Annotated in this window: 46 protein-coding genes, 1 tRNA gene and 2 pseudogenes (2 of these 49 cut by a window edge); 30 read left to right on the top strand and 19 right to left on the bottom strand. The window is 61.0% G+C overall.

Annotation, left to right across the window (positions count from 1 at the left end):
* From rfbD to CD932_RS05765, 14 genes and pseudogenes are all read left to right on the top strand, one after another.
* Window positions 1-659: the 3' portion of a dTDP-4-dehydrorhamnose reductase gene (gene rfbD, locus CD932_RS05830; protein WP_094441809.1), read on the top strand. Its footprint begins 253 nt before the window's first position; the window shows 659 of its 912 coding nt (coding positions 254-912); its start codon lies beyond the left edge, outside the window; the stop codon is at window positions 657-659.
* 18 nt (window positions 660-677) lie between these two features.
* Window positions 678-983, top strand: a pseudogene (locus CD932_RS05825) (sugar phosphate nucleotidyltransferase); the annotation flags it as partial.
* Window positions 980-1,525: a dTDP-4-dehydrorhamnose 3,5-epimerase gene (gene rfbC / locus CD932_RS05820; RefSeq protein WP_094441808.1), complete on the top strand. Its 546-nt coding sequence runs from the start codon at window positions 980-982 to the stop codon at window positions 1,523-1,525. The pseudogene CD932_RS05825 and the gene rfbC, both read left to right, overlap by 4 nt.
* Window positions 1,522-2,376: an ABC transporter permease gene (locus tag CD932_RS05815; protein ID WP_254926479.1), complete on the top strand. Its 855-nt coding sequence runs from the start codon at window positions 1,522-1,524 to the stop codon at window positions 2,374-2,376. Before rfbC ends, CD932_RS05815 begins: the two co-directional genes overlap by 4 nt.
* Window positions 2,366-3,709 carry an ABC transporter ATP-binding protein gene (locus CD932_RS05810; protein WP_094441807.1) on the top strand — a complete coding sequence of 448 codons (1,344 nt, stop codon included), beginning with the start codon at window positions 2,366-2,368 and terminating at the stop codon, window positions 3,707-3,709. The genes CD932_RS05815 and CD932_RS05810 overlap by 11 nt, the downstream gene beginning before the upstream one ends.
* The gene (locus CD932_RS29725; protein ID WP_217907233.1) at window positions 3,702-6,968 is read left to right on the top strand and encodes a glycosyltransferase; all 3,267 of its coding nucleotides are present in this window, start codon (window positions 3,702-3,704) and stop codon (window positions 6,966-6,968) included. The genes CD932_RS05810 and CD932_RS29725 overlap by 8 nt, the downstream gene beginning before the upstream one ends.
* Window positions 6,969-7,100: 132 nt before the next feature.
* Window positions 7,101-8,534 (top strand): UbiA family prenyltransferase, encoded by a 1,434-nt coding sequence (locus tag CD932_RS05800; protein ID WP_094441806.1) that lies wholly within the window; start codon window positions 7,101-7,103, stop codon window positions 8,532-8,534.
* Window positions 8,528-9,826, top strand: coding sequence for an FAD-binding oxidoreductase (locus CD932_RS05795; RefSeq protein ID WP_094443478.1), 1,299 nt, complete (start codon window positions 8,528-8,530; stop codon window positions 9,824-9,826). The genes CD932_RS05800 and CD932_RS05795 overlap by 7 nt, the downstream gene beginning before the upstream one ends.
* A 74-nt stretch (window positions 9,827-9,900) precedes the next feature.
* Window positions 9,901-10,656: an SDR family NAD(P)-dependent oxidoreductase gene (locus tag CD932_RS05790; protein WP_094441805.1), complete on the top strand. Its 756-nt coding sequence runs from the start codon at window positions 9,901-9,903 to the stop codon at window positions 10,654-10,656.
* Window positions 10,657-10,698: 42 nt separating this feature from the next.
* Window positions 10,699-11,646, top strand: a complete 948-nt coding sequence (locus tag CD932_RS05785; RefSeq protein ID WP_094441804.1) for an NAD(P)-dependent oxidoreductase — start codon at window positions 10,699-10,701, stop codon at window positions 11,644-11,646.
* Window positions 11,646-13,757, top strand: coding sequence for a hypothetical protein (locus CD932_RS05780; RefSeq protein WP_094441803.1), 2,112 nt, complete (start codon window positions 11,646-11,648; stop codon window positions 13,755-13,757). Before CD932_RS05785 ends, CD932_RS05780 begins: the two co-directional genes overlap by 1 nt.
* Before the next feature lie 63 nt (window positions 13,758-13,820).
* Entirely contained in the window at window positions 13,821-15,107 is a 1,287-nt protein-coding gene (locus CD932_RS05775; protein ID WP_094441802.1) for an NAD(P)/FAD-dependent oxidoreductase, read from the top strand.
* Window positions 15,104-15,505, top strand: coding sequence for a GtrA family protein (locus CD932_RS05770; RefSeq protein WP_094441801.1), 402 nt, complete (start codon window positions 15,104-15,106; stop codon window positions 15,503-15,505). Before CD932_RS05775 ends, CD932_RS05770 begins: the two co-directional genes overlap by 4 nt.
* Window positions 15,506-15,535: 30 nt before the next feature.
* Complete coding sequence (locus CD932_RS05765; RefSeq protein WP_094441800.1) at window positions 15,536-17,470, top strand: glycosyltransferase; 1,935 nt, start codon at window positions 15,536-15,538, stop codon at window positions 17,468-17,470.
* A gap of 10 nt (window positions 17,471-17,480) precedes the next feature.
* Here the strand turns inward: CD932_RS05765 and CD932_RS05760 are convergent, their stop codons facing one another.
* On the bottom strand, window positions 17,481-18,371 hold the full coding sequence (locus CD932_RS05760; protein ID WP_094441799.1) for a sulfurtransferase: 891 nt from the start codon (window positions 18,369-18,371) through the stop codon (window positions 17,481-17,483).
* 137 nt (window positions 18,372-18,508) lie between these two features.
* On the opposite strand from CD932_RS05760, the gene dnaE reads away from it, so the two are divergent.
* On the top strand, window positions 18,509-22,045 hold the full coding sequence (gene dnaE / locus CD932_RS05755) for a DNA polymerase III subunit alpha (RefSeq protein WP_094441798.1): 3,537 nt from the start codon (window positions 18,509-18,511) through the stop codon (window positions 22,043-22,045).
* Window positions 22,046-22,114: 69 nt separating this feature from the next.
* Here dnaE and CD932_RS05750 read toward each other — a convergent pair whose 3' ends face one another.
* The 4 genes from CD932_RS05750 to CD932_RS05735 form a co-directional block, all read right to left on the bottom strand.
* Window positions 22,115-22,345, bottom strand: a complete 231-nt coding sequence (locus CD932_RS05750; protein ID WP_094441797.1) for a DUF6139 family protein — start codon at window positions 22,343-22,345, stop codon at window positions 22,115-22,117.
* 171 nt (window positions 22,346-22,516) lie between these two features.
* Window positions 22,517-23,503 carry a DUF535 family protein gene (locus CD932_RS05745; RefSeq protein WP_094441796.1) on the bottom strand — a complete coding sequence of 329 codons (987 nt, stop codon included), beginning with the start codon at window positions 23,501-23,503 and terminating at the stop codon, window positions 22,517-22,519.
* A 42-nt stretch (window positions 23,504-23,545) separates the two neighbouring features.
* On the bottom strand, window positions 23,546-24,091 hold the full coding sequence (locus CD932_RS05740) for a universal stress protein (RefSeq protein WP_094441795.1): 546 nt from the start codon (window positions 24,089-24,091) through the stop codon (window positions 23,546-23,548).
* A 101-nt stretch (window positions 24,092-24,192) separates the two neighbouring features.
* The gene (locus CD932_RS05735; RefSeq protein ID WP_176460888.1) at window positions 24,193-24,999 is read right to left on the bottom strand and encodes a MipA/OmpV family protein; all 807 of its coding nucleotides are present in this window, start codon (window positions 24,997-24,999) and stop codon (window positions 24,193-24,195) included.
* Between the two features lie 168 nt (window positions 25,000-25,167).
* Between CD932_RS05735 and CD932_RS05730 the strand changes: the two genes are divergently transcribed.
* The 4 genes from CD932_RS05730 to CD932_RS05715 all read left to right on the top strand — a co-directional run bounded on the left by CD932_RS05730 (window position 25,168) and on the right by CD932_RS05715 (window position 29,532).
* The gene (locus CD932_RS05730; RefSeq protein WP_094441793.1) at window positions 25,168-25,833 is read left to right on the top strand and encodes a response regulator; all 666 of its coding nucleotides are present in this window, start codon (window positions 25,168-25,170) and stop codon (window positions 25,831-25,833) included.
* Entirely contained in the window at window positions 25,830-27,251 is a 1,422-nt protein-coding gene (locus CD932_RS05725; RefSeq protein ID WP_254926478.1) for a HAMP domain-containing sensor histidine kinase, read from the top strand. The genes CD932_RS05730 and CD932_RS05725 overlap by 4 nt, the downstream gene beginning before the upstream one ends.
* Window positions 27,252-27,337: 86 nt before the next feature.
* Window positions 27,338-28,927: an ATP-binding protein gene (locus tag CD932_RS05720; RefSeq protein WP_094441792.1), complete on the top strand. Its 1,590-nt coding sequence runs from the start codon at window positions 27,338-27,340 to the stop codon at window positions 28,925-28,927.
* Window positions 28,924-29,532 (top strand): response regulator transcription factor, encoded by a 609-nt coding sequence (locus CD932_RS05715; protein ID WP_094441791.1) that lies wholly within the window; start codon window positions 28,924-28,926, stop codon window positions 29,530-29,532. Before CD932_RS05720 ends, CD932_RS05715 begins: the two co-directional genes overlap by 4 nt.
* Window positions 29,533-29,546: 14 nt before the next feature.
* Here CD932_RS05715 and CD932_RS05710 read toward each other — a convergent pair whose 3' ends face one another.
* The 3 genes and pseudogenes from CD932_RS05710 to CD932_RS05700 form a co-directional block, all read right to left on the bottom strand.
* On the bottom strand, window positions 29,547-30,647 hold the full coding sequence (locus tag CD932_RS05710) for a glycosyltransferase family 9 protein (protein ID WP_094441790.1): 1,101 nt from the start codon (window positions 30,645-30,647) through the stop codon (window positions 29,547-29,549).
* A 139-nt stretch (window positions 30,648-30,786) separates the two neighbouring features.
* Window positions 30,787-32,001: an O-antigen ligase gene (locus tag CD932_RS05705; RefSeq protein WP_094441789.1), complete on the bottom strand. Its 1,215-nt coding sequence runs from the start codon at window positions 31,999-32,001 to the stop codon at window positions 30,787-30,789.
* Between the two features lie 222 nt (window positions 32,002-32,223).
* Window positions 32,224-33,462: pseudogene (locus CD932_RS05700) on the bottom strand (malic enzyme-like NAD(P)-binding protein); the annotation flags it as partial.
* Window positions 33,463-33,669: 207 nt separating this feature from the next.
* Here CD932_RS05700 and CD932_RS05695 point away from each other — a divergent pair.
* Together CD932_RS05695 and CD932_RS05690 are read left to right on the top strand one after the other, a co-directional pair.
* Window positions 33,670-34,695: a LacI family DNA-binding transcriptional regulator gene (locus CD932_RS05695; protein ID WP_094441787.1), complete on the top strand. Its 1,026-nt coding sequence runs from the start codon at window positions 33,670-33,672 to the stop codon at window positions 34,693-34,695.
* A 64-nt stretch (window positions 34,696-34,759) separates the two neighbouring features.
* Entirely contained in the window at window positions 34,760-35,293 is a 534-nt protein-coding gene (locus tag CD932_RS05690) for a hypothetical protein (RefSeq protein ID WP_094441786.1), read from the top strand.
* A gap of 63 nt (window positions 35,294-35,356) precedes the next feature.
* Here CD932_RS05690 and CD932_RS05685 read toward each other — a convergent pair whose 3' ends face one another.
* The 10 genes from CD932_RS05685 to CD932_RS05640 all read right to left on the bottom strand — a co-directional run bounded on the left by CD932_RS05685 (window position 35,357) and on the right by CD932_RS05640 (window position 44,284).
* Window positions 35,357-35,875: a hypothetical protein gene (locus CD932_RS05685; protein WP_217907232.1), complete on the bottom strand. Its 519-nt coding sequence runs from the start codon at window positions 35,873-35,875 to the stop codon at window positions 35,357-35,359.
* Entirely contained in the window at window positions 35,875-36,912 is a 1,038-nt protein-coding gene (locus tag CD932_RS05680) for an ATP/GTP-binding protein (protein ID WP_094441785.1), read from the bottom strand. Before CD932_RS05680 ends, CD932_RS05685 begins: the two co-directional genes overlap by 1 nt.
* A 132-nt stretch (window positions 36,913-37,044) precedes the next feature.
* Window positions 37,045-38,508, bottom strand: a complete 1,464-nt coding sequence (gene rng, locus CD932_RS05675; RefSeq protein WP_094441784.1) for a ribonuclease G — start codon at window positions 38,506-38,508, stop codon at window positions 37,045-37,047.
* Between the two features lie 43 nt (window positions 38,509-38,551).
* Window positions 38,552-39,172: a nucleoside triphosphate pyrophosphatase gene (locus tag CD932_RS05670; RefSeq protein ID WP_094441783.1), complete on the bottom strand. Its 621-nt coding sequence runs from the start codon at window positions 39,170-39,172 to the stop codon at window positions 38,552-38,554.
* Between the two features lie 13 nt (window positions 39,173-39,185).
* Window positions 39,186-39,656, bottom strand: a complete 471-nt coding sequence (gene rlmH, locus CD932_RS05665; protein WP_094441782.1) for a 23S rRNA (pseudouridine(1915)-N(3))-methyltransferase RlmH — start codon at window positions 39,654-39,656, stop codon at window positions 39,186-39,188.
* Between the two features lie 6 nt (window positions 39,657-39,662).
* Entirely contained in the window at window positions 39,663-40,352 is a 690-nt protein-coding gene (gene rsfS / locus CD932_RS05660) for a ribosome silencing factor (protein WP_094441781.1), read from the bottom strand.
* A complete protein-coding gene (locus CD932_RS05655; RefSeq protein ID WP_094441780.1) occupies window positions 40,353-41,024 on the bottom strand; it encodes a nicotinate-nucleotide adenylyltransferase in 672 nt (223 codons plus the stop codon). It abuts the gene before it with no gap.
* Entirely contained in the window at window positions 41,021-41,935 is a 915-nt protein-coding gene (gene hemF, locus CD932_RS05650) for an oxygen-dependent coproporphyrinogen oxidase (protein WP_094441779.1), read from the bottom strand. The genes CD932_RS05655 and hemF overlap by 4 nt, the downstream gene beginning before the upstream one ends.
* Window positions 41,936-42,215: 280 nt before the next feature.
* Window positions 42,216-43,484 carry a phosphoribosylamine--glycine ligase gene (gene purD, locus CD932_RS05645; RefSeq protein WP_094441778.1) on the bottom strand — a complete coding sequence of 423 codons (1,269 nt, stop codon included), beginning with the start codon at window positions 43,482-43,484 and terminating at the stop codon, window positions 42,216-42,218.
* A gap of 74 nt (window positions 43,485-43,558) precedes the next feature.
* Entirely contained in the window at window positions 43,559-44,284 is a 726-nt protein-coding gene (locus CD932_RS05640) for a YebC/PmpR family DNA-binding transcriptional regulator (RefSeq protein WP_094441777.1), read from the bottom strand.
* A gap of 145 nt (window positions 44,285-44,429) precedes the next feature.
* Between CD932_RS05640 and CD932_RS05635 the strand changes: the two genes are divergently transcribed.
* Genes CD932_RS05635 through CD932_RS05620 form a run of 4 tightly spaced genes read left to right on the top strand, consistent with a single transcriptional unit; the run spans window position 44,430 to window position 49,304 of the window.
* Window positions 44,430-46,907, top strand: coding sequence for an alkaline phosphatase (locus tag CD932_RS05635; protein ID WP_094441776.1), 2,478 nt, complete (start codon window positions 44,430-44,432; stop codon window positions 46,905-46,907).
* A 46-nt stretch (window positions 46,908-46,953) separates the two neighbouring features.
* Window positions 46,954-47,868 carry a DMT family transporter gene (locus tag CD932_RS05630; protein WP_094441775.1) on the top strand — a complete coding sequence of 305 codons (915 nt, stop codon included), beginning with the start codon at window positions 46,954-46,956 and terminating at the stop codon, window positions 47,866-47,868.
* A gap of 27 nt (window positions 47,869-47,895) precedes the next feature.
* On the top strand, window positions 47,896-48,291 hold the full coding sequence (locus CD932_RS05625; protein WP_094441774.1) for a methylglyoxal synthase: 396 nt from the start codon (window positions 47,896-47,898) through the stop codon (window positions 48,289-48,291).
* A gap of 23 nt (window positions 48,292-48,314) precedes the next feature.
* Window positions 48,315-49,304: a quinone oxidoreductase gene (locus CD932_RS05620; RefSeq protein ID WP_094441773.1), complete on the top strand. Its 990-nt coding sequence runs from the start codon at window positions 48,315-48,317 to the stop codon at window positions 49,302-49,304.
* Window positions 49,305-49,481: 177 nt separating this feature from the next.
* On the opposite strand, the gene CD932_RS05615 is transcribed toward CD932_RS05620, so the two are convergent.
* Entirely contained in the window at window positions 49,482-50,108 is a 627-nt protein-coding gene (locus tag CD932_RS05615; protein WP_094441772.1) for a DUF4136 domain-containing protein, read from the bottom strand.
* Between the two features lie 234 nt (window positions 50,109-50,342).
* On the opposite strand from CD932_RS05615, the gene pepN reads away from it, so the two are divergent.
* The 5 genes from pepN to CD932_RS28065 form a co-directional block, all read left to right on the top strand.
* Entirely contained in the window at window positions 50,343-52,997 is a 2,655-nt protein-coding gene (pepN, locus tag CD932_RS05610) for an aminopeptidase N (protein ID WP_094441771.1), read from the top strand.
* Between the two features lie 33 nt (window positions 52,998-53,030).
* Window positions 53,031-54,032 (top strand): class 1 fructose-bisphosphatase, encoded by a 1,002-nt coding sequence (locus tag CD932_RS05605; protein ID WP_094441770.1) that lies wholly within the window; start codon window positions 53,031-53,033, stop codon window positions 54,030-54,032.
* 83 nt (window positions 54,033-54,115) lie between these two features.
* Window positions 54,116-54,191 (top strand) — tRNA-Thr (locus CD932_RS05600).
* A 107-nt stretch (window positions 54,192-54,298) separates the two neighbouring features.
* Window positions 54,299-54,745 carry a hypothetical protein gene (locus CD932_RS05595; protein ID WP_141213190.1) on the top strand — a complete coding sequence of 149 codons (447 nt, stop codon included), beginning with the start codon at window positions 54,299-54,301 and terminating at the stop codon, window positions 54,743-54,745.
* A 435-nt stretch (window positions 54,746-55,180) separates the two neighbouring features.
* Window positions 55,181-57,671 carry the 5' portion of a hypothetical protein gene (locus CD932_RS28065; protein WP_141213189.1) on the top strand. The gene runs 1,955 nt beyond the window's last position, so only the first 2,491 of its 4,446 coding nucleotides appear in the window; the start codon lies at window positions 55,181-55,183; the stop codon falls past the right edge of the window.

Genomic DNA, 57,671 nt, shown 5'->3' with positions numbered 1-57,671 from the left:
CCGGCGTGCTGGCCGCAGTGGCCGCCGAAACCGGCGCCTTGCTGGTGCATTACTCGACCGACTATGTGTTTGACGGCAGTGGCGAAGCGCCACGCGATGAATCGGCGCCGACCGGACCCTTGAGCGTCTATGGCAGCACCAAGCTCGATGGCGAGCAGGCGATTGCCCGCAGCGGCTGCCAGTACCTGATTTTCCGCACCAGCTGGGTATATGCCGCGCGCGGCGGCAATTTTGCCAAGACCATGCTGCGCCTGGCCGGCGAGCGTGAGCGTCTGTCCGTGGTGGCCGATCAGATCGGTGCGCCGACTGGCGCCGAGCTGATTGCCGATGTGACCGCGCACGCCATCCGTTCAGCGCGCGCGCAGCCAGAACTGTCGGGTATCTATCATCTGGCCGCCGCCGGCGAAACCTCCTGGCACGGCTATGCCCGTTACGTGATCGATTTTGCGCGCCAGGCAGGCGCCCGGATCACGGTGGCAAACGAGGCGATCGCCGCCGTCGGCAGCGAAGCGTTTCCCGCCCCTGCCGCACGGCCGAAAAACTCCAGGCTCGATACCGCAAAACTGCAATCGGCCTTCTCGCTCACGCTGCCGGACTGGCAGCGTGGCGTGGCGCGCATGCTCAGTGAGATTCTAGAAAATAATGATGGATCAAGGTAAAGGCATTCTCCATCGGCGCGCGGCGAACTGGAAATGACCGATATCAATCGTATTTATCTTGAACGCCATGAATTGAATGTGGAAATTCTTGGCCGTGGCTATGCCTGGCTCGATACCGGCACCCATGAAAGCCTGAACGAGGCCAGTAAGTTCATCCGGACGATCGAACATCGCCAGGGATTGAAAGTGGCCTGCCCGGAAGAAATTGCATTCCGTAGAGGCTACATTACCGCAGCCCAGCTCGAACAGCTGGCCGCACCGCTGGCGAAGAATGGCTATGGCCAGTACTTGCAGCGCTTATTAAAGGAAAAGGTACAGGGATGAAGGTGATAACGACGGCAATTCCCGATCTGCTGATCATCGAACCGAAGGTGTTTGGCGACGCGCGCGGGTTTTTCTATGAAAGTTTCAATCAGCGCCAGTTTGAAGAGGCAATAGGCTGCCAGCTTGGGTTTGTCCAGGATAACCACAGCCGCTCGGCGAAGAACGTGTTGCGCGGCCTGCACTACCAGATCCAGCATCCTCAGGGCAAGCTGGTGCGCGTCACCCAGGGGCGCGTCCTTGATGTGGCCGTCGATCTGCGCCGCAGTTCCGCCAGCTTTGGCCAGCACGTCGCTGTCGAACTGTCGGCCGAGAATAAACAGGTGTTATGGGTGCCGCCCGGTTTCGCTCACGGTTTCCTGGTGCTGTCCGACAGTGCCGAATTTCTGTATAAAACCACCGATTACTGGTATCCCGAGTTCGAGCGCTGCCTGGCCTGGAACGACCCGACGCTCAACATCGCCTGGCCGCTGGACGGCTTGCCTGCCTTGTCGGGCAAGGACCAGTTGGGCAAGCTGCTGGCCGATGCGGAGACGTTTGCGTGAGGCAGCATGTCGCGGCAATCAATCCGCATGCCGCCCAGCCAACGTCGCTGCTGGCGCTCGGACGCAGCCTGTGGCATAACCGCAGCCTGATTGCCCAGATGAGCAAACGCGAAGTCGTGGGCCGTTACAAGGGCTCTATCCTGGGCCTGGCATGGTCTTTTTTCAATCCGGTTTTCATGCTGGTGGTGTACACCTTCGTGTTTTCCGAGATTTTTAAATCACGCTGGGGCGGTGCTGGCGTGGAGGAAAGCAAAACCCAGTTTGCGATTGTCCTGTTTGTCGGCATGATCGTGCTCGGCCTGTTCAGCGAGGTGATCAACCGCGCGCCCACGCTGGTGCTGGCCAATGTCAACTATGTCAAGAAAGTGGTGTTTCCGCTTGAAGTACTGCCGCTGATCGCGATGGGCGCCGCGCTGTTTCATGCGATGATCAGCCTGGTCGTGCTCCTCAGCGCATTCTTCCTGCTCAATGGCTACCTGCACTGGACCGCCTTGCTGCTGCCGCTGGTGCTGCTGCCCTTGATGATACTGATCATGGGTCTGGCGTGGATACTCGCCTCGCTGGGCGTGTTTCTGCGCGATGTGGGGCAATTCGTCACCATTCTGACCACCGTCCTGACTTTCTTGTCGCCGATCTTTTATCCGGTTTCCGCCGTGCCGGAAGCGGCGCGGGTCTTTATCATGGCCAATCCTTTGACCTTCATCATCGAACAGTCGCGCGACGTATTGCTGTGGGGGCATTTGCCGGACTGGTCCGGCCTCGGCTTGTACACGCTGCTGGCGCTGGTGTTTGCCTGGGCCGGTTTTGTCTGGTTCCAGAAAACCCGGAAAGGATTTGCCGATGTCCTCTGATGAAATCGCTATCCGCGTCAGCAACCTGAGCAAGCGTTATGAAATCTACGACACGCCGCGCGATCGCCTGAAACAGTTCATGCTGCCGCGCGCGCAGCGCCTGCTCGGCCGTCCAACCGGCCAGTATTTCCGCGAATTCTGGGCCTTGAACGATGTGTCGTTTGAAATCCGGCGCGGTGAAACCGTGGGTGTCATCGGCCGTAATGGCAGCGGCAAGTCGACCTTGCTGCAAATGATCTGCGGCACCCTCACGCCCACCTCGGGCAGCATTGAAACCAGCGGCCGCATCGCCGCGCTGCTGGAACTGGGGTCGGGTTTCAACCCGGAGTTCACGGGCCGTGAAAACATTTACATGAATGCGTCCGTGCTGGGCCTGTCGGTCGAAGAAATCGACGCCAGATATGATGACATCGTCGCTTTTGCCGACATCGGACAGTTTGTCGAGCAGCCCGTCAAGACCTATTCCAGCGGCATGTATTTGCGCCTGGCCTTTGCCGTGATCGCCCATGTCGATGCCGATATTCTCGTCGTCGACGAAGCGCTGGCGGTGGGCGACGCCGTGTTTACCCAGAAATGCATGCGCTTCATCCGCAAGTTCCAGGAACGCGGCACGCTGATTTTTGTCAGCCACGACACCGCATCGGTGCAGAACCTGTGCCGCTCGGGGATCTGGCTCAAGCATGGGCGGGTGGAGCAACTGGGCACGGCCAAGGCCGTTTCCGAAGCCTACCTGCAATACACGCTGCAGGAGATCTACGGTGCCGAGTCGAAGCTGACCTCGGTAGGCGGCGCCGAAGCGGGCGACGCCACCTCAGCGCCACCCCTGGCCAGCGACTATGGTACGCAAGCGTCGGTGCGCGACAATCTGAGTGACGCCAATGGCTGGAAAACCGGCCATGCCGACATTGTTTCGGTGGCGCTGACCAAACTCTCCGACGAGACCGACGCGGTGTTCGAGGGCGACGAACGGGTACGCATGACGGTGCGGGCACGGGCACATCAGGCACTTGAGCGGCCGATTCTTGGTTTCCTCGTGCGCGACCGCCTGGGGCAGGATCTGTTCGGCGAAAATACCCTGCATTTCACCGGCTTGCGGCCGACCCCGGTTGCCGCCGGCGCCCTGTTCGAAGGAGTGTTCGAGTTCCGCCTGCCGATGCTGCCCAATGGGCAATATGCCGTCATGGCGTCGGTGGCGGACGGCGACCTGCAGAACCACGTACAGCATCACTGGTTGCACGATGCTCTGATCATTAACATTTCATCTAGTAAAATCCGTTACGGCCTGGTCGGTTTGCCGTTCACCCGTGCGGAGCTTGAGGTCATTCATGAGTAAGCCTACGTTGTTTGAAATATTCACCAGTCACCAGGGCAAAGTGTCCGATAAATGGGATCTGTATTTAAGGGAGTATGACCGCCTGTTCAGCGCTTACCGGACAGCACCGCTGCGGCTGCTTGAAATCGGCATCCAGAACGGCGGCTCGCTCGACATATGGGCCGATTATTTTGCGCCCGGCAGTACCCTGGTCGGATGCGACATCAATCCTGACTGCGCGGCACTGGTATATGACAATCCGGCCATCAGTTTCATTCTGGGCGATGCCAATGACCCTGCCGTGGTGGAACAGGTGCTGCGGCGCGCGCCGGTATTCGATCTGATCATCGACGACGGTTCGCACACCTCGGGCGATATCGTGAAGACCTTCACGCTGTATTTCCAGCATTTGGCCGACGGCGGCCTGTTTGTCGCGGAAGATTTGCACTGTAGTTATTGGGAACAATACCAGGGGGGCTTGTACGACCCGTATTCGTCGTTGTCATTTTTCAAGCGCCTGTCCGACGTGATCAGCCACCAGCACTGGGGCATCGCACGCGAACGCAAGGCCATCTTGCAGGGTATTTTCGGCCATTACGGCTGCGATATCGACGAGGCGGTGCTGACCAGTATTCATTCCGTCGAGTTCATCAATTCGCTGTGTATCGTACGCAAGGCGCCGGCAGAAGAAAACGTGCTGGGACGGCGTATCGTTACCGGCAGCGACGAGCGGGTCGTGCCTGGTATTTTGCAGCTGCATAATACGGAATATGTGCATGGCGTGGCGTTTGACCAGAGCGCCAATCCATGGAGCCTGCGGCTGCAGGCGCCCGACGAGGCCTTGCCCGCGGTCGAACAGCAACTGTCCGCATTGCAGCAAAGTTACGCCGATCTGCAGCAAAGTTACGCCGACCTGCAGCAAAGTTACGCCGACCTGCAGCAAAGCCAGACGGACTTGCAGCAACGTCACAGCGGCTTGCAGCAACGCCACGCCGACCAGGTCGCTGTGCAACATCAGTATGCGGCATCGCAACGACAGCAGATCGCTACCTTGCGCCAGCAACTGTCGACCAGCATCAGCCAGACTACCGCCGTGCGGCAGGAAGTGGCGCAGCGCGACGAGCGCGCTGCCGCCTTGCAACAAGTTTTGGTGCAGAAAGAAGAACAGATTGCCACTCTGCAGCAAGCCCTGGCGCAGAGCGAAGAACGGGTAGCCGAAATCCAGCAGATCCTGGTACAGCGCGATGAACGTGTTGCTGATGTGCAGCAAACACTGACCCAGCGCGATATCGAGATTGCCGCCCTGCGCAGCTCCAGCAGCTGGCGCGCGACGGCCGGGCTGCGTTTTGTTGGTACGCAAGTGTTGCGGGCCAAGCGCGCGGTGCGGCTGGTCCGGTCGGCGGTTCGCATGGGTGGTGGCCTGCCGGCGACCGCCGCCAAGGCCGCAGAGGCCTACCGCCGTGATGGTATTGCCGGTTTGCAACGTGGTGCTGCGCTGGTCGAAGCTGTGCAGTCGGGCAATCCGTCCGGCGTGCCGGTGGCTGCCGGCGAGCCCGACCGTAATGACTACGCGGCATGGCTGCACCGCTATGACGTGTTGGACGATGAACGGCGCGCCGCGCTACGCACGCGCCAGGAATTTTTTGCCGTCCAGCCTCTGATCAGCGTGGTGATGCCGACCTACAATCCGAAACCTGGCTGGCTGGTCGAGGTGATCGAATCGGTGCGCCAGCAGATTTATCCGCACTGGGAACTGTGCATCGCCGACGACTGCTCCAGCAATGCGGAGATCCGTACGATCCTCGAGCGTTACCAGCGCGAGGACAGCCGCATCAAGGTCGTGTTCCGGCCCAAGAACGGCCATATTTCGGCGGCATCGAACAGCGCCATCGAAGTCGCCACCGGTGACTGGATCGCGCTGCTCGACCATGACGACCTGCTCAGCGAGCAAGCCCTGTTCTGGGTTGCCGAGGCGATCAACCAGAAGCCCGATGCACGCCTGATCTATTCCGATGAAGACAAGATCGATGCGGATGGCGTACGTTTCGGTGCCTACTTCAAGACCGACTGGAACCGTCCGCTGTTCTATTCGCAAAACATGATTTCGCATCTGGGCGTGTACCACGCGGCGTTGGTGCGCGAGGTCGGCGGTTTCCAGGTGGGCATGGAAGGCTCGCAGGACTATGACCTGGCGTTGCGCTGCATAGAACGTATCGAAGATCACCAGATCCACCATATTGCGCGTGTCCTGTACCACTGGCGAGTCCACCAGGAGAGCACGGCCATGTCCAGCGACGCCAAGCCGTACGCGCAAATGGCTGGCGAACGGGCGCTGACCGCCCATTTTGCCCGCCGTGGCGTGAACGCCACTGTCGAGCGCGTGAAAGATAGTTACCGTGTGCGTTACGCGCTGCCGGACCATCCGCCGCTGGTCAGCCTGATCATTCCGACCCGTAATGGACTCGAACTGCTGCGCACTTGCGTGCAGAGTGTCCTCGCGTTGACGACGTATCCGAACTACGAAATACTGATCGTCGATAACGGTTCGGACGACCCGGCTACCCTGGACTGGCTGCGCGACGTGCAAGGCGACCAGCGCGTGCGGGTGCTGCGCGATGACCGTCCGTTCAACTATTCGGCGCTTAACAATGGCGCGGTGCGGCATGCCCGCGGCGAGCTGCTCGGTTTGCTCAACAACGACCTTGAAGTCATCACGCCCGACTGGCTTGACGAAATGGTCAGCCATGCGCTGCAACCCGGCATTGGCGCCGTGGGCGCCCGTCTGTGGTACCCGGATAACACCTTGCAGCACGGCGGTGTCATTGTCGGTCTCGGTGGCGTAGCCGGTCATGCACACGTCCACATGGCGCGCCAGCATGATGGGTATTTCGGTCGCACCAGCCTGCTCAGCGCTTTTTCTGCCGTGACGGCAGCTTGCCTGGTGATCCGCAAAAGCATCTTCCAGGAAGTGGACGGGCTCAATGAGACCGACCTGGCAGTGGCCTTCAACGACGTCGATTTTTGCCTGCGCGTACGTGAGCTCGGCTACACCAACATGCTCACGCCGTATGCCGAGCTGTATCACTACGAGTCGGCCACGCGGGGACTTGATGACACGCCCGAAAAGAGTGCGCGTTTCAACCGTGAAGTGGAGTACATGAAGCGGCGCTGGGAGCCATTGTTGCAGCATGATCCGGCGTACAGTCCGAATCTGTCGTTGCTGTACAGTGACTTCAGCCTGGCGTGGCCGCCGCGTTCGGCGGCGCCTCACGCGGCCTAGCCTGGCGCAGGGCAGGGTGGCCGACGCTCCGGCCCTGCCCATGAAGACGTTCGCACAGGTGCCGGCAAAGCCGGGTACGGCATATTTTAAAAATGCTGTTGTCCTGGATGTTTACTTTTGAAGGGTTTTATTTTGAGTTTGCTGCCACTGGTCGTTGATCTCGACGGGACTTTGATCCGTACCGACATGCTGCATGAATCGGCCTTGCGCACCTTGCGCGACAGGCCATGGGATGCCGTGCGCATTCCTTACTGGCTGTCTCAGGGCAAGGCTGTCCTCAAGCAGCGATTGGCACAAGGCGCCAGTGTCGATGCCAGTTCGCTGCCGTATGCGCCAGACTTGCTGGCCTGGCTGAAACTGCAAAAGGCACAGGGACGGCAATTGGTCCTGTGCACCGCGTCCGATATGTCGATCGCCAACGCAGTTGCGGCGCACCTCGATATCTTCGATACCGTGATGGCCAGCGATGGCGTGGTTAATCTGGCCGGGCAGAACAAGGCTGCGGCCCTGGAGCAGCGCTTTGGACGCGCCGGTTTTGATTACGCGGGCAATTCATATGCCGACCTGGCGGTATGGGAGCGGGCGCGGCGGGCGGTGGTGGTGAATGCTTCGGCCGACCTGGCCACGAAGGCGGCTGCGCAGTGCGAGGTCGAGCGCGTGTTCGCCGCCCCTGCCGCCGGCCTGAGCGCATGGCGCCGCGTCCTGCGGGTCCACCAGTGGATGAAGAACCTGCTGCTGTTCGTGCCGCTGGTGGCAGCTCATCTGCTGAGCGAAATCGATACCTTGCTGATGTTGACGCTGGCCTTTGTCGCCTTCAGCCTGTGTGCTTCGTCCGTCTATATCGCCAACGACCTGCTGGACCTGGAGAGCGACCGTCAGCATCCGCGCAAATGCACGCGGCCGTTTGCCTCTGGCGTGGTGCCCGCCTGGATGGGGGTGCTGCTCGCGCCGGTACTGCTGGCCGTGAGCATCTTGTTGGCCAACTATGTCGGCAGCGCGTTCCTGGCCTGCATGGTCGTCTACTTCCTGCTCACCTGCATCTATTCGTGGGGCTTGAAACGCCTGGTGCTGGTCGACTGCGTGACCCTGGCCATTTTGTATACGCTGCGCATCATTGCCGGCGCGGCTGCGGCCGAGATGCCCTTGTCATTCTGGCTGCTGGCTTTTTCCGTATTCCTGTTCTTGTCGCTGGCGTTTGTGAAGCGCTATGCGGAGTTGCAGGTACAGATGCTCAGTGGCAAAGAAAAAGTGCACGGCCGTGGTTATCTGACCAGTGATGCGCCCCTGATTCAAATGCTGGGCATTACTTCCGGTTACGCCTCGGTGGTCGTGCTGGCCTTGTACCTGAACAGCGCGGCGGTGTTGCAGCTGTACCGTACGCCCGAGTTTGTATGGGGGGCGGTGCCGGTGATGCTGTTCTGGGTCAGCTGGATCTGGCTGCGGGCGCACCGCGGCGACATGCATGACGACCCGCTGGTATTCGCTGTCAAGGACAAGGTCAGCATCGTGGCCGGCCTGGTGTTCGCGCTGGTGCTGGTGAGCGGCACCGTCGGATGGTCATGGTGACAGTGTCATCCTGGGGGCGCTTGACAGCTGACGAGCACGAGGTCTTCGCGCTGGCCGATGCGGCGCGCGCATTGCAGGGTTTGCCTGGTGCCCGGCCGGGCGTGGCGCATGGCATGGGACGCAGCTATGGCGATGTTTGCCTCAACCCGGGCGGTTCGCTATGGCGCACGACCAGCATGGATCGTTTCCTCGGTTTTGATCCCGTTAACGGCCGCCTGACCTGTGAAAGCGGCGTCCTGTTGCGTGATATCCAGAAGATGGCGGTGCCGCGCGGCTGGATGCTGCCGGTCACGCCAGGCACGCAGATGGTGACCGTCGGCGGTGCAATCGCCAATGACGTGCATGGAAAAAACCACCATGTGCATGGCTCGTTTGGCGACCATGTGCTGGCGCTGCAATTGCTGCGTACCGATGGCAGCGTGATCGACTGCGGTCCGCACCTGTTACCGCAATGGCTGGCCGCCACCATAGGCGGCATGGGCCTGACCGGCGTCATCATGCGGGTGCAGTTGCAATTGCGCCGCGTTGCCGGCCCTTGGCTGGAAACGGAAACACTGCCCTATGAAAACCTCGCGCAGTTTTTCGCGCTGTCGGACGAGTCGGAGGCGCAGTGGGAACATACGGTCTCCTGGATCGACTGCATGGCCGGCGGCGGCGCGCGTGGCCTGTTCATGCGCGGCAAGCTCGGGGCTGCAAGCCTGGCTGCCGCTCCTTCGGGCCGCAAGCATCAGATGCCATTCGTGCCGCCGGTGTCGCTGATGAACCGCTGGTCGTTGCCGGTATTGAATACGGCCTATTATCATTTGAATAAATGGAAAGTGCCCCGGCGCACCGTGCATTACGAAACGTTTAATTATCCGCTCGATAATGTGCTCGACTGGAACCGCATGTATGGCCCGCGCGGTTTTTATCAGTATCAAAGCGTGGTGCCGCGCGCGGTGGGCCAGGATGCGGTGCAAGCGATGCTCGCGGCGATTGCGCGCGCCGGCGAGGGCTCGTTCCTGGCCGTGCTCAAGACCTTTGGCGAGCGCCAGTCGGCAGGCATGCTGAGTTTTCCGCAGCCTGGGGTGACCCTGGCGCTGGACTTCCCGAACCGGGGAGACGGTACGCTGGCATTGTTTTCGCGGCTGGACAGTATCGTGGCTGAAGCCGGCGGCAGGTTGTATCCTGCCAAGGATGCGCGCATGCCGCGTGCCTTGTTTGAAGCCGGCTATCCGCGCCTGCCCGAGTTTCTGCCTTACCGCGATCCGGGCATCAGTTCGGCCATGTCGCGCCGCCTGATGGGCAGCTAGCATCCGCACTATCAATGCGTGGCCAGCGTAGCGCTGCCACTCACATCCAATCAATTTTAAGCAAGGAAATGCGTATGCCGCCGAACAAGCCACAACGTATCGTCATTATCGGAGCAACCTCGGCCATCGCCGAGCATTGCGCCAGGCTGTGGGTGAGCGACACCACGGTGCACCTGACACTGGTGGGGCGCAGCGTGCAACGTACGCAGCAGGTGGCCGATGACCTGCAGGTACGCAGCCCGCAGTCGCGCATCAGCGTGCGCGAGGCCGACTTCATGGACGCCGATGGCATCGCTGCGATGGCTGCGGAACTGGCTGCCCAAGGGCAACTGGACGTGGTGCTGATTGCCCATGGCTCCTTGCCAGACCAGGCTCAATGCCAGACCAACCTGGCGCAATGCCGCGAGGCCCTCGAGGTCAACGCCATCTCCCCGGTGCTGTTTGCCGAAGCGTTTGTCGAACACATGCAGCGTAGCGAACGGGGCACACTGGCCATCATCGGCTCGGTCGCCGGTGATCGTGGCCGCAAATCCAATTATGTGTATGGCGCCGCCAAGGGCCTCGTGACGCGCTATGCGCAAGGCCTGCAGCACCGCCTGGCGTCGAGTGGCCTGACGGTGGTGCTGATCAAGCCGGGACCGACCGCCACGCCGATGACGGCGCACCTGCCGGGACAGGGCAAGATGGCGCCGGTCGAGCAGGTGGCGCGCGAGATTGTGGCCGGGATCGCCCGTGGTGCGCAGACCATTTATACGCCGGGCAAATGGGCCGTGATCATGCAGGTGATTCGCCACCTGCCACGGTTTGTCTTTAATAAAATGGATATCTGACGGCGGTACTGTTTAAAGCATAATAATGGGAGTGTGTTACGTATGAACCATCGCAATCAAAAAATTGTCCTTCCGGGCGGTGCCGGGCTGGTCGGGCAAAACCTGGTGGCGCGCCTGAAAGCCAAGGGCTATACCAATCTGGTGGTGTTGGACAAGCATCGCAGCAATCTGGCGATTTTGCAAAAAGTCCAGCCCGATATCGTCTGCGAATATGCCGACCTGGCCGAGCCGGGCGACTGGCAGCGCCATGTGCTTGACGCCGATGTGGTGGTCATGCTGCAGGCGCAAATTGGCGGCATCGACTACCAGGACTTTGTGCGCAATAACGTCGACGCCTCGCGTTTGATACTGGAACAGATCAAGTCCAGCCCGCGCCAGCCCTACCTGGTGCATATCAGCTCTTCGGTGGTGGAATCGGTGGCTGACGATTTCTATACGCGCAGCAAGAAGGAGCAGGAGCAGATGGTGCTGGCCAGCGGCATCGCCTGCCCGGTGCTGCGGCCGACGCTGATGTTTGGCTGGTTCGACCGCAAGCATCTGGGCTGGTTGTCGCGTTTCATGAAAAAAGTGCCGGTGTTCCCGATCCCGGGCCATGGCCGCTACATGCGCCAGCCGCTGTATGTCGGCGATTTTTCCAATATCATCATCAGTTGCATCGAGCACCGCCGTGGCGCCGGCATCTACAATATTTCCGGCCACGAAAAAGTCGACTACATCGATATCATCCGCACCATCAAGCGCGCCACCGGCGCACGCACGCCGATTGTCAGGATTCCGTATCACCTGTTTTATGGCTTGATCTGGCTGTGGTCGGTGTTCGACAAGAATCCGCCGTTTACCACGCAGCAGCTCGCCGCGCTGAGCGCGAAAGATGAGTTCGAAGTGATCGACTGGCCCGGCATGTTCGGCGTGCCGTACACCCCATTTGCCCGTGCCATCGATGAAACGTTCAACGATGCGCGTTATAACAAAGTAATTCTGGAATTCTGATGGCTACCGATACCATAAGCGGGCGCAAAGCCTGGGCCGTATCGGGTGGCCGCTGGCTGTTGCTGGCCAGCGCCCTGTTTGCCATCTGCATGGTGGGACTGGCGATAGCGGGCGGCGTGCTGGCCTGGTCTCCGGTGCCATTCTGGGACATGTGGGACGGTTATCTCGATTTCTTCCTGTTCCAGCAGGCTGGCGACAGCAGCATCTGGTGGTTTCAGCAGAACGAGCACCGCATCGTGCTGGCAAAAGTGCTTTTCTGGCTGGACCTGAAATGGTTCGGCGGGACCAGCGTGTTCCTGATCATCTGCAATTACCTGCTGGTGGCCTGCGCGGCGCTGCTGTTTTGCCGCATCTTGCGCCAGCTCGCCGGCACCGCCCGCGCCACTGCCGGCGAATGGGCGGCGATGCTGTTCCTGACGGCATGGCTGTTTTTATGGTCGCAGCAGGAGAACCTGACGTGGGGCTTCCAGAGTCAGTTTTTCCTGGCCCAGTTGTTGCCGCTGTGCGCCTTGTATTGGCTGTCGCGGGCGCAATATGGCGCTCTGGCGGGGCGTCATTGCATGATGGCCACCGTGTTCGGACTGGGCAGCATGGTGGCGATGGCCAACGGTATTCTTGCCCTGCCGTTGATGCTGGTGTATGCGATCGTGGTGCGCCTGGGCCGCTTCAAGATTGTCTTCCTGGCCTTTTTTACCGTACTGGGCTTGTCGGTCTTCTTTTATCACTACAATATGATCGGCGGCCGTGCACCGATCCACAAGGTGCTGCTCGAGCATCCGCTGGGCATGCTGTCCTACAGCTTGCGCTACCTGGGCGGGCCATTTTTTTACCTGGCGCGCGGCGCTTCCTGGGCCAGCCAGCTCGCCTTGGTGGCCGGCCTGTTGCTGGTGACCTGTGCGCTCTACCGGCTCTGGCGCGAGCTGTCATCGCCGCGGCGCGGTCCGGCGCTGGCGCTGCTGTTTTTTATCGCGTATATCGTCATGACGGCCGTGCTGACGGCAAGCGGGCGTATGTCGCTCGGGCCTGAACAAGCCTTCTCAAGCCGGTATACCACGCCGGCGGTGATGGCCTGGGCGGCATTGGCGGTGCTGTATTTTCCGTTGCTGCGCGAGCGCGCCAAAGCCTGGCGCGGCGTGTCGGTGCTGGCGCTGGGCGTACTGGGCGCGGCCATGCTGCTGTTGCAGGTGCAGGCCTTGAAGCCGGCGAACGAGACGGCCTTGTTCGGCAAGCGCGTTGCCGCATTGGCGCTGGCGATGGGGGTGCAGGACAAGGCGCAGATCATGCAGGTCTATCCGGAACCGTCAAGGGCGCTGGCGCTGGCCGCGCGGGCGGTGCAAAAAGACTTGTCGATCTTCGGCCATTATCCGCTGCAGGGTGTGGCGGCCCGTATGGGGCAGTCCTTGCCACAGTCTGGCGTGCGCTGCGATGGCGGCGTGTCGGCCGTGGTTCCTGTCGTTGGCGATCCTGCTTATGTGCGCATCGAAGGTGCCTTGCATGCGCCCGGCAGTGCGCAGGCGCCCACTTTCGTGCGGCTGGTCGTCGCAGGCCACGTGGTCGGTTATGCGGCAACCGGCGCTCCGACGCCAGGCGCGCCGGCGACGCAGACCGGCTTTGCCGGCTACGCCAAAGCTGTGGCGCTGGGCGGCGACATGGTACTGCAAGGTGAGCATCCAGCATGTTTCCTGCCTGTCCATGTGTCGGCACCGCTGTTTTCCGCGCAACCCATCGCGCCATCGCCGCAGTTGGCGAGCCTGGGCAGCGCCAGCGTCCTGGCGGGCAATCAATGGCTGGGTGCGGATTTCCATCGATCGAAGATCGACGGCATGCGGGTCTATGGCAGTTCAATCCACGGTGACCAGGATACGGGAACTATTTCCCTGCGGCTCAAACGCGGCGACCGGTTTTTTTACCGCTCCGGGCCCACCGCCGGACACCAGGTGATGACAGTGGAAGGATATCCGCAGTTGAGCGTGGTCATGCCGGTGCTGCCGGAATGGACGCAACTCGTGCTCGACAGCGCCGCCTTGCCATCGGGTGAACTGGTGCTGCGGATCAGCGACAACGGCGATGGCTGGGGCGAATGGTCGGCGCTGGCGCTGAAATCAGAATAGCAGCAGAAGGCGTAGCGACGTCGGTCAACGCCTTTGTTCAAATTAACACAGTGGAGTATCAACATGGGTCAACGTATTGCAGTGCTGGGAGCCGGTCCGATGGGACTGGCTGTGGCGTATCAGCTGGCGCGCGACGGCCACACGCCGGTGGTCTTCGAGGCCGACGACCGGGTCGGCGGCATGACGGCCGCATTCGATTTTTCCGGCTTGTCGATCGAACGCTATTATCATTTTCACGCCATCTCCGACCATGCCTTCCTGACGGTACTTGACGAACTGGGACTGCAGGACAAGATGCATTGGGTTGCCACCCGCATGGGCTACTGGTACCAGGACCGCTTGCAGGAATGGGGCAATCCGGTGGCGCTGCTGAAATTCAAGGGACTGGGTTTCGTGGCCAAGTTCCGCTATGGCCTGCATGCCTTTTTGTCGACCAAGCGCGATGACTGGAAGCCGCTGGACAATGTCGATGCGGTGGCCTGGATACGCCGCTGGGTTGGCAAGGAAGCCTATGAAGTGCTGTGGCGGCGCCTGTTCGACTACAAGTTTTATGATTACACGGACAATCTGTCCGCCGCCTGGATCTGGAGCCGCATCCGCCGCATTGGCCGTTCGCGCTACAGCCTGTTCAAGGAGAAGCTCGGCTATCTCGACGGCGGTTCGTCGACCCTGCTGCAGGGTATGCACGCCGATATCGTGCGTCATGGTGGCGAGGTACGCCTCAGTTCGCCCGTCGGCAAGGTGCTGATCGAGGACGGCAAGGTGCGCGGCCTGGAAGTGGCTGGCCAGTTCGAAGTGTTTGACAAGGTGATCAGTACAGTACCGTTGCCGTATGTGCCGCGCCTGATGCCGGATTTACCTGAGCAGGTGTTGTCGCAATTTCGCGCGCTCAACAATATCGCGGTGGTCTGCGTGATCGTCAAGCTGCGCCAGCGCCTGACCGACAATTTCTGGCTCAACACCAATGACCCCGACATGGATATCCCCGGCCTGGTCGAGTATTCCAATCTGCGTCCGATGGACGAGCATATCGTGTACGTGCCGTTTTACATGCCTGGCGAGCATCCCAAGTTTGCAGAACCGGACCAGGCTTTCCTCGACAAGGTGCGCCGTTACTTCAAGAAGATCAACCCCGCCTTGAGCGACGCCGACTTTATCGACATGCGCGCCAGCCGTTACCGCCATGCGCAGCCCATTTGCGAGCCTGGCTACCTGTCGCGCCTGCCGCCCGTGTCCTTGCCGGTGCAGGGCCTGTGGGTAGCCGACACCTCGTATTACTACCCGGAAGACCGCGGCATTTCCGAAAGCATCGGTTTTGGCCGTCAGATGGCGAAAGATGCGGCCGCATGATCAGGCATTTTGCATCGCGCCAGTTTGTTGTCTTCCTGGTGACCGGCGGCACCGCCGCGGCCGTCAATTTTGGCTCGCGCATCGTCTATAACCAGTGGCTGCCGTTTTCCGGCGCCGTCATCCTCGCTTACCTGACGGGCATGGTGACGGCGTTTGTCCTGGCAAAGTTGTTTGTGTTCAAGGACAGCGCGCAATCGATGGGCCGCTCCGCCTTGTTCTTTACCTTGGTCAACCTGGTGGCGGTCGCGCAAACCTGGGCCATCAGCATGGCGCTGGCCTACTACGTGCTGCCAGCCATGGGCGTGACAAGCTGGGGCAAGGAGATCGCGCATGCCGTCGGCGTGGTCGTGCCGGTATTTACCAGCTACCTCGGACACAAGCGCTGGTCGTTCCGCTAGCGCCTGGCTTTCCCTTTATCGTCGATCATCATGTCCCCAAAAATGCCACAGCAAACCCCTGCGCACTCGTGCCGCCAGCCTGGCCGCTTCCTTTCCTGGTTGCGCCATCCGGCGCGCGCCGCCGCCGTGCTGCGCCTGGCGCTGCAGCGTGGCGGCGGCGTGGCCGGCGTCGTGCGCAAGGCGTGCCGCCTGTATCGGCGCGAGGGACTGGCCGGCGTGCGGCTCGGCTTTGGCAAGGTCGCCAGCGCCGCGCAGTTTGGACGCAACGATTATGCCGAATGGGTACGCCGCTATGGCTCACTCGATGAGGCGACGCGCGCGCAGTTATGCACCGACATGCAAGGCTTTGCGCTACGGCCGCTGATCTCGGTGGTGTTGCCGGTGTTTGATCCGCCACTGGCCTTTCTGGAGCAGGCGATCGAATCGGTGCGCATGCAGATTTACCCGCACTGGGAACTGTGCATTGCCGACGATGCATCGACCAATCCGGGCGTGCGAGATTTGCTGGAGCGCTACCGCAGCCTGGACAGCCGCATCCGTATCGTCTATCGTCAACAGAACGGACATATCGCGGCGTCCACCAATTCGGCGCTGGCGCTGGCCGGCGGTGAATTTGTCGCCCTGTTCGATCACGACGACCTGCTGGCCGAGCATGCGCTGTGGTGGATCGCCGAAGCCATCAACCGGCAGCCCGACGTGGGCCTGGTGTATTCCGACGAGGACAAGGTCGATGCGGCCAACCGCCGCTTCGATCCGAATTTCAAGCCCGATCTCAATCCTGAACTGCTGCTGGCACAGAACATGGTGTGCCATCTGGGCGTGTACCGTACCGCGCTGGTGCGCGAGCTGGGTGGCTTTCGGGAAGGCTTCAATGGCGCTCAGGATCACGACCTGGCATTGCGCGTGATCGAACAACTGAGGCCGGAGCAGGTGGTGCACGTGCCCAAGGTACTGTATCACTGGCGCGCCATCAGCGGCAGTACGGCGCTTGACGCCGGTGAAAAGAATTATGCCGCCGAAGCCGGACGCAGGGCGGTCAGGGAACATCTGGCGCGCAAGGGCATCGCGGCCGACGTGCTGGAGGCGCCCGAGGTGCCGAGCATGAACCGGGTACGCTTTGCGCGTCCCTCGCCGTTGCCGCTGGTCAGCATCCTGATCCCCACGCGCGACCGCGCCGACCTGCTGGGCATGTGCCTCGACTCGCTGTTTGCGCGCAGCAGCTACGGCAACTTCGAAGTGATCATCATCGATAACGGCAGTACTGAAGAGGCCACGCGGCAGCTATTTGCGCGCCTGCCGGCCGAGCGGGTCCAGGTTATTCGCGATGAATCCCCGTTTAACTTTGCCGCCCTGAACAATCGCGCGGCAAAGATGGCACGCGGCAGCCTGTTGTGCCTGATGAACAATGATATCGAAATCCTGACGCCCGACTGGCTCGAGGAAATGGTGTCATTTGCCATCCGTGACGAGATCGGCTGCGTGGGCGCGCGCCTGTGGTATCCGGACGGGCGGCTGCAGCATGCCGGCTGCATCCTGGGCGTGGGCGGCGTGGCCAGCCATGCGCACCGCTATGTGCAGCGCGGTCAGGCCGGCTATTTCGGACGCGCCCTGCTGCATCAGTCGTTCAGTGCCGTCACGGCTGCTTGCCTGGTGGTGCGGCGTGAGGTGTTCGAGCTGGTCGGCGGCATGGAAGAGCAACTGGGCGTCGCCTTCAATGATGTCGATTTCTGCCTGAAAGTGCGCGCAGCCGGCTACCGCAACGTCTGGACGCCGTACGCCGAGATGGTTCATCACGAATCGGCCACGCGCGGTGACGACCATGCGCCGGACAAGCTGGCGCGTTTCTCAGCGGAAATCGCTTTTGTGCAGCAGCGCTGGGGCAAGCAACTGCAGAGCGATCCGGCTTACAGTCCCAACCTGACGGCGTATGACGAGGATTTCTCGTACGCCTGGCCGCCGCGCTAGGACGACAGGTTCAGGCCTTGCCACAGCAATGCGGGCAAGACACCTCGTACACATACTCGGGCGCCAGTTGCTGGCGCGGCGTGACGACGGCGCGGCAGACAAAACACTGCACCGTTTCGGTCGGCTCCAGCTTCGGATTCAGGGCGGTGCGGTAGTCGAACACGAAGCAGTCGCCGGTGTAATGCTCGCCGCCCACCTCTTCAAAATATTTCAAAATGCCGCCGTCGAGCTGGTACACGCTGTCGTAGCCGATTTCCTTCATGTGGATGGCGGCTTTTTCGCAGCGGATGCCGCCGGTGCAGAAAGTGACCACGGTCTTGCCTTCGAGCTCAGCCTTGTGTGCGGCGGCGACGGCCGGGAACTCCGTAAACTTGTCGATGCGATAATCTAACGTGTTATTGAAGGTGCCCACGTCCACTTCGAAGGCGTTGCGCGTTTCCATCATCACCACCGGTTTGCCGGCATCGTCGACGCCGGCGTCCAGCCAGCGCTTGAGCGTGTGCGCGTCCACCGATGGCGCGCGGCCCAGTTCCGGCTTGATCAAGGGCATGCGCATGGTGATGATTTCTTTTTTCAGCTTCACCAGCATGCGCTTGTGCGATTGCTCATTGGATAAACTTTCCTTCCACTCCAGGTCCGCCAGGCGGGAGTCAGAGCGCACCCAGCCCAGGAACGCATCGATATGTTCGCGCGTGCCTGACAGGAACATATTGATGCCCTCGGGGGTGAGCAAAATGGTGCCTTTCAGCGCCAAAGCCAGGCATTGTTCCTGGTACAAGGGGCGCATGGCTTCCGTGTTGTCGAGCGTGATGAATTTATACGCTGCAATATTGACAAAAGTGACAGCAGGTGTGGCGGCCAGCGCGCTGGCAGCGGTGGAAACGACGGGAGTAGCTTGCATGATGGCGATCGGCTTGAACTGAACAGCCGATATTATAAGCCCGCCGGGCCGGCCACGATACCCGGCCGATGCCCGCGACGCGGTAGAATAGACCCCATTGAATTTTGCACGATGGGTACACAAAGATGGAAATGGTAATGCAAGAGGCCGCCACTGCGGCGGTGGCGCGCCCCGCTGCGCAAGGGCCCGGATTTGTGCATTTGCGCGTGCACTCGGAGTACTCGATCGTCGACGGCCTGGTGCGTATCGACGACGTGGTGGGCGCCGCCGCCAAGGACCAGCAGGCGGCGCTGGCTGTCACCGATTTGTCCAATTTGTTCGGCATGGTCAAGTTCTACAAGGCCGCGCGCGGCAAGGGCATCAAGCCGGTGGTCGGTGTCGATGTGTGGATTAGCAACGACGACAACCGCGAAAAACCGTCGCGCCTGCTGTTGCTGGCAAAGAACCGCATGGGCTATCTGCAGCTGTGCGAACTGCTGTCGACCGCCTGGCTCACCAACCAGTACAAGGGCCGCGCCGAAGTGCGCATCGAATGGCTGCAGGCGCTGGCCACCAATACCTATGATTTATATCCGGGCGACAGTGCGGCCGATGGCCTGATCGTGTTGTCGGGCGCGCATTTCGGCGACGTCGGCATCGCGATTGAAAACGGCAACCTGGCGTTGGCGGAACGCAACGCCCAGCGCTGGGCCAGCATTTTCCCTGGCCATTTTTATATCGAAATCCAGCGCGGCGGCCAGGCCAACCAGGAAGCCCAGGTGCGCCATGCGGTGGCGCTGGCCTCCAAGCTGGGCTTGCCGGTGGTGGCCACGCATCCGGTGCAATTCATTTCACCCGAAGAATTCATTGCCCACGAGGCGCGCACCTGTATCGCCGAAGGCGAGATGCTGGCCAATGCCAAGCGCGTCAAACGTTTCAATGACAGCCAGCGCTTCATGTCGCAGGCGGAAATGCAGGCCTTGTTTGCCGACTTGCCGGCCGCGCTGGCCAATTCCGTCGAGATTGCCAAACGCTGCAACCTGACATTGACATTGGGCAAGCCGCAGTTGCCGAATTTCCCCACGCCGCCCGGCATGACGATCGACGAATTTCTCGTCGCCGAGTCGAAGGCCGGCCTGGAAAAGCGCTTGCTGCAGCTGTATCCGAATGAAGAGCGGCGCGAGAAGGAACGCCCGCGCTACGAGGCGCGGTTGAAATTCGAAACCGATACCATCTGCAACATGAAGTTCCCAGGCTACTTCCTGATCGTGGCCGAGTTCATTCAGTGGGCCAAGGAAAACGGCGTGCCGGTGGGGCCGGGCCGCGGTTCGGGTGCCGGTTCGCTGGTGGCCTATTCGCTGCTGATCACCGATCTGGACCCGTTGCAGTACAACCTGCTGTTCGAACGGTTCTTGAATCCCGAACGCGTCTCGATGCCCGACTTCGATATCGACTTTTGCCAGGAAGGGCGCGATCGCGTGATCCAGCACGTCAAGGATTTGTACGGCAAGGAGGCGGTCTCGCAGATCGCCACCTTCGGCACCATGGCGGCCAAGGGCGCGATCCGCGATGTCGGCCGCGTGATGGACTTCGGCTATAACTTCTGCGACGGCATCTCGAAGCTGATCCCGTTCAAGCCCGGCAAGCCGGTCAGCATCGCCGACGCCATCGAGGAGGAACCGCTGCTCAAGGAGCGCCAGGAAAACGAGGAAGAGGTCAGGCAGCTGCTGGAACTGGCGCAGCAGGTCGAGGGCATCACCCGCAATATCGGCATGCACGCCGGCGGCGTGCTGATCGCGCCTGGAAAACTGACGGACTTTTGCCCGCTGTACACGCAGGGCGGCGACTCGGGCGTCGTCTCGCAGTACGACAAGGATGACGTCGAAGCCGTCGGCCTGGTGAAATTCGACTTTTTGGGTCTGACCACGCTCACCATCCTTGACCGCGCCGTGCGCTACATCAAGCAGCTCGATCCGGCCCAGGCGAACTTTGACCTGGCGACCTTGCCGCTGAACGACAAGCCCTCGTATGACCTCCTGACCAAGGCCAAGACCGTGGCCGTGTTCCAGCTCGAGTCGCGCGGCATGCAGGGCATGCTGAAAGACGCGCGTCCCGACCGCTTCGAAGACATTATCGCGCTCGTCGCCCTGTATCGTCCGGGCCCGATGGACCTGATTCCCGACTTTTGCAAGCGCAAGCACGGCGAACGGTTTGACTACCCCGATCCGCGCACCGAATCGATTCTGTCCGAAACCTACGGCATCATGGTGTATCAGGAGCAGGTAATGCAGATGGCGCAGATCGTCGGCGGCTACTCGCTCGGCGGCGCCGACATGTTGCGCCGCGCGATGGGCAAGAAGAAGGCCGAGGAGATGGCCGAGCACCGCGCGATCTTCCGCGCCGGCGCGGCGAAAGACGGCCTGACGGCGGAAAAAGCCGACGAGATCTTCGACTTGATGGAAAAGTTCGCCGGCTACGGTTTCAACAAATCGCACGCCGCCGCCTACGCCTTGCTGTCGTATCACACGGCCTATCTGAAAGCGCACCACACGGCCGCCTTTATGGCCGCCAACTTGTCGCTGGCCATGGACGACACCGACAAGATCAAGATCCTGGTGGAAGACTCGCTGGAAATCTGCAAGCTGACCTTGTTGCCGCCGGATATCAACCAATCCGATTACCGCTTTACGCCGAGCGGCGAAGCGCCGTCGGTGAGCGGCAAGCAAGTCACGCAGATCCGCTACGGCCTGGGCGCCGTGAAAGGCTCGGGCCAGAATGCGATCGAGGCGATTATCGCCGCGCGCACGGCTGGCGGTCCGTTTTCCAGCCTGTTCGATTTTTGCAAGCGGGTCGATAAAAAGCAGATCAACCGCCGCACCATCGAGTCGCTGATCCGCAGCGGCGCGTTCGACTGTCTGAAGGTCGACCGCGCGATTCTGCTCGCCTCGGTCGCCTTCGCCATGGAGTGCGCCGACCAGGCCGCCAAGGCGGCCAATCAGGTCAGCCTGTTTGGCGGCGACGACAGCGACATGGTGGCGCCGCCCGAGTATGTCAAGGCCCAGCCATGGACCGACAAGCAGCGTTTGACGGAAGAAAAAATTGCCCTGGGCTTTTATTTGTCCGGCCACTTGTTCGATTCGTATGCGCCCGAAGCGCGCCGCTTTGCCCGCACCAAATTGTCGGACCTGTCGCCGTCGCGCGAGCCGCGCATGATGGCCGGCGTCATCACGGGCTTGCGCACGCAGATGACGCAGCGCGGCAAGATCGTCATCGTCACGCTCGACGACAAGAGCGCTACGGTGGAAGTGACGGTGTACAGCGAACTGTTCGAGCAGAACAAGAAAATCTTCAAGGAAGACGAATTCCTGGCCGTGGTGGGCAAGGTGTCGGAAGACCGTTTTTCGGGCGGCCTGCGCATCATGGCCGAGAGCGCCTTCGACATTATCTCGGCGCGCGTGCAATATGGCCGCCAGCTGGGCTTGACCTTGCCGACTACCCTCGACGCGCGCCGTATCCGCGACGTGCTGATGCCGTTTCGCGCCGAATCGGGCTTGCCGATCGCGGCCAAGGTCAGCCCGCAAGGCGTCAGTTGCGTGCTGCAGTTCGGCGATGAGTGGCGGGTCGCGCCATCGGACGAATTGCAGACGGCGCTGGTGCGGGAACTGGGCGCGAAGGAAGTGGAAGTGGAATACTGAGGCGCTGTGCCCTGAGGCAAAAAGCCAGACCGACGGTCTGGCTTTGACGCAAGACGCTATGGAGGCGCTTTACATATCCTTGAGGCTGGTGATCGCATAACCTTTGGCGGCGATCTGCTGCAGCGGGTGTTCGATATGGTAGTCGGGCAAGGCCTGGGCATCGTCGGCCACTTCGCTGGCCTGCGTTTCCAGTTGCCAGTCGGTGCTCGTGACTTCTTCGGGAATGATCTTTCCTTCTGGCACGGCGAGATAGGAAAAAATGCCATCATGTTCGGCTCGACGGTAGATATCGACGCGCATAACTTGCCTCCTTGTAAGCGTTAGGGAAAACGGCGCACTGGTGTGCCAACCGATCTTGCTAGCGTAACAGGAATGCCGGGAGCATGCTTTTTGTCTGCGTGGCGCGGCGAAAAGTGTGCAGGAGGGGATTGGCGTGGCTGGGCGCGGGGCGCTGGCTGGCCGGGGAACCACTCAGGCAACGGCGATGGCCGGCGCGAGGCGATGCTGGCAATCGTTGGCGGCGGGGGCGACGCCAGGCAGGGAGGCGGGCACGCTGTTATTGTCGAGGCCGCTACGCAAGGTCGCTATCATGGTCAGCGTCAGTTCATGGCGCTTGCGCGCTTCCGAGCGTTTTTTCGAGGCGATCTCTTCGAGCATCAATTCCGGCAGGTTTTCGCATGGCAGGTCGAAATCGCCATCGCTGCGCAGCCGCGCGCCCAGTTCCAGCCAGACGCCGTTGTAGTCGGCCATCAGACGGCCATATTTCTTGGCCGAATGGTGTACCGTGCGATTGTCATTGCCGACCAAAATCATGTTGCGGCAACCATGCTCCCAGGCCAGCTGGCGCACCAGGCGCAGCATCAGGAACTTGGGACGCATGCCGTGCAGGTCGCGCGTGGCTTCGCGCACGCGGCGCAAGCTGTCCTCGCCCTTGGGGCCCTGGAGGCAGCCGATGCGCACGCCCATCTCCATCGGTGCGCGCGTGCGGCAGCCGAAAAAGGTAAACACCACCGCATACAGCATCTCGCCGCCGTGCATCAGTTGCAGCACCATCTCGCCTTCGCGGTCCATGCGTGACAGCGACGTCAAATGCAGGTGGTACAGCTCGCCGGACTTGCCTGCCACCGAACCGAGCAGCACCGGCTGGTACGCCGCGTCCACCATCAGCTTGCCCCAGCCCTGTTGCAGGATGAAGCGGTAGTGGTCGACCAGCAAGGCCACGCGCTGGGCGCAGGACAGGCTCTTGCTCAGGTAATGGCGGTACACCTTGTGCATCATGCGCGGATAGGCGCGCAGCAGCTCCGGGAATACGGGATGGGAATTGAGCAGTTGTAGCCAGACGCGCGTTTCGCGCTGCCGCAGGCGGGCCCGCAATTGCAGCTTGAGCAGTTCGCGCAGGCGCGCAAAGCCGGGCGGCATATTGCTCAGGCCGGCATGCAGGGTAATTGCTTGTGTCATAGACAGTCCATATAAAGAGAGCGGAAGGCGGCGGCGAAAATGTCAGGCCGCCGGCGGGCCGCCGATGCCGTCGGCGTCGGCCAGCAGCACGATGGCGCTGCGCGTGGCGCGCGCCAGCTTGTGCGCCAGGGTGTCGGCGAAGTGACGCTGCCAGGAGCGGCTTTTCAGTGCCGGCAGGACGATTTCCTGGCAACCGAGCAGCTCGGCGGTGTCGAGAATGATGAACAGGCGTTCGCCGGAGAAAATATGGGTACTGAAGGACAGATCGGAACGGCTCAGGTACAGGCCCGCTTCGCGCATCAGTTGCGCGGCGGCCTCGCCGTTGTCGAGCTGGCCTTGGCGCACCATACCGTCGGCGTGCTGCGCCAGCGGCGGCGTCACATGCAGCAGGTGGACGTGCACATCGATGCCCCACTCGCGCAGGCGCCGGGCATAGCGCGCGCCGTAGACGATGTCGCTGACGCGCTTGACCGGCAGCAGCAGTTGCAAGGTCGCCGCCTGGTCCGTGCCAGGCGCACCGCTTGCACGTTCCTTGGCGCGCTCGGTGGCGTGCGCATGGCGTGGCGAAACAGGGTGTGCAGCGTGCATGGAAGGGACCTTTGTCAGGAAAACGGCCCCATCTTAGCCAGCACCATGGACCCTGTAAATTGGCGAAATGGCGTAAGGGTTTCCCTTATGGTCGGTTTTTTTCAGTAACTGTAGGTGGCATACACCGCGCCCATCGGCGCATGCTTGCGCTGCACGATGGGGCTGTTGGCGGCGTCGCCGAGGCGCCGTTCCACGCCCAGCACGCTGTTCAGGCTCCAGCGCGCATCGATGCGGTGTTCCCAGCTGACGCTCGCTTGCGCCTCGTAAAAGCCACCCTTGGGCGTGTATTGCCGGAACGCCGTCCTGGCCGCCTGGGCCTGAGTCACGCCATACATGGTTTGCAGGTATTTCTTTTCGCCCCAGCCCGCTTGCAGGCCCAGGCTGATGCTGTCTTGCGGCACGCCGCGGCTGTCCTTGCGGCTGTAGACCTGGCCGCTGGCGCCGAACTGCACGGTGGCGCCGTTCTCGCGGTGGGTCAGCGGGATATCGCTGGCCACGCTCAGCTGCACGCCCGGCAGCGGCGAGTAGCTCAGGTTCAGCAAGGCGCTGGCATTGCCTTCGACCTTGCCCATGCCCTTCAGATAATCGCTGCCGGCCAGGCCGCGCAGGCCCTTGCGCCGGTGGTCATCGCGTTCGCCACGGTAGCCGAGCGCGACGCTGTAGCTGAAGGGGCCGGCCTGGCCGCCATAGCCGAGGCCGCGCATGGTGCTGGCAAAAAAGCCGTTGGCCATGCTGTAGTCGAGCACGACGATGGGCATGGCGCGGATGCTGTCGTCGCCCGCATAGGGGCTGCCTGCGGCCACGCCGGCGCCGACAGTGAGCACGTTGCCGCTGGTGTCGTCGGCCGCCAGCGCGGACAGGGGGAAGCACAGCAGGCCGGCCAGGGCCAGCACGGTGGAGTGTTGCATGGTAGTTTCCTTCAGGTGGAGAACCGAGTCCCGTATGGCTCGATTGACAGTGCATAGTATGAAACGTTGTGTGGATGTAAAGCTGAGCGTTGACTGAGGATTACATGAAGATTGCATGAACAGTCGTTCTTTACCTGTTCTTCAGTTTGCGGTGGTCTAATATCCAACATGAAAATATTGCTGATCGAAGACGACATGGACCTGGGCAACGGCGTGCGCATTGCCTTGCGCGACCAGGGCTTTCAGGTGGTCTGGGTGCGCACCCTGGACGACGCGGCGCGCAGCATCGCCCACGACAGTTGCGAACTGGTGCTGCTGGACCTGGGCCTGCCTGACGGCGATGGCCTGGACTTGCTGGCGCGGCTGCGCGCGGCGCGCCTGCCGGTGCTGATCCTCAGCGCCCGCGATACGGTCGAGCAACGCCTGCGCGGCCTCGATGGCGGCGCCGATGATTACCTGGTCAAGCCGTTCGTGCTGGCCGAGCTGCTGTCGCGGGTACGGGCGCTGGCGCGCCGCAGCTATGGTTTTGACGGCGACACCATCGAGCTGCGCGGCCTGCTGCTGCAAGTGCCCACGCGCAAGGTCAGCGTGCACGGGCGGGCGGTGGAACTGACGGCCAGCGAATACGCCTTGCTGAAAGCGCTGCTGATGCGCGCCAACCGTGTCATCACGCGCCGCATCCTGGAAGAGCACATTTTGCCGGGCGGCCTGGCCAATGCCAGCAATACGCTCGACGTGCACATGGGCAATTTGCGCCGCAAGATAGGCGAGGGTTATATCCGCACCGTGCGCGGCGTCGGCTATGTGATCGACCAGCACGGTGAGCCGGCATGAAGCGGCTGAGCGACATGCTGCTGCGGAGCTGGCATCTGCTGCGCAGGCCGACTCTGGTACGCCGCCTGATGCTGGCCCAGGTGCTGATGCTGACCGTGCTGTGGAGCATGGCGGTGGCCTTCGTGATGATCGACGGCACCGACGAAGACAGCAGCATCAGCCATGGTGTGCTGCGCGCCATCGCCACCGTCGCCGACAACCTGGCCGACCAGCCGCAGCGCCAGCATGACAGCCTGCGCGCGATGGACGAGGCGCTGCGCGAGGATTTTTTCTCTGGCGGCATGCCCGAGCTGGCGCCGCGCACCCTGGTCTGGCGCGATGGCCAGCTGATTTATCGCTCGGCCGATGCGCCGGCGGGCATCCGCAGCGCCGGGCCGGTCGATGCCGAAATGCTCGATATCAAGGGCCAGGTGTGGCGCACGCGCACCGTGGTCGAGGGCGCCACCCGCGTGACGGTCCTGGAAGCGGGCGGACCGTGGCAGGTTTTCATCACCATCAATTCGCGCGGCTATTATTTGTTGCCTCTGCTGATCAGCCTGCCATTTTTGCTGCTGCCGGCCTGGCTGTCGATTCGCCTGGCCATGCGGCCGTGGCGCAAGGTGGCGCAGGAGGTGTCGGCGCGCGGCCCGCGCGACCTGCGCCCGCTGGCCTTCAAGCCGCCGCATGGCGAACTGGCGGCGCTGGTCGACAGCATCAATGCTCTGTTGCAGCGGGTCGACACCAGCGCCGCGCGCGAACGCAGTTTCATCGCCGACGCTACGCACGAGCTGCGCACGCCGCTGGCGGCGATGCGCGTCAATGTCGAGGCCTTGCAAGGGCAGGCGCACGACCCGCGCCAGCAGGAACTGCTCGATGGCATCCTGAACAGCAACAGCCGCGCGGCGCGGCTGGTGGGGCAGTTGCTGCAGCTTACGCGCAACGACGTGCCGGCCGAAGCCGGTCAACCGGCGGTGCCGCAGGCGCTCGATGCCTTGCTGCAAGACCGGCTGGCGGCCCTGTCCGGCCTGGCGCGGGCCGGCGGCATCGAGCTCGAATTGCAGGCCGCCGTGCCCTTGTGCGTGCCGGGCCAGCGCGAGAGCCTGGTGTCGCTGGTTGATAACCTGGTGGAAAACGCCATCAAGTACAGCCCGCGCGGCGGCAGCGTGACGGTGTCGCTGCATGCGCAGGGCGGGCAAGCCGTGCTGCACGTGGCCGACCAGGGACCCGGCATTCCGGCCGCCCTGCATGCGCGCGTGTTCGACCGGTTTTTCCGCGCACCCCAGCAACACCAGCCCGGCAGCGGTCTGGGCCTGGCCATTGTCGCTTCGGTGGTGGCGCGGCAAGGCGGCAGTATTGCGTTGCACCATGCCGATGGTGGCCAGGGTTTGCTGGTGGAAGTACGCCTGCCGTTGGCCTTAAAGTCTGAATTGATTGCATGAATTACATTATTTATGCTTGAAGTGCAACATATGATGGTATTGCGCGCCGCCCCGATGCATAATACGGGACGTTAAAAAACACCGTTATGCGCCCATCCCTGTTCCGCTATCTGCAGTATCCCGCCTTTGTCGGCCTGTACCTGCTGTTCGACTGGGCCACCTACATCGATCCGATGTATGGCCTGAACATCACGCCCTGGAATCCCGACCCGGCGCTGGGCCTGGTATTCTGGCTGATCCATGGTCGCAAGGCGGCGCTGCCCTGGTTTGTTGCCTTGATGAGCGCCGAAGTGCTGGTGCGCGGCATGCCGGCCGGCCTGCATTTGACATTGCTCTGCTCGGCCTGGCTGGTGCTCGGTTATGGCGCCATCGGCGCGGCCCTGCGCCGCCGTTTCAGTCGCAGCAATATGTTCGACAACCGCCGCCGTTTGCTGACCTGGGCCGCCATCGTCATGGCCGGCACCCTGTTCAATGCCCTCGGCTATATGTCGCTGCTGTCGTTTACGGGACGCATTCCGGCTGGCGAATGGGCGACGGCGCTGCTGCGCTTCGGTGTCGGCGACGCGGTGGGCATGCTGGTGTCGATGCCGCTGATCTGGGTGCTGGTGAGCGAACGCGGCCGAGAACGCCTGCGCAAGGCCGTCTGGCGCTGGGAAACCCTGGCCTACCTGGCGCTGGGCGGCATCGTGCTGTGGAGCGTGTTCGGCTCTATCCTGCGCTGCGACTACAAGCATTTCTATTTCCTGTTCCTGCCGGTGATCTGGGCCGCCTCGCGCCAGGGCCTGCAGGGCGCCATGCTGACCGTGTTCGCCTTGCAGTTGTGCATTATCACGCTGGTGAAATGGTCGCCCTTGGTGCATATCCAGTTTTATGAACTGCAACTGCTCGACGCCATGCTGGCGCTGGTGGGCTTTTTTATCGGCATCGTGGTCGATGAAGTGCGCCAGGTCTCGCATGAACTCAAGCACACCATGCGCCTGGCCGCCGCCGGTGAAATGGCGGCCGCCCTGGCGCACGAGCTGAACCAGCCGCTCACGGCCCTGTCGACCTATGGCAAGGCCTGCGAATACTTGCTGGAACGGGGCGAGAGCGGCCCCCTGCTGCAAAACGCCATCGGCCACATGATCGTCGAATCGGGCCGCGCGGCCGAGGTGGTGCGCCGCCTGCGCGACTTTTTCCGCACCGGCGCGATGCAGCTCGAAGTGGTCGAGGCCAGCGCCCTGATCGCCGGCATCGCGCGCCAGTTCACGCAGCAGTTTCACGAACACGGCATCGAACTGGTGCTGGCGCCGCCGCAGTCGCTGGCCATCAACGCCGACCGGCTGCAACTGGAACTGGTGCTGCGCAACCTGCTGGCCAATGCCCAGGACGCGGTGCTGGCCCAGCCGCGCGGCCGACGCCGCATTACCGTCGTCGCCGAGCGGCTCGACGGCGGCCGGCTGCGCCTGTCGGTGGAAGACAGCGGCCCCGGCATTTCCAGCAGCCTGGCCTCGCGCTTGTTCGAGCCGTTTGTGTCGAGCAAGGCCAGCGGCCTGGGCCTGGGGTTGGTGCTCAGCCGCAGCATTGTCGAGGCGCATGGCGGCCAGCTGTGGGCCGAAGTCGGCAGCCACGGTATTTTTCGTTTTGTCCTGCCGCTGGCGCGTGCCAGCGCGCCATCGCCCGGAGAGTCTGCATGACCAGTAACCTGACTGTGTTTATCGTCGATGACGATCCCGCCGTGCGCGATGCGCTGGGCTTGCTGCTGGGCGTGCGCGGCTATCGCACGGCGCTGTTTTCCTGCGCCGAGGATTTCTTGCAGGGCTGGCAGCGCGCGTGGGCCGGCTGCGTGCTGATCGATATCCGCATGTCTGGCATGGACGGGCTCTCGCTGCAGCGCCGCCTGCAGGAGCTCGGCTGCCTGCTGCCGGTGATTATCGTTACCGGCCATGGCGACGTGGCGCTGGCGCGCCAGGCTTTCAAGGCGCAGGCAAGCGATTTCCTGGAAAAACCGTTCGACCACGATAAATTGTTGGCGGCCATCGATGAGGCGTTTTCGCGCGAGGCGGCCACGCGCGGCCAGCTGCGGCGCCAGCAGGACGGGCTCGATGCGCTGCGCAGCCTGACGCCGCGCGAGCGCGAAGTGATGCAACTGGTGGTGACCGGCCGCCACAACCGCGATATCGCCCCCGCGCTGGGCATTTCCGTGCGCACGGTGGAAGTGCACAAGGCGCGCCTGATGGACAAGCTGGGAGTCGACAACGTGGCCGACCTGGTGCGCATCAGCATGCTGGGAAGCGATTAACCCCCCTCGTGATCTTACTCGATGGCCTGCAGTACCTGCTCGACCGTGATCGCATCGACCCAGTCGTTGCGTTTTGCCACCGTCAGCACGGTGCTGCTGGCGCTGTCGAACGGCGCCCATTCCGGATTCTTCTTGCGCATCAGCGCCACCACCGGCACGTGCACGGCATTGGCCAGGTGCATGATCGAGGTTTCCACTGAAATGATCAGGTCGCACTGCGCCAGCATGGCCGGTAGCTGGAAGAAATGGTCGACCGCGCTGAACGCCTGCGTGCGCGCCAGGCCGGCGGTGGTCACGACAGCGTTGACCTTGGCCAGGTCATGCGGCATGGCGTTGATCAGGAAGCAGGCGCCGGCCCATTTGGGCTGCTGCCGCATGCGCTCGATCAGCTCGCAGATACGTTCCAGTGGCCAGCCGCGCTTGTGCGACTTGGCGAATGGGTTGAGCAGTACCAGCGGCCCCTGGCGCTGGTCAAATCCCCAGGCGGCCAATTGCTGCCGTGCCTGTTGCAAGGCGTCTTCGGGCAGATGCACGTACGGGTAGCGCTCGGCCAGGGGTATCTCCAGCCCTGTCAGCTGGCGGAACCAGTCCGCATACACGGCGCTGATATGGTGTGCGCCCGCATCCTGGCCCGCATAGGGAGTCAACAGGGCATCGAGTTTGCGGTAGGCAAAATAGTGCATCGGCCGCAAGATGGTCACGCGCTTGCGCATGCCGATCACCAGGCCATCCGGGCTGATCGCGCGCGCCAGGTGGGCGTAGCGCTGCGGGCGGATATGCGCCAGCGACACCACCAGCGGGTAATGTTCGGCCTGTGCCTCGCGCACGCTTTCCTCGTACAGCGCCGGGCTGTACGTCTTGCGGTACACCTTGGCGAACAGCCCCGATTGCTCGACCCAGTCGTACAGCGAATAGGTGCGCAGGCTTTCCCATTGCGCCGCATCGTCGGTGCGCCGCACTTCATCGATCCACAGGTGGATCTTCAGGTGCGGATAGGCGGCGGCAAAGGCGCGAAAGCCGTTTTGCATGTAGGTATAGTCTCCCAGCGCCAGGTGGGCGACAAAGAGGATCTTGTCCGACTGGGCGAGCAGTGCGGCGGGGATCAATGGGGTCATGGTGCAATGCGGTGTATGGAGTGAATCGGGCGAGCCATGCGGCCGGCGTCATGCGATGGCTGTGACTGGCAGTATTTGCCGATGGGACAATACCACGACTCAGGGCGCACACTCAATGGGGGCGCGCCGGCGCGCCCGCTCATCGCGCGCCGTGCTGTGCATGGCGCAGCAGCGCCCATAGCATGGCCATCGGGAACACCAGCATGATGATGCCGATATTCAAGGTGAGCGAACTGGTGGTCAGGCCGAAGATCAGGTAGCAGGTGCACAGCACCACGCCGCCCAGCGCAAACGGATGGGCGTTGGCGGCACGGCGGCGCAGGGCGCGGGCAAACAGGCACAACGGTACAAAAAACAGCCCGAACAGCGCCAGCAGGCCGCTTGCGCCGCGCTTGACGAGCACGTCGAGATAGTCGTTGTGGGCATTGGTGGCGTCGCTGGTGTCGGGCCCCATCTTGCCCTCCCTGACCCATTGCTTCTTTTCGTCCATGTAACCGTTGCGCCCGATGCCCAGCAAGGGATGCTCGCACGACAGCAGCAGCGCCGTGTGCCACGCTTCGAAGCGTTGGCCGATCGAGGTGGTGGCATTGGCGGGGTCGTTCATCTTTTCCACTTCCGTCACGGCCATGGCGGTGCGTTCGCGGATCGGCGAATGCGGTACGTAATAGGCAGTTACCATCAGCACGGCCATGGTTGACACGGCGATGACCAGGTAGCGCTTGCCATGCGCGCGGGCATTGTGCATGGCGATGAGCAGCACGCACACCGGCAAGGCGATCCAGCCGCCGCGGCTGCCGCTGAGGATGGAACCGAACACGCCAGCCAGACAGCCGGCCAGCAGCAAGGCGCTCCAGGGCCGCGCGCGCCGCTGCGTCCTGGCCCATTCCAGGCCGGCCAGCGACAGCATGCCCAGCAGCATGCTGACATTGCCGTAATGAATGGCATTGCTGGTCGAGCCTTGCGGGCGCACCATGTCCTGCATCGTGAATTGCCACAGCGCCAGCGCGGCGCCGGCGATGGCGCCCACCGCCACGCCGCTCCACCATGCCGCAGGCTGCGGCGGATACGCCAGCAGCAGCAGCAGCACCGGCACCACCAGCAAGGCGCGCAGCGGCATGTCGAATTCGCGCGCGGGATCGCCGTGATACAGCATGTTGGCGACCAGCACCGAGAAATAGACGAGCAGCGCGGCGATCAGCAGCCAGTCCTGGCGTTCCAGTCCCAGCCGGGGACGTTGCCACAGCAGGCAGGTACTGCTGAGCAACAACAGCACCGCACCGAACGAATAGCCGCTGTCAACCGACACCGACAAGGCTGAAAAAAGGAAAACACAAACAGAAGTTAAACGCAGCATCGCAGGTTCCTGGACATCCCGGTGAAAAGGTGATTACTGTAACAACATCAAGGCAGGCGCCATTGTAGACGAAAGCGCGGTGTTGACAGGGTGTCCGGAGCTTGTCAAAGCATCACGGCTTGACGGTGTCCCCTCTGGCATAACGCAAAAAACCATGGTTTGCACCATGGTTCTTTTTTGTAAGCAATAGTAACTGGCCGCCCTGGCTTACTTTGCCGGTGCGCGCGTGGCCACGCCGCTGTCGATTGCCGCTTGCGACACGGCTGGCGCGACCCAGCTGCGCAGGCGCTCGTCGAATGGCGACGGAATCAGTTGCAACGGGCTCAAGGCGCTGCTTTCATGTCCCGGCAGCGGCTCCTTGGCCAGCGCGGCGATGGCGCGCACGCAGGCCAGCTTCATCTCTTCATTGATGGTGGTGGCGCCGACGTCGAGCGCGCCACGGAAGATGTAGGGGAAGCACAGCACATTGTTGATCTGGTTCGGGTAATCCGAGCGGCCGGTGGCGACGATGGCATCGTCGCGCACGGCGTGCACTTTCTCTGGCGCGATTTCCGGGTGCGGATTGGCCAGGGCGAAGATCAGGGGTTTGGCGGCCATCGCTTCGACCATCTGCGCGCTGACCACGCCACCTTTCGATACGCCGATGAAAATGTCGGCGCCAACCATGGCCTCGGCCAGGTCGCGGTCGCTGGTGTCATTGGCGTAGCGCGCCTTGTTCTCTTCCATGTTGGCGTCGCGGCCCGGGTAGATCACGCCCTGGCTGTCGCACACTTTGAGCAGGGATTTGTTCAGGCCCAGCGAGACCAGCAGGTCCAGGCAGGCGATCGAGGCGGCGCCGGCGCCCGAGACGGCGACCTTGACCTTGCCGATGTCCTTGCCGACCAGTTCCAGGCCGTTCAGGATGCCGGCCGCGACGATGATGGCGGTGCCGTGCTGGTCGTCATGGAAGACGGGAATGTTCATGCGCTTGCGCAATTGCTGCTCGATATAGAAGCAGTCCGGCGCCTTGATGTCTTCCAGATTGATGCCGCCGAAGGTCGGCTCCATGCGCACCACGGTGTCGATGAACAGGTCGGGATCGTTTTCGGCCAGTTCGATGTCGAACACATCGACGTCGGCGAACTGCTTGAACAGGCAGGCCTTGCCTTCCATCACCGGTTTGCTGGCCAGCGGGCCGATATCGCCCAGGCCCAGCACGGCCGTGCCGTTGGTGATCACTGCCACCAGGTTGCTGCGCGAGGTGTAGATGCCGGCCGAGCGCGGATCTTCCACGATGGCTTCGCACGCAAACGCCACGCCCGGCGAATAGGCCAGGGTCAGGGCGCGGGCATCGCCCAGCGGTTTGGTGGGTGTGACGGAAATCTTGCCGGCGCGGGGCTCGGCGTGATAGGCGAGGGCGGCTTCCTTGAGGTTGAAGGCTTCGCCGGTGTGCTCGGCATGCTTGCTTTGGGCAGTAGACATAAGAATTCTCGGGAGGGCCAGGCAGGCCCGAGTGGTAAGTCCGAGCCATGGTATGCAAGCGTTTGCACGATGTCAAGCCTCAATTTGGGATATTCCCGTGAAAAGCGCTTTGAATCAGGGGTAAGCACGAATGCAAGCGTTTGCTCGGTTTTCCACGAAATACGCCATTTATGCGATAAAATCACACCATTGCGATCCGGGAAGCCCATGACAAACAAGAACCCCACCTTAAGCGACGTAGCGCGGGCCACCGGCGTGCATTTTTCCACCGTCTCGCGCGTGATGAACCCGGCAACCCGGCAAAAAGTCAGCGCCGAGGTCGCCAAGCGGGTGCTGGCCGAAGCCGCCCGTCTGGGCTATCGCCCGAACCGCGCCGCCTCCACGTTGGTGACGCGCAAGTCGCGCATTATCGGCGTGGTCTTGCCCGACATTACCAACGCCGTGTTTCCGCCGATTCTGCTGGGCATCGAGGAAGGCTTGCGCAAGCATGGCTACCTGGCCATCGTCGCCAATGTCGGCGCCGACGAGGAAGAACAACTGTTTGTCATCAACCGCCTGCTGGGCCAGCAGGTCGACGGCCTGATTCTGGCCACCGCGCGGCGCGACGACCCCGTCATCAAGATGTGCATCGACCAGAACGTGCCGGTGGTCACCGTCAACCGCAGCGATGAAAACGGCGTCGCATCCTGCGTGGTCAGCGACGACGTGGTCGGCATGCGCCTGGCCGTCGGCCACCTGCTGGCGCTGGGCCATCGCCATATCGCCCATATCGCCGGCCCGGAAAACCTGTCCACCGGCCATGTGCGGCGCATGGGTTTCCTGGCCGCCATCGAAGCGAGCGAACTCGATGCCTCGCAGGCCTTTGTGTTCGAAAGCAGCGGCTATTCGCGTGAATGCGGCAAGGCGGCCCTGCTGGAATTGCTGCGCCAGTCGCCGCAGACCACGGCCGTGGTCACCGGCAGCGACCTGGTGGCCATCGGCTGCTACGATGCCATCCGCGAGCTGGGCCTGAACTGCCCGCAGGACATCTCGGTGGTGGGCCACAACGACATGCCGTATATGGACCTGATCCGCCCGCCGCTGACCACCATCCGCATCCGCCACCACGGCATCGGTGCCGAAGCGGCGCGGCTGATCCTGCAAACCATCGACGCGCCCGGCTCGTCGGTGCTCGACGTGCGCCTGAAACCGGAACTGGTGGTGCGCGAATCGACGGCGCCACCGCGTGCCTGATGCGCTGGGCGGGGCCGCAAGGTGGTACACTGGCGGCCCTCCCTGATTTCCTGCCCTCATCGCCATGACCAAAACCAACACGCCTTCCCCGAAACGCCGCGAAGAGGGCGTTGCCAAGCTGACCGTCAATCCCTTCCTGGACGCCGACTTCTACGCGCGCATGCGCGACTACACGGAACGCGACGCGGCCATCATCAAGGAACTGAAGGCGATCGCGGAAATTCGCGCCGGCAACAAGCAGCCCGACCCGCGCCTGGCGCCGTCGCTGCAGACACTGCGCGATACGGTCAAAAAAGGCTTGAATTTTGGCGAGATGCTCGAGCGCATCGCGGCCGGCAAGGAAAAAGGCCTGTGGGAACCATGGATGAGCACCTTCGGCATCGAGATCCGCGCCGTCAACTACGGCGCCGGCCCGCGCAACGCCTGCCTGGTGCTGGACCTGGCGGCCAACGCCCCGGCGCACGCCATGTTCGCCAAGGCCGGCATCCAGAACTGGCGCAGCCTGGCCGCCGACGACTGTTCGGTGGTGCGTTCGGAAAAAGCCACCGAAACGTCGCCGTTGAAAGTGTATGCGGTGTTTTACCTCGATCCAGCCTGACTAAGATCGTCCCAGCCCGATGTTCGATATGCGTCACCGTTCAGTATCATCAAGATGAAGAGATCAGGTGACGATCCAGTTCATTGACGGGTGTAATGAGTTGGAGTCGACGACAAAAGGGTGAGGGTCAATCGCTTTGAGCAAGGTTCTTAGCTTGAGTGCGAGGTGGCTTGGGTCAATTGCTCTGGGACGCAACTTTGAATGTTTGGCCGGCTGCTCCAAATGACACACAACACGAATTTTACTTGCCGCGATTAATTTTTTCGCACACCGCTTTTCGTCTTTGTCTATTGCTTCGCATTTTGCGCTGACAAGTCCTGCAATCGTGTCTCGGATTTTTATGGCTATTTCTTCGCCTAAGTCAATTGTTTTTGTTCTTGCATGTTGCCGGAAATCTTTTATCTCGATTAGCCAGGCGATGCCGGATTCTGCAAAGACGATGTCAGCAGCTTTACTGGCGCCGCAAATTTTTTGAGACTGATTGCGATAATGAGACCATTCATCATATTTGCTTGACATGCTGTTGGCAGGGAAAGTGAATGTCAGGTTTCCTTCAGCGATGATCGACTGTATAACTGGCATTAAGTTTCCTCGGATGCAAGAAAGCGATCGGACTGCATGAGTTCCTCATCCAAGGAAGCAATGGTTTGTAGGTCATCTATTTTGTCGCCTTGCTCCAACAGGACAGTATTTTCCTCAATTTTAAGTGAGAAATATCTGGATGCCAGTTTCTTGTAGATATTTTCTTCCGTCAATATTTCCAGTTCCCGGAGCAGGAAAAGCGAATGGGTGGCGATGAAGATCTGAATGCCTTCGGACGCCAGATGTACGATGCTTTTTGCAAGAACCTTGATAAGTTTTGGATTTAAATTCGTCTCCGGTTCATCCCAGAATAAATAACCTTTATCCAGCAAAACACCGGTGCTTATCAGGCGAGCCAGCATTGCTATTTTCCTTAATCCCTCAGCCACGAGCGGCATTTCCATTCGTCCTTCACTCGTAACTTGAAGATAAAACCGGCCATTGGCTGAATCAACAATAACTTTTCCGCCCATCGCCTCCTCCAATGGCTTAAGCAGGTTAGCAACTTTGCTCGCCCGGGGACCTTTTATTGACGGAGCTCCAAGCAATGAAACAGTGTCACGCCACGCCTCTTCGAATTCAAGATGATAATTGTCATATAAGGGAACAAACCAAGGACATAGTGTGGCCAATTCTCTGGTGGGTAAATAAACGGGAGATCGAGTCAAACCTTCACGAGGGGCATGAATGACCTCAACCTGAGACTTTGCATTTGTTGCAAAGGCAATCGTGCAGCTTTTTTCATCGTCCTTCATGATCAGCTCAATTTCACAGCGATCACGGCCTTGCTTTCTCTTTACCAAACGGCCGATCGATTCCGGACGCATAACGGCGACCAATTTTTCAGCATAGGCTTTTTCAAGAAAAGATTTGGAAAATTCTTTCCCTGTTTGAACCTTGAGCAGAGAGTAAATTGCCTTGAGCATGTGTGACTTGCCCAAGCCGTTTTCCCCCACGATGATATTCAATCCGGGTGAAAATTTCCACACAGCATTTGGTACTGTAGTGAAATTTTGGAATCTGGCTATTTTTAACATGTTATTTCCTGAGCATTTTTTCAATCAATCCATAATTGAGATATGCAATGTATCACTTGATTGAATGAGGAGGGAAGTATATGGCAATGATTCTCCCCTGTACCCTTGAGATCACGAAGACCGTAAAAATGATCACATCAAAATCACGTCGTACTGCTCCTGATGATAAGTACTCTCCACCTGCAATGAAATCTTCTTGCCGATAAAGTCGCCCAGCATCGCCAGGTGCTGCGATTCTTCTTCCAGGAACAGATCGACCACTTCCTGCGAGGCCAGGATGCGGAACTCGCGCGGGTTGAACTGCTTCGCTTCGCGCAGCAGTTCGCGCAAAATTTCATAGCAGATGGTGCGCGAGGTTTTTACTTGTCCCTTGCCGGCGCAGGCCGGGCACGGTTCGCACAGGATATGGGCCAGCGACTCGCGGGTGCGCTTGCGGGTCATTTCGACCAGGCCCAGCGGCGAGAAGTTGCTGACCGAAACCTTGGTGCGGTCGCGTGACAGCGTGCGCTTCAACTCGGCCAGCACGGCGTTGCGGTGCTCGGCGTTGTCCATGTCGATGAAGTCGAGGATGATGATGCCGCCCAGGTTGCGCAGGCGCAACTGGCGGGCGATGGCGTGGGCCGCTTCCAGGTTGGTCTTGAAGATGGTGTCGGCAAAGTTGCGTCCGCCAACAAAGCCGCCCGTGTTGACGTCGATGGTGGTCATCGCTTCGGTCTGGTCGACGATCAGGTAGCCGCCGGATTTCAGGTCGACCCTGCGGCCCAGCGCGCGCAGAATCTCTTCTTCCACGCCATATAAATCGAACAGAGGGCGCTCGCCCGTGTAGTGCTGCAGGCGCGTCAGTTCGCTGGGGGTGTAGATTTCGGCAAATTCGCGCAGCTTGACGTAGTTCTCGCGCGAGTCGACCTGGATGGTGGCCGTTTCGTCGCCGACGAAGTCGCGCAGCACGCGCTGCGCCAGGTTCAGATCCTGGTGCAGCAGGCTGGTGGCCGGGCGCGTGCGGGCGCCGTGGACGATGGTGCTCCAGGTCTTGCGCAGATAATCGACATCGGCCTTCAGATCGGCGTCGGAGGCGTCTTCGGCCATGGTGCGCACGATGTAGCCGCCTTTTTCGTCCGCTGGCAGCAGGCTTTGCAGGCGCGTGCGCAGCAGTTCGCGCTCCGATTCCTTTTCGATTTTTTGCGAGATGCCGATATGCTTGTCCTGCGGCAGATACACCAGCATGCGCCCGGCGATCGAGATCTGCGTCGACAATCGCGCACCCTTGGTGCCGATCGGGTCCTTGATCACCTGTACCGTCAGCACCTGGCCGTCGAACAGGATTTTTTCAATCGGGGCAGGGCTGGCGTTCTGGCCGTCGTGGCCGCGCGCCTCCCAGATGTCGGCCACGTGCAGGAAGGCGGCGCGTTCCAGGCCGATGTCGATAAAGGCCGACTGCATGCCCGGCAAGACGCGCACCACTTTGCCGGAATAGACATTGCCGGCCAGGCCGCGCGTCAGCGTGCGCTCGATGTGCAGTTCCTGCACTGCGCCTTGCAAGATGAGGGCGACGCGGGTTTCTTGCGGCGTGATATTGATCAGGATGTCTTCGTTCATGGAGGCGCAAAAGTGGAGGCAACGAATGACATCATACGCGGTATCAGGGCAGGGGCAAACCTGCTTGCCGCAGCAATTGCGCCGTCTCGTACAGGGGCAGGCCCATGATGCCGGAATGGCTGCCTTCGATGTGCTCGACGAACAGCGCGGCGCTGCCCTGGATGCCGTAGCCGCCGGCCTTGTCGTACGGTTCGGGCGTCGCGCAATAGGCGGCGATCGAGGCGGCGGACAAGACGCCAAAGCGCACTTGCGAGATCTGCGTGCGCTGTTCGGCGATGCCATCGCCATGCACGGCGATCGAGGTCAGCACCTGATGCGTGCGGCCTGACAGTTGCTCCAGCATGGCCACTGCTTCTGCCCGGTCGGCCGGTTTGCCGAGGATGGCGCCGTCGATGGTGACGGTGGTGTCGGCCGCCAGCACCGGGCGCGGCGTGAGGTGGCGGCGGTGCACCATGTTCCAGGCAAAGGCTGCCTTTTCATTGGCGACCCGCGCCACGTAGGCCAGCGCCGATTCGCCAGGCAGCACTTCTTCGGTGACGTCGGCGCCGCGCGGGCCGTCGCTGCGCAGCAGCAGCAGTTCGAATTCGATGCCGATCTGGCGCAGCAGTTCGCGCCGGCGCGGGCTCTTGGATGCCAGGTAGATCTTGTTGTCAGCCGGTTTCATGGAGAGATAAAAGTCAGACGCGATGGTAGGGATGGTTTTGCGTGATCGACCAGGCGCGGTACAGCTGCTCGGCCAGGATCACGCGCACCACGCCGTGCGGCAGGGTCATGCTGGAGATGCGCAGCATGCCTTCGGCACGCGCTTTCAGGACAGGGTCGAGGCCATCGGCGCCGCCGATCAGGAAGGCCGTGTCGCGGCCATCCTGCTGCCACGCCATCAACTGCTGCGACAGGCCGACACTGGTCAGGTCCTTGCCGCGTTCGTCGAGGGCGATGATGCGCACGCCCTTGGGCAGGGCCGCTTCGATGCGTTCGCGTTCCAGCGCCATCGCGGTGGCGGCGGTCTTGCTGCCGGAACGCTCGACGGGCTTGATTTCTTTCAGCACGATGCGCAATTCCGGCGGCATGCGCTTCGCGTATTCGGCGAAGCCCGTCTCGATCCAGGCCGGCATTTTATGGCCGACCGCAGCGATGATAAGCTGCATCGACGCTTACTCTTCGACTTTTTTGATACGCTTGATGACGGTTTTCGCCGGTGCTGCATCGGCCGCCGGTTTGGCTGCGCGTGGCGCACGGACTTTTTTCTCCGGCAGCGCTTTCAAGGCCTTGACGGCGGCCGCCTCGGTCTTGGTGGGCGCGACTTTCACGGTCTTGCCGACGGCTTTGGAAGCGACGGCTTTCTTGGCCGGGGCTTTCTTGGCGGCGGTGGCTGCCGTGGCTTTTTTGGCCGGTGCTTTTTTCTCGATCACGGGCGACGCTTCTACCTTGGCCTTGCTTGCCGCCAGGTGGCCGCTGACCTTTTTCGGCTCGTCGCCGGCGGCTTTTTTAGGCGCGCGTTTGGCAGCGCCCAGCTTGACCGGCTTGTCGCCCCAGATTTCTTCCAGGCGGTAGTAGGCGCGGATCGGCGCTTGCATGATGTGCACGATCATGTCGCCCAGATCGACCAGTACCCATTCGCCGGTGTCTTCACCTTCCATGCCGATGATCTCGCCGCCGGCTTCCTTGACCTTGTCGCGCACCGAGGCGGCCAGCGCCTTGGTCTGGCGGTTCGAGGTGCCGGAAACGATGGCGATGCGGTCGAACAGGCTGGTCAGGTGCACCGTGTCGAATACGGCGATGTCTTGGCCTTTGACGTCTTCAAGTGCGTCAACGACGAGGGTTTGCAGTTTTTTGATATCCATTTAGCTTTTGTATAAATTATGTTGTTCAATATAGTCTAGCACTAGCGGGGAAACCAGCTCGTTTGCCGGAACCCCCCGTTGTAATGCCGCACGTATTTCGGTGGCGGAGATATCCACCGCGAAGTCCTGTGCCAGATAAGTCAGACCGTGCGGCGTGTTGCGGATGCTGCTGAGCGTGCCCAGGCGGCGCGTGAATTCCTGCGCCACTGCCTGCGGCATTGCCGTGCCATTCAACGCGAAGCCGGGGCGGGCCGCGACGCAGATATGGGCGTATTCAAATAACTGCCGCCACTCGCGCCAGGTGTCCAGGCGCTGCAGCTGGTCGGCCCCCATCAGGAACACGATGGACGCTTGCGGCCCCAGTTCGGCGCGCACCTGGCGCAGGGTATCGATGGTGTAGCTGGGTTGCCCCTGGTCGCTGCGTTCGATTTCCTGGCGGTCGATCATCACCGGCAGCGGCAGGCCGGAGAAAGCCAGCCGGGTCATCTCGGCGCGCTGCTCGCAGGTGGCGCCCAGGCGCCCCTTTTGCCATGGCGCGCCGGCCGGGATCACGCGCAGCGCATCGGCCTGCAGCAAACGGGAGAAGTACGATCCCAGCGCGACATGGCCCGTGTGCACCGGATCGTAGCTGCCGCCGAGCAGCGCCACGCATGCCGTACCACTTTGACTCACGCCTGCAGCCAGTCGCGATGCACGAGAAAATCGGTGTACAGCGCCGCTTCAGGGCTATTTTCTTGCGGATGCCAGTCGTAGCGCCACTTGACGATGGGCGGCATCGACATCAGGATCGCCTCGGTGCGTCCGCCCGACTGCAGGCCGAAATGCGTGCCACGGTCGAACACCAGGTTGAACTCGACATAGCGGCCGCGCCGGTAGGCCTGGAAATCGCGTTCGCGCTCGCCATACGGCGTATCCTTGCGTCGCGCCAGGATCGGCACATAGGCGTCGATGAAGCCATCGCCGGCGCTGCGCATCATGGCGAAACTGTCGTCAAAGCCCAGGGCGTTGAAGTCGTCGAAAAAGATGCCGCCCACGCCGCGCGGCTCCTTGCGGTGCTTCAGGTAAAAATACTCGTCGCACCAGGCCTTGAACTTCGGATGCAGCTCGCCGCCAAAGGGCGCCAGCGCATCGTGGCAGACCTGGTGAAAGTGTTTGACGTCATCTGCGTTGCCGTAATACGGCGTCAGGTCCATGCCGCCGCCGAACCACCATACCGGCTCATTGTCGGCGTTCACCGTACTGAAAAAACGCACATTCATGTGCACCGTCGGCGCGTACGGATTGCGCGGATGGAGCACCAGCGACACGCCCATCGCTTCCCATGGCTTGCCACCCAGTTCAGGGCGCGCTGCGGCCGCCGATGGTGGCAAGGCGGCGCCGGTGACGTGCGAAAAATTCACGCCGCCGCGCTCGAATACATGGCCTTCCTCGATCAGGCGCGAAATGCCGCCGCCGCCTTCGGGCCGCTGCCAGCTGTCGGTCAGGAAGGGCTTGCCATCCTGCGCTTCGAGCGCCTGCACGATACGGCTTTGCAAATCGAGCAAATAGGCCTTTACGGCCGAAGGGGAGGGAGTGGACGACATCGCGTGGGCCGACGAGGCCGAAATAAAAAATTGAGGACGGATTGTACCCCGTAACGGATTTTTGTGATAGCAAAACTGACGATGGGCTCGTTTCCCGGGCTGTATGGCGCCAGGGCGCCGCAGCGCCTTGCCAAGCTGTTGCAGCCGCTTCAGCGAGGCCGGGGGAGCGGCCAGAGCATCGTTGCCCGGTGGGGCCGCTCCTGTTCAGGGGAGGCCCGGCTTGTCTGTCCTGATGGTTGATCGCATGATAGTTGATCTTTATCGTGCGATCAACGTGCCATCAGTGCTTCAAGCCGCGCCAGCCGATATCGCGGCGGTACTGCGCGCCGTCGAAGTGGATTTTTTCCAGGGTTTCATAAGCCTGCTTCTGCGCCATCTTGACGCTGTCGCCCAGGCCCACCACGCACAGCACGCGCCCGCCATTGGTAACCAGGCGCTCGCCCTCGATGCGGGTGCCCGCATGGAAGGTCACCGAGTCATGGGTTTCAGCGGGGATGTCGCCGATCGGCGTACCCTTGAGCGGGTCGTCCGGATAGCCGGCGGCGGCCATCACCACGCCCACGGCCGTGCGGCGGTCCCATTCCAGCTCCACCGTGTCGAGCGTGCCGTTGACGGCGTGTTCCATCACGGTGACCAGATCGGTTTTCAGGCGCGCCATGATGGGCTGGGTTTCCGGGTCGCCCATGCGGCAGTTGAATTCCAGCGTTTTCGGTGTGCCCTTGTCGTCGATCATCAGGCCGGCGTACAGAAAGCCCGTAAACGTGATGCCGTCCTTCGCCATGCCGGTAATGGTTGGCACAATGATCTCGCGCATCACGCGCGCATGCATGGCCGGCGTGACGATCGGCGCCGGCGAATAGGCGCCCATGCCGCCCGTGTTCGGACCCAGGTCGTGGTCCTTGAGGCGCTTGTGGTCCTGGCTGGTGGCCAGCGGCAGGATGTTCTTGCCGTCGCACATGACGATAAAGCTCGCCTCTTCGCCGGCCAAAAATTCTTCGATGACGATGCGCGCGCCGGCGTCGCCGAACTGGTTGTCAGCGAGCATGTTGTCGACCGCCTGGTGCGCTTCTTCCAGCGTCATTGCCACCACCACGCCCTTGCCGGCGGCCAGGCCGTCGGCCTTGATGACGATCGGCGCGCCCATGCTGTCGATATAGGCGTGGGCCGGCGCCACTTCCGAGAACGTCTGGTAGGCCGCCGTCGGAATGCCGTGGCGCTGCATGAAGGCCTTGGCGAAGTCTTTCGACGACTCCAGTTGCGCCGCTTCTTTGGTCGGGCCGAAGATCTTCAGGCCGCGCGAGCGGAACAGGTTGACGATGCCGGCGGCCAGCGGCACTTCCGGGCCGACCACGGTCAGGCTGATATGTTCCCGCACAACGAAATCGGCCAGCAATTGCGGGTCGCTGATGTCGAGATTGACCAGGCGCGCGTCGCGCGCGGTGCCGCCGTTGCCCGGAGCGACATACACCATCTGTATGCGTTCGGACTGCGCCAGTTTCCAGGCCAGGGCATGTTCGCGGCCGCCAGAGCCGACTACCAGAATTTTCATAGGGACCGTTCGTTCAGTGTGGGGGTTGCAGGGCGGGGGAGGCCGCCCTTGAGTGCGTGTGATTTATTCTCGAATCAGTTTTCAATGAGTGCGTTGGTGAACACTTCCTGCACGTCGTCGAGCAACTCCAGCGCATCGATCAGCTTTTGCATCTTGATCGCGTCGTCGCCGGAATAGACGGTTTCGGTGGCCGGTTTCATGATTACTTCGGCCACTTCGGCCTTGAAGCCTGCCGCTTCCAGCGCTTCCTTGACGGCGGCGAAATCGTGCACCGGCGTCACCACTTCGAAGCCGCCTTCGTCGTCGGCGATCACGTCGTCGGCGCCCGCTTCCAGGGCCGCTTCCATCAATTTGTCTTCGTCGGTGCCCGGCGCGAACAGCAGCTGGCCGCAGTGCTGGAACATGAAGGCAACCGAGCCTTCGTTGCCCATGTTGCCGCCGTTCTTGTTGAAGGCGTTGCGTACTTCGGCCACCGTGCGTACTTTATTGTCGGTCATGCATTCGACGATCACGGCCGCGCCGCCCACGCCGTAGCCTTCGTAGCGTACTTCTTCGTAGTTGGCGCCATCGACGCCGCCGCTGCCGCGGTTGATCGCGCGCTGCACGTTATCTTTCGGCATATTGGCGTCAGCCGCCTTGTCGACCGCCAGGCGCAGGCGCGGATTGGTGATGGCGTCGGCGCCGCCCATGCGGGCCGCGACCGTGATTTCCTTGATCAGGCGGGTCCAGATTTTGCCGCGCTTGGCATCCGTGGCAGCCTTTTTATGCTTGATGTTGGCCCATTTGCTATGTCCTGCCATGTCGAATCTTCCTTAGACGGGTGTTCAATTGTGGCGGACATTTTAGCATAGCGGCCCCCCCGGCCGCCGGCTGTCCCGGTCATGAAGCCGACATATTGTGTTGCTAAAGTGACGCGCTTTCGGGTTACTTCGGGGTAAGAAAATCATGGCAAGTCAGATCAACCGGCGTCAATTCCTCAAATTGGGTGGCTTTATAACCGTTTCTGTCGCCACTGCCGGCCTCGCCGCCTGCGGCGGCAGCGACCACAGCGACGCCAGCGTGCCGCTCGCCATGGGCGGCGACTGGCAGTTCCCGCAAAGCGTGGCGTCCGGCGATCCGCGCCCGGACAGCGTCATGCTGTGGACGCGCGTGGTGCCCGCCAGCCTGGACGCTGTCGCACCAGCGCCGGCCGCCGGCGTGCAGGTGGCGGTGCGCCTGATCGTCAGCGCGCTTGATAATTCCTCTTCCCTCGGCAGCAACAAGGCCCTGGCGGGCACCACCATCGTCGACGCCAAATTGCCCCTGAAGGCGGACTTTGACAATACCCTGCGCCACAAGGTCACCGGCCTGCAGCCGGGGCAAACGTATTTTTACCAGTTCATCGCCGGCGACGTGCGCTCCAACGTGGGCCGCTTCAAGACGGCGCCGGCCGCCACCGCCGACGTGGCGCAACTGCAGTTCGCCTACCTGACCTGCCAGGACTGGAGCATCAACCACTGGGGCGCGCTCGGCCATATCGCCGCCAATGAAAATCTCGACTTTATCGTCCACCTGGGCGACTACATCTACGAAACGGTGGGCGAAGCGTTCCAGAGCGGCGCCGTGGAAAGCCGCCACGACCAGTTGAAGCTGCCCGACGGCACCTTCAAGAGCGGCAGCGCCGGCGCCAAATACGCCACCAGCACCGCCGACTACCGCTATCTGTACAAAAAATACCGCACCGACGCCCGCCTGCAGGCCGTGCACGAGCGCTTCGCCTTGATCGCCATCTGGGACGACCATGAATTCACCGACGACGCCTGGCAGGACGCGTCCACCTACGAAGGCATCGTGGCGCTTGATGGCAGCGATTTGCACCAGCCCTCGCGCCGGCGCAGCGCCAACCAGGCCTGGTTCGAATACATGCCGGCCGACGTCTCCTTCGACGCCGCCGCCACCAGCTTCCAGAATATCCAGATCTACCGCGATTTCCAGTTCGGCAAGCTGATGCAACTCATCATGACGGACGAGCGCCTGTACCGCGCCGACCATGCGATTGCCGAAGCGACCATCAACCCGGCCACCGGCAAGCCGCTGGGCAGCATCGGCAGCCGCTACCTGGTGCCGCAGCAGCTGTTCGACAGCGTGGAGGCGCAAAAGATGGCGGCCGCCACCAAGGCCGGAACCGATCCGTTGGCCGCCGTCGGCATGCTGGGCACCACCCAGCGCGAATGGTGGAAGGGCAAGATGAAGGCCGCGACGTCCACCTGGAAACTGTGGGGCAATGAAGTGTCCCTGCTGCGCATGGGCCTGAACGGCATCGACGCCATCGCCACCCTGGTAGCGCTGGGCAGCGTGAGCAAGATCGGCGCGGCGATCGCCTCGACCTTGCCGCTGGTCGGCGGCAGCGTGCCGCTGGCCTCGGCTATCGTGGCGGCCTCGACGGCCGGCGCGACCAGTGCGATGGCGCAGGCGGCGGCGATGGCGATTGCCGGCGCCGGCGGCAATACTGCGGCGCAGGCCGCAGCCGCCGTCGGCGCGGGCTTGTCAAACGCGCAGGCCGGCATGACGGTGGCGGCCTACAACAGCGGCTCGGCCACGGCTGGCGCGCAAGTGATTGCCTTTGGCTGGATCAAGCCCGACGTGCAGGCCAAACAGGCTCAATCCGCATTCGTGAAAAGCTCCGGCCAGGCCGCAGCGCTGGCGCCGTTCTTCAACCGTTTCCTGCTCAATTGCGACCAGTGGGACGGCTACAACAGCGAGCGCAAGGCGCTGATGGCGCACCTGAAAACCAATGCCATCGGCAACGTGGTGGCGATCACCGGCGACATTCACTCCTTCTTTGCCGGCACGGTCAACGACGATTTCGACGCCGCCGGTGGCGGCACGCCGGTGATGGTGGATCTGGTGTCGGCGGGCGTGAGTTCCGACTCCTTCTTCAGCTACATGAATTCGGCCGCGCAGGGCGATATCGGCACCCTGGTCAGCTACCCGCTGGCCATTCCCGTGCCGGGCGTGGGCACGGTCAACCTGGCCATCAACCTGCTCGACTACACCATGGGCAAGGCGGCGCCGACCCTCGACAGCCTGCTGGAACAACTGCGCGTGCAACTGCGCGGCGCCCTGGGCGCCAGGGGCGTGCCCGAAGCGCAGCTCGACGCGACCGTCACTGCCGTGCAGGCGGCCCTGAAGGCCAGCACCGACTTCAGCGTGACCTTGCTGGCTCTGGCGCAGCAGTTATCAAGCCTGGGCAACAACCCGTGGCTCAAGCACCTCAATACCGATGCGCAAGGCTACACGGTGGTGACGCTCACGCCGGGCAAGCTGGTGGCGCAGTTCAAGCAGGTCAATAAACTGGTGGGGGCCAGCGCGCCGGCGAATGTGATTGCGCGGGTAACGACGGCGACGGTGACGGCGGGAACGGCGGGGGTCGTGATAGCCTGATGGCCGGGGTTGGGGGCTGACCCCGAAATTGCCTTACAATCTGGTCATGAGCACCAGCCCCTTGTCCGCATCCGCCACTCCCCGCGCCGTCTACCTCGGTGGCCTGGCCATCGCCGTGGGCGGCGCGGTGCTGTTTTCCACCAAGGCCATCGTCGCCAAGCTGTTGTACCAATATCCGGTCGATGCGGTCACGGTCATCGCTTTTCGCATGATTTTTTCCGTCCCCGTGTTTGCCGTCATCGCCTGCTGGCAGATGCGCACCGAGCCGCCTCTGGCGTGGCGCGACCGCTGGCAGCTGGTGGGGCTGGGGCTGGTCGGTTATTACCTGTCGAGCTATCTGGACTTTCTTGGCCTGCAATATATCTCCGTCGGCCTGGAACGATTGATACTGTTCCTGACACCGACCTTCGTGTTGTTGATCAGTACCGTCTTTCTCAAGCACACCATCAGCCGCCTGCAGTGGCTGGCGCTGCTCATCTCGTATTGCGGCATCGTGCTGGTGTTCGTGCATGACCTGCGCTCGGGCGCCAGCAATATCGTGCTCGGTTCGACCCTGGTGCTGGGCTCGGCCTGTTCCTATGCGGTCTACCTGCTCGGTTCGGGCGAACTGGTGAAACGCATCGGCGCCACGCGGCTGGTGTCGTATGCGATGTGCGTGGCCAGCTTTGCCTGCATCGCCCAGTTCTTGATCCTGCGCCCGGTCGGCATGCTGAGCCAGCCCATGCCCGTGTATGGCTGGTCGCTGGTCAACGGTATTTTTTGCACCGTGCTGCCGGTATTCATGACCATGATCGCCGTCGAGCGCATCGGCGCACCCGTCGCTTCGCAGGCCGGCATGATCGGCCCCGTGTCGACCCTGTTTTTGGGCGCCATCATCCTCGGCGAGCCGATCACCGGCTGGCAGCTGGCCGGCACCGGCCTGGTACTGGCCGGTATCTATCTGCTTTCAAAGAAAAAATAACCCACCCACCCACTGAGACGGTTCACCATGAAAACACGCATCGCCCTGATTGCCCACGACAAGAAAAAAGATGACATGATCACCCTGGCAGGCGAGTACCTCGATTTTCTCAAGACGTGCGACTTGTCCGCCACCGGCACCACGGGCGGGCGCCTGATCAACGAGCTGGGCTTGACGGTCGAGCGCAAGCATTCGGGGCCGTTCGGCGGCGACTTGCAGATCGGCTCGCTACTGGTCGAAGGCATGATCGATTGCGTGATCTTCCTGCGCGACCCGATGACGCCGCAGCCGCACGAACCGGACATCAACGCCTTGGTGCGCGCCTGCGACGTGCACAATGTGGCGTGCGCCACCAATCTGTCGACGGCCCATCTGGTACTGTCGCAACTGCAAACCCAGGCCGACGCTCTGGCTGCGGCCTGAATCACCCCCTCCAGGAGACGACGATGACGGACATGATAACGACCAAGGCCATCCGCATGCAGCGCACGGGCGGCCCCGAAGTGATGGAGTATGTCGACATGGAGCTGGCGCCGCCCGGCCCCGGCGAAGCGCGCGTGAAACACGAGGCGATCGGCCTCAATTTCATCGACGTGTATTTCCGCACCGGCCTGTATCCGCAGCTGCTGCCGGCCGGTTTGGGCGTGGAAGGCGCGGGCGTGGTCGAAGCGGTGGGCGAGGGCGTCACCGATGTCAAGGTGGGCGACCGGGTCGCTTATGCGGCGCGCATCAATGGCGCGTATGCCGAGCAGCGCAATATCCCCGCCTCGGCCTTGCTGGCGCTGCCCGATCGTATCGGTTTCGACACGGCCGCCGCCATGATGCTGCAGGGCCTGACGGTGCAATACCTGCTGCACCGCACGGTGGCGCTGAAAGCGGGCGACACGATACTGTTCCACGCGGCCGCCGGCGGCGTCGGCCTGATCGCCTGCCAGTGGGCGAAAGTGATGGGCGTCAACCTGATCGGCACGGTCGGCTCGGACGAAAAGGCGCAGCTGGCGCTGGCCCACGGCGCGGCCCACGTCATCAACTACAACACCGACAATTTTGTCGAGCGCGTGCGCGACATCACCGGCGGCAAGGGTGTCTCGGTGGTCTACGACTCGATCGGCAAGGATACGTTTACGGGTTCGCTCGACTGCCTGGCGCCGCTGGGCATGATGGTCAGCTTCGGCAATGCCTCCGGCCCGGTGCCGCCGTTTTCGCTGACCGAACTCGGCTCGCGCGGTTCGCTGTTCATCACGCGCCCGTCGCTGTTCAGCTATGCCTCGGACCGCGCCAGGCTCGAAGAGATGGCCGCCTCGCTGTTCGGCGTGGTCGGCAGCGGCGAAGTGCAGGTGGAAGTGCGCCAGCGCTACAAGCTGGCCGATATCGTCCAGGCCCACCGTGACCTGGAAGGGCGCAAGACGTCCGGCTCGACGATTATCGTGCCATGAGCGGCGGCGACGACGGCAATCCGAAATTCGGCCGGCTATTGATCGTGCTGGTGCTGGCCGTGGCCCTGGTGGGCGTGATCACGTTTGCCACCGAAGCGTTCTACAGCTAATCTGCGGACGACAAAAAACCGGCTGGCCGCTTGCGCGCACCAGCCGGTTTTTCATGGGTACGATGATTTATTCGACCTTCACTTCCACCTGGCGCGGCACGCCGCTACGGCCCGGGAAGTCGGCAAAGGCGCTGGCCACCATGGCCGGCATCACTTGCGGCGTGGCGCGCTTGCCGCTGCTCGAATGCACGGTCACGTCGTACAGCTTCTTGCCCGTATTTTCATTGATCGTCACGCGCAGTTCGCGTTCGAATTGATGATGCACGGTTTCTTCCACCGCCATCGGACCGCCCCAGAACGGGCTGTAGCCGAAGCGGCCGTAGCCGGGCCAGGCGCCGTAGCGGTAGCCGTACCGGCCGGGCCAGTAGCCGGGGCCGTACCAGAACGGGTCGGTGGCCTGCAGCACGCGTTCAGGCACATCCATCGTGGCAAAGCGCATGGCGACGCGCAATTTGGCGCTGTCCGGACCCGACGCTTCGCCGAAGCCATGCTTGGCCAGTTCGGCGCGCACCAGGTTCTGGTAGCTGCGGTATTCGAGGGTGTCTTCCTCGGCGGGCGGCGCCACGAAGACATACGATTTATCATTCTGCTGGGCCGGCCAGTCGTGGAACACCGTGACGTCGCTGCGGATGGTGGTGGCGCAGCCGGTCAGCAGCACCGTCAGCGCGGTCATGAATATGGCCAGGTATTTCATTGCCGAATCTCCTCAATATGCAATCCGCCACCTGGCGGACGAAATGTATCGCTTTACAGTGTAAGACTACGTTATTCCAGTGCTGATGATTATTACAGTTTGTTACCCTGTGTGTGCGCTGGCGCGCGGTTGCCGCTATTGATTGAAGTAAATGGCCTGAATCAAGCCCAAATCAGGCCCGCTCTGTGCTGGTATTGGTAAAATAGGCTTTTGCCTCCGCCCCCATTCCATCCCATGCGCACAGACAGCCCTCAGACGATTTACCGCCAGGATTACACGCCGCCCAGCTATCTGGTCGATACCGTGGAACTGGGTTTCGATCTCGATCCCGCCCGCACCATCGTGGCGAGCCGGATCCGCATGCATCGCAATCCCGACAGCACCAGCCGCAGCATCGAACTGCACGGCGAGCATATCGAGCTGGTACAGCTACGCCTGAACGGCAAGCTGCTCAAACCCTCGCAATACAAGCTGACGTCCGGCATGCTGACGATCCCGAAGGCGCCCGACGAGGTTGAACTCGATATCGAAACCATCCTCGCGCCGCAGGATAATACCTCGCTGTCCGGCCTGTACGTGTCGAACCATAACTTCTTCACCCAGTGCGAAGCCGAAGGCTTTCGCCGCATTACCTTCTTCCCGGACCGCCCGGACGTGATGGCCAAGTACACCGTCATGCTGCGCGCCGACAAGGAGCAATATCCGGTGCTGTTGTCGAATGGTAATCTGATCGAAGAGGGCGACCTGGGGGATGGCCGCCATTACGCCAAGTGGGAAGACCCGTTCAAGAAGCCGTCCTACCTGTTCGCGCTGGTCGCCGCGCGCCTGGTCTGCCAGGAAGAGCGCTACACCCTGCAATCGGGCCGCGAAGTGCTGCTGCAGGTGTGGGTCGAAGAGGGCAACCTCGACAAGACCGACTACGCCATGCAGTCGCTGAAAAACTCGATCCGCTGGGACGAAGAACGCTTCGGCCTGGAGCTGGACCTGGACCGCTTCATGATCGTCGCCGTCGGCGACTTCAATATGGGCGCGATGGAAAACAAGGGCCTGAACATCTTCAACACCAAGTACGTGCTGGCCAATGCGCGCGTGGCCACCGACGTCGATTACGCCGGCATCGAAGCGGTGGTGGGCCATGAATATTTCCATAACTGGACCGGCAACCGCGTGACCTGCCGCGACTGGTTCCAGCTGTCGCTGAAAGAAGGCCTGACGGTGTTTCGCGACCAGGAATTCTCGGCCGACATGATCGGCACCGACACCGGCCGCGCCGTGACCCGCATCGACCAGGTGCGCACCCTGCGCCAGGCGCAGTTCCCCGAAGACGCAGGCCCGATGGCGCACCCGGTGCGTCCCGACTCGTTCGTCGAGATTAATAATTTTTACACCGTCACGATTTACGAAAAAGGCGCCGAAGTGGTGCGCATGTACCAGACCCTGGTGGGCCGCGAAGGTTTTCGCAAGGGCATGGACCTGTATTTCGAACGACACGATGGCCAGGCCGTGCAGTGCGACGACTTCCGCGCCGCCATGGCCGACGCCAATGGCCGCGACTTTACCCAGTTCGAGCGCTGGTACAGCCAGGCCGGCACGCCCGTGGTGCAAGCCGAATCGCGCTACGACGCCGCAGCCAAAACGTTTGAACTGACCCTGCGGCAAAGCTGCCCGGCCACGCCCGGCCAGTCGCACAAGCTGCCTTTCCATATTCCCGTCACCGTGGGCCTGTTGGGCGCCGATGGCCGCGACCTGCCGCTGCAGTTGGAAAGTGGCGACGCCATCACCGGCACCAGCGCCGTGCTGGAACTGACTGAAGGCTGGCAGACCTTCCGCTTCATCAATGTGGCAGAGCTGCCCGTGCCGTCGCTGCTGCGCGACTTTTCCGCGCCGGTGGTGCTGGAATATGCGTACACCGACGCCGAACTGCTGCACCTGTTCCGCCACGACAGCGACCCGGTGAACCGTTGGGAAGCGGGCCAGCGCCTGGCCATGGCGCGCCTGTTGATGCTTACCAGCGCGGTGGCCGCCGGCACAGACTTGAGCCTGGACGACACCTTTATCGAAGCGCAGCGCGTCCTGCTGGCTGACGACACGCTGGACCCGGCCTTCCGCGAGCTGGCCCTGATCCTGCCGTCCGAGACCATCATCGCCGAGCGCCTGGCGCAGGTCGACCCGCAAGCGATCCACGCGGCGCGCCAGTTCATGCGCCGCACGATTGCCAGCGCCCTCAAACCGGAACTGCTGGCGCAATACCACGCCAACCTGACGCCGGGCGACTACAGCCCCGACGCCCTGTCGGCCGGCAAGCGCGCGCTGAAAAACCTGGCGCTCTCTTACCTGCTGATTGCGCCCGGAGCGGACGACCTGGCGCTGGCGCAGCAGCAGTTCGACAGCGCCGGCAACATGACCGACCGCGCCGCCGCGCTGGGCGCCCTGATACACTCTGGCGCCCAGGAAGCGGCGCAAGCGGCCCTGGCCAGCTTCTACAGCGACTTCCAGGGCGAGGCGCTGGTGGTTGACAAATGGTTCGCCATGCAGGCGGCCGCCCCGAGCACCGACCTGGCGGGCGTGCGCAAGCTGATGACGCATCCCGCCTTCACCCTGAAAAACCCGAACCGCGCGCGCAGCCTGATCTTCAATTTCACCAACGGCAATCCGTCGCAGTTCCATGCGCCCGACGGCAGCGGCTACGCCTTCTGGGCCGAGCAGGTGATCGCGCTCGACGCCCTGAACCCGCAAGTGGCCGCCCGCCTGGCCCGCTCGATGGACCGCTGGCGCCGTTACCTGCCGGCCCTGCAGACCCAGATGCGCGCCGCACTGGAACAGGTCGCCGGCCAGGCCAGCCTGTCGAACGACGTGATGGAAGTCGTTTCCAAGGCATTGGCGAACTAAAACAGCAGTCATTATTAAAACAAAAGGGAAGTCATGAAACGCATCAGTCTTACGCAATACCTGGTTGAAGAGCAGCGCTCGAACAACAGCATCCCGGCCGAACTGCGCCTCTTGATCGAAGTCGTCGCGCGCGCCTGCAAGACCATCAGCCACGCCGTCGGCAAGGGCGCGCTGGGCGAGGTGCTGGGCACGGCCGACACGGAAAACGTGCAGGGCGAAGTGCAGAAGAAACTCGACATCATCTCCAACGAGATCCTGCTCGAAGCCAATGAGTGGGGCGGCCACCTGGCGGCGATGGCGTCGGAAGAAATGGAATCGATCCACCCGATCCCGAACCGTTATCCGAAGGGCGAATACATGCTGCTGTTCGACCCGTTGGACGGCTCGTCGAACATCGACGTCAACGTCTCGATCGGCACCATCTTCTCGGTGCTGAAAGCGCCCGAAGGCATGGCCCAGCCGACCGAACAGGACTTCATGCAGGCCGGCACCAAGCAGGTCGCCGCCGGCTACGCCGTGTACGGCCCGCAAACCATGCTGGTGCTCACTTTCGGCAATGGCGTGAACTGTTTCACGCTGGACCGCGAAATGGGTTCCTGGGTCCTCACGCAAAGCAATATCCAGATTCCCGCCACCACGAAAGAATTCGCCATCAACATGTCGAACGCGCGCCACTGGCACCCGCCGGTGCAGCGCTACGTCAACGAACTGCTGGCCGGCGAAACGGGCCCGCGCGGCACCAACTTCAACATGCGCTGGATCGCCTCGATGGTCGCCGACGTGCACCGCATCCTGAACCGCGGCGGCATCTTCATGTACCCGGCCGACCTGCGCGACACCTCCATGCCCGGCAAACTGCGCCTGATGTACGAAGCGAACCCGATGGCCTTCATCGTCGAACAGGCCGGCGGCGCCGCCACCGACGGCCAGCAGCGCATCATGGACATCGTCCCGCACAAGCTGCACCAGCGCGTACCGGTCTACCTCGGCTCGAAAGACGAAGTAGCCCGCGTGACCGCCTACCACCAGGAGTAAGCAGGAACTTTCCCCACACTGTGCAAAAAAGATCGCGTTGACACTAGCAAATTTTGTGCATTGTTTGTAGAATGTGGGTCTTCGCCGCTTTAGCTCAGTTGGTAGAGCAGTTCATTCGTAATGAAAAGGTCGCCAGTTCGATTCCGGCAAGCGGCACCAGAGATTCATCAAAAAGCCCGTTTATCTGCAAAGGTAAGCGGGTTTTTTGTTGTCTGTTCAAAGTTCGCACTCTGGCCTGATGCTGTTGTCAGGCTTTTTGAAGGGGCGTGACATGGGTAGAATTGCCGTTCTTGCGGGCCGCCCACGACATTGCCCATCATGCGGCCAGCGCCCTCAGTTATCTGTCGCCCCACCTCGCCCCGGTGCTGCGCGCAGCGAACCAGCAGACCATGCAGATGGATCTGCTCGATCCTGCGCCTTATCCCGCGCTTGTCGCCGAACAGGCACCCTTGCGCCTTGCGCTGGCGGCACTGCATGCCACTGCAATACGCATCCTGCAGGCCCACGGTCTGAAGGCAGCAGATCTGTCGTCCATGGTGTTCCATGTCACGCCGGCGCCGTTGGACCAGCAGGGGTCTTGCTTGCATCCGTGCATGGTCATCGTTGCGCGGAATGGCAGGGTGTTTGATTCGGGTTGGTTGTCATGGCCGATGCGGTCTGTCGAAGATCTCGGCGAACGATCCGTTCAAACCGTTAAGTGGACGGTTTGGTAACTTGGTGGAATTTGGTATGTAAGTGACGGTTTAAAAACTTCTCGGCTGAGCATGCTTTTACGGCGCCTAATGCATCAGTTCGTGTCTTAATGGCGGGCCTGAGCCACGCGCCCCTCGCGCTGCTGGAATTCTTCGAATTATGCAAGCCGTAGAGTGCTGTCCTTGAGCTTTTGGGGCTGGAGATGACGCCCCCCCCGTCGCTGCAATTTCCCAGCAGACTATTGAACAATGAAGCCGTGTGATAATGCGTGAGTTTTTCCAGTTGGCAACCTGATATGCTGCATCATTGGCTGCTTGTGGCTGCATCCGCAGCCACAAGCAGTCGCTGATTTGGCGGGACTGTATGTTCGACAAGTATCTCCGTGAATTGAAGAGATTCGATTCGACGGCGCAGACGTAGTTCTGACTTAAAGATTTTTTGACCAAGGAGTTCTAATGGAGTTACAAACATCCGACCTCAACGAAATTGGCGCAGCACTTGGCGTCAAGAGCTCGATCGCATTGTTGCGAACTTTGGGCGGTAAGTCCGGCGCCGGTGTTTGGTTAGTTGATATACAACTCGAGGCATGGAGTGGCATAGCGATTCTAAAATTAGAACGGTTAGAGAATGTAATCGGTAGGGTTGCCGAGGCTACAGCGCATTCGATTGCAGAAGGCATAAATAAGAAATTCACCAATCTTCATATTGCTAAATTAGTGGCATTTTCAAAAACTAATAATCATTATGTAAGTTTGTTTGCTGCTGTTGGCGGTGGTATGGAAAACTGTCGCTCAATGAAATCCTTGCTTGCTGATGATCATAAAGACGTCTGTCAAAGGATTACCAGTGATCTTTTGAATGAATGGAATTCGTCGGCTAGTGAAGCAGATTCAGTTTTTTCTGAATCAAAAATTCTTCAATTGTGGCTCGGTTATCGACTCAATAAGATAGATGGCGGCCGCATTGAAAAAAAATTGCTGGATTTTGGGATTGGAGGTAATGAAAAAGGGTTTTCATACGCTGGCATTGTTTATCCTAATCCGTACTACTGGTCAAAAAACGACAATCTGTATATTGACGCCGGGATACGCCCAATTGTCGGACATTTACATAATGATCTTCACGAGGAAAATATTCTTCGGGTTCCTGGTGAGTTTGGAAAAGATGTTGAATATTTTGTGATTGATTTTGCATTGGCGGAGCCCCAAAAGCCATTGCTCTTTGATCAAGCATATCTTGAATTCTCGTCACTTCTGGTTTCGTGTGAAAACATGAGCATTCAAACATGGATTGAAGAAATTACTAAACTATCCACAGTTGAGCGACTTCAGGATTTGTATGGGAAAAATGTCGATCGATATCGTATTTCGGTAGCAGAGTCTATTATTGAAATCAGGCATCAAATTAATCGATGGACAGTCGAGAAATATTCATCTCGTCGAGCGCACGTATACCGACAGCAACTTTTATCTCGAATGGCGGCGGCACTTAATTTTTTCAACAAAAATGGTTTAAGTAGACAGGCTGAGTTAAAAGCTTTAATTTATGCAGCGATAAGCTTGAGAGCATATTTTTCCTATTGCAAGGTCGATATGCCGGCGACAGAGTGCGCACTTATTGAGCCAGAAATTAAGCTTGGACTAGATACCAAAAAAATTAGAGAAGCTTGTCATTTTGTAGACTCTTTTGAAGTGGGCCGTCATCTATATATTCTTGTCAGCGCGTTAGAGTCGGATGAGTTGATTGCATTTGATCCAACTGTTGCGTCAAGAGTGAACTGGCCATTGGTTATTGATTGCAGTACAAATTCAGAAAATGGTAGTTTTTTTTCGCTCCTTGGATCTCAAATTGAAAAGTCACAGGTCGTCAGAGTAAAGCTGCCAGATGGTATAAATAACTTTACACCTAAGTTGCGGTCCACGACTTGGCTCAAGGCTAGGGGGTGGAGCAAACAGCCGGAAAGCGAATCAGTAGACTTATTAAACTGGAAAAGGAAGAAATTAAATAAAATTCGCAATTCGATGAGTGAATTATTTAACTCTATTTCCCCATTGTCTGTGCGTGTTGTGGTTTTGCAAGGAAATTATTCCTCGGAATATACTGCCGAGATTTGCGCTGCTTTGTATGAAACCTGTGGTATTGACGATATCAGAGCACTTGTATTAGGTGGCCGAATTGAAAATTCAAGTATGCCTGCTGATACGGTATTTGAATACAGCGGAGATCCAGTTGAAAGAATAATTGCTGGAATTGACCTGAGTTTAGGTGAGATTGGCGACGCTGCTCAAGTATTAATTCCGAGTCGCATTAAGGGAGATGAAGGTAGCATCGAATACAGGGACATAACTAACACCCATGAGCTTGCGGTTATCGCAGAAGAATTGGAGTTGGTCCATGCTGGTCTTCGGTTGGTCGAAACTCATAAAATGGAAGGAAAATTCCTTCGCGGTGCTCCGATTTCATGGCCAGAACTGGATCTAGAACAAGATCTTATTCGGGATGTCTATTCGGAGACCAAAATGAATCTGCAAAAAGCGCTTTCGGATCCAAGGAATCGGATGTTTGAGATTAAGCATAAACCCGGGGCTGGCGGAAGTACTTTTGCACGCAGATTGTTTTGGGACCTTAAGCGACAATTTCCGGTCGCCGTATTACGTGGAATAAATTCAAATACCGCCTTGAGAGTGGAGACGCTCTTTCACTTGAGTTCCCTTCCGGTTTTGTTATTGGCCGAGGCCGATGTGTGTACCCGCGAGGACGTTTCACGCTTGTTGCACACTGCGTCATCTCGAAATGTTCGCTGCTGCGTATTGTTCGTCTCCCGGTTTACTGGAAGTGCACCGCCGAGCCAAGTAACAGATAGTTTCACTTTTATTAGTGATGTGATGCCGTTGGACGAGGCAAAGAAGTTCTTGGGTAGATACAGTACTGGCGCGTCACTAAATC

Source organism: Janthinobacterium sp. PC23-8 (genome assembly GCF_002250505.1).
In the GTDB taxonomy this organism is placed as follows: domain Bacteria; phylum Pseudomonadota; class Gammaproteobacteria; order Burkholderiales; family Burkholderiaceae_D; genus Janthinobacterium.
The sequence above is the reverse complement of the archived record's forward strand: the minus strand, read 5'-3'. Positions and strand labels throughout refer to the sequence as shown.

Excerpts from the sequence above, each read along its gene's own strand:
- rfbC (WP_094441808.1), top strand. The coding sequence starts at position 980 with ATGAAGGTGATAACGACGGCAATTCCCGATCTGCTGATCATCGAACCG.
- CD932_RS05810 (WP_094441807.1), top strand. The coding sequence starts at position 2,366 with ATGTCCTCTGATGAAATCGCTATCCGCGTCAGCAACCTGAGCAAGCGT.
- CD932_RS29725 (WP_217907233.1), top strand. The coding sequence starts at position 3,702 with ATGAGTAAGCCTACGTTGTTTGAAATATTCACCAGTCACCAGGGCAAA.
- CD932_RS05795 (WP_094443478.1), top strand. The coding sequence starts at position 8,528 with ATGGTGACAGTGTCATCCTGGGGGCGCTTGACAGCTGACGAGCACGAG.
- CD932_RS05790 (WP_094441805.1), top strand. The coding sequence starts at position 9,901 with ATGCCGCCGAACAAGCCACAACGTATCGTCATTATCGGAGCAACCTCG.
- CD932_RS05785 (WP_094441804.1), top strand. The coding sequence starts at position 10,699 with ATGAACCATCGCAATCAAAAAATTGTCCTTCCGGGCGGTGCCGGGCTG.
- CD932_RS05780 (WP_094441803.1), top strand. The coding sequence starts at position 11,646 with ATGGCTACCGATACCATAAGCGGGCGCAAAGCCTGGGCCGTATCGGGT.
- CD932_RS05775 (WP_094441802.1), top strand. The coding sequence starts at position 13,821 with ATGGGTCAACGTATTGCAGTGCTGGGAGCCGGTCCGATGGGACTGGCT.
- CD932_RS05770 (WP_094441801.1), top strand. The coding sequence starts at position 15,104 with ATGATCAGGCATTTTGCATCGCGCCAGTTTGTTGTCTTCCTGGTGACC.
- CD932_RS05765 (WP_094441800.1), top strand. The coding sequence starts at position 15,536 with ATGTCCCCAAAAATGCCACAGCAAACCCCTGCGCACTCGTGCCGCCAG.
- CD932_RS05760 (WP_094441799.1), bottom strand. The coding sequence starts at position 18,371 with ATGCAAGCTACTCCCGTCGTTTCCACCGCTGCCAGCGCGCTGGCCGCC.
- dnaE (WP_094441798.1), top strand. The coding sequence starts at position 18,509 with ATGCAAGAGGCCGCCACTGCGGCGGTGGCGCGCCCCGCTGCGCAAGGG.
- CD932_RS05750 (WP_094441797.1), bottom strand. The coding sequence starts at position 22,345 with ATGCGCGTCGATATCTACCGTCGAGCCGAACATGATGGCATTTTTTCC.
- CD932_RS05745 (WP_094441796.1), bottom strand. The coding sequence starts at position 23,503 with ATGACACAAGCAATTACCCTGCATGCCGGCCTGAGCAATATGCCGCCC.
- CD932_RS05740 (WP_094441795.1), bottom strand. The coding sequence starts at position 24,091 with ATGCACGCTGCACACCCTGTTTCGCCACGCCATGCGCACGCCACCGAG.
- CD932_RS05735 (WP_176460888.1), bottom strand. The coding sequence starts at position 24,999 with ATGCAACACTCCACCGTGCTGGCCCTGGCCGGCCTGCTGTGCTTCCCC.
- CD932_RS05730 (WP_094441793.1), top strand. The coding sequence starts at position 25,168 with ATGAAAATATTGCTGATCGAAGACGACATGGACCTGGGCAACGGCGTG.
- CD932_RS05725 (WP_254926478.1), top strand. The coding sequence starts at position 25,830 with ATGAAGCGGCTGAGCGACATGCTGCTGCGGAGCTGGCATCTGCTGCGC.
- CD932_RS05720 (WP_094441792.1), top strand. The coding sequence starts at position 27,338 with ATGCGCCCATCCCTGTTCCGCTATCTGCAGTATCCCGCCTTTGTCGGC.
- CD932_RS05715 (WP_094441791.1), top strand. The coding sequence starts at position 28,924 with ATGACCAGTAACCTGACTGTGTTTATCGTCGATGACGATCCCGCCGTG.
- CD932_RS05710 (WP_094441790.1), bottom strand. The coding sequence starts at position 30,647 with ATGACCCCATTGATCCCCGCCGCACTGCTCGCCCAGTCGGACAAGATC.
- CD932_RS05705 (WP_094441789.1), bottom strand. The coding sequence starts at position 32,001 with ATGCTGCGTTTAACTTCTGTTTGTGTTTTCCTTTTTTCAGCCTTGTCG.
- CD932_RS05695 (WP_094441787.1), top strand. The coding sequence starts at position 33,670 with ATGACAAACAAGAACCCCACCTTAAGCGACGTAGCGCGGGCCACCGGC.
- CD932_RS05690 (WP_094441786.1), top strand. The coding sequence starts at position 34,760 with ATGACCAAAACCAACACGCCTTCCCCGAAACGCCGCGAAGAGGGCGTT.
- CD932_RS05685 (WP_217907232.1), bottom strand. The coding sequence starts at position 35,875 with ATGCCAGTTATACAGTCGATCATCGCTGAAGGAAACCTGACATTCACT.
- CD932_RS05680 (WP_094441785.1), bottom strand. The coding sequence starts at position 36,912 with ATGTTAAAAATAGCCAGATTCCAAAATTTCACTACAGTACCAAATGCT.
- rng (WP_094441784.1), bottom strand. The coding sequence starts at position 38,508 with ATGAACGAAGACATCCTGATCAATATCACGCCGCAAGAAACCCGCGTC.
- CD932_RS05670 (WP_094441783.1), bottom strand. The coding sequence starts at position 39,172 with ATGAAACCGGCTGACAACAAGATCTACCTGGCATCCAAGAGCCCGCGC.
- rlmH (WP_094441782.1), bottom strand. The coding sequence starts at position 39,656 with ATGCAGCTTATCATCGCTGCGGTCGGCCATAAAATGCCGGCCTGGATC.
- rsfS (WP_094441781.1), bottom strand. The coding sequence starts at position 40,352 with ATGGATATCAAAAAACTGCAAACCCTCGTCGTTGACGCACTTGAAGAC.
- hemF (WP_094441779.1), bottom strand. The coding sequence starts at position 41,935 with ATGTCGTCCACTCCCTCCCCTTCGGCCGTAAAGGCCTATTTGCTCGAT.
- purD (WP_094441778.1), bottom strand. The coding sequence starts at position 43,484 with ATGAAAATTCTGGTAGTCGGCTCTGGCGGCCGCGAACATGCCCTGGCC.
- CD932_RS05640 (WP_094441777.1), bottom strand. The coding sequence starts at position 44,284 with ATGGCAGGACATAGCAAATGGGCCAACATCAAGCATAAAAAGGCTGCC.
- CD932_RS05635 (WP_094441776.1), top strand. The coding sequence starts at position 44,430 with ATGGCAAGTCAGATCAACCGGCGTCAATTCCTCAAATTGGGTGGCTTT.
- CD932_RS05630 (WP_094441775.1), top strand. The coding sequence starts at position 46,954 with ATGAGCACCAGCCCCTTGTCCGCATCCGCCACTCCCCGCGCCGTCTAC.
- CD932_RS05625 (WP_094441774.1), top strand. The coding sequence starts at position 47,896 with ATGAAAACACGCATCGCCCTGATTGCCCACGACAAGAAAAAAGATGAC.
- CD932_RS05620 (WP_094441773.1), top strand. The coding sequence starts at position 48,315 with ATGACGGACATGATAACGACCAAGGCCATCCGCATGCAGCGCACGGGC.
- CD932_RS05615 (WP_094441772.1), bottom strand. The coding sequence starts at position 50,108 with ATGAAATACCTGGCCATATTCATGACCGCGCTGACGGTGCTGCTGACC.
- pepN (WP_094441771.1), top strand. The coding sequence starts at position 50,343 with ATGCGCACAGACAGCCCTCAGACGATTTACCGCCAGGATTACACGCCG.
- CD932_RS05605 (WP_094441770.1), top strand. The coding sequence starts at position 53,031 with ATGAAACGCATCAGTCTTACGCAATACCTGGTTGAAGAGCAGCGCTCG.